Genomic DNA, 57,671 nt, shown 5'->3' with positions numbered 1-57,671 from the left:
CTTCGCCGCCTGCCAATAGTTCTGAAACATCAGCAGCAAGAGGATCGCGACGATCCAGTAACCGATATTCCATTGATCTTTCTTCTCCATAATCGGTATCCCTCGAGAATCGAGTCGCTAAGGATTGGGTGTGAACAGACGAGCCAATCCGTTGCCCAACCGGATCGTAAGCGGGCGTACGCAGCGCTCCCAGGCGCTCGCATAGGCTGACTCCATGCGCAAGCACCCGCCAGTAAGGAGCCGCACCACCCACTGCACGAGGGTGCAATGTCCCGTCGCCTTGGTGACAGTGGCCGCGAGTGATGAAAGGGAGACAACCCGTACCAGCCCTGCGCTAGAGTTGGCCACGAGGGCCTCCCGATGCATCATATTTGCCCGCTCGACGGTTTCTTCTTGCGCGCCGTCTTGCCCGTATCGCTCTGCGGCTCCTCGGCGGTCTTGGCTTCGTCGGGTTTCTCCGTCCCGACCTGGGCCTCCGGCGGCTCCTTGCGCTCGAAGCTCACGCGCTCAGCTTTCTCGTCCCAGCGTGCATTGGCGTGATCGTCCTTGCCGATGCCGCCACCGAGCATTTCCCTCGCCAGCGCGGTTTCCAACTCGCTGCGAATCAATCGCTTGAGCTCACGTGCCCCAAACTCGGGCTTGTATCCTTCTTGGGCAAAGTGGTCGATCAGCGTCTGGTCGTAAGTCAGCGTTACCCCTTGGCTGGCCGCGTTGCGCGCCACACGGTCAAGTTGCAGGCCGACGATATGGCGAATCTCCTCCTTGCCCAGGGCGTGGAATACGATGATCTCGTCGATGCGGTTGAGAAACTCCGGACGGAAGTGTCCGCGCAACACGTCCATCACTTCGGCCTTGGTTTTTTCGTACTCCTCGCCTGCAGCACCGCGTGCCTTCAAGCGACGCTGGATGATGTCCGAGCCGAGATTGGATGTTGCGATGATGATGGTGTTGGTGAAGTCCACCACCCGACCTTTGCCATCGGTGAGGCGTCCATCGTCGAAGACCTGCAGCAGAATGTTGTAGACGTCGGGGTGTGCCTTTTCGATCTCGTCAAGCAGCAAAACGCTGTAGGGTTTACGCCGCACCTTCTCGGTCAGCTGCCCACCCTCGTCGTAACCAACGTAGCCCGGAGGTGCGCCGACCAGACGTGCCACGGTATGGCGCTCGCCGTACTCAGACATATCGATGCGCAAGAGCGCACCCTCATCGCCGTAGATGGCTTCAGCCAGAGCCTTGGCGAGTTCGGTCTTGCCAACCCCTGTCGGCCCCAGGAACAGGAAGGTCGCCACCGGCTTGCTGCCTTCGCGCAGGCCCGCCCGCGACAGGCGTACCGCGTCGGCCACAGCCCGCACGGCCTCGTCCTGGCTTACCAGGCGCTCGTGCAGCCGTTGCTCCAGGTGCAGCAGCTTCTCGCGCTCCTCCACGGTCAGCTCGTTGACCGGAATGCCGGTGAGCCGCGACACGATCTGCGCTACGTGCTGGGCCTTGACCTCGGCGCTTCCCGAAGCACGCTCACGCTCCCAGTCTTCGATGAGTTTCTTGAGTTCGGCTTCCTTGGCCTCGATGCGCTTGCCAAGTTCAGCAGCCTTGTCGTACTGCTTGCGCGACGCCACATAGTCTTGCTCGCGGCGCAATTGGTGCAGTTCGGATTCAAGCTCCTGCACGGCCACCGGGCGCGCCGTGGCCGACAGCTTCACTCGCGCGGCGGCCTGATCCAACAAGTCGATGGCCTTGTCGGGGAGAAAAGCGTGCCGTGATATACCGGTCAGAGAGCTCAGCGGCCGCAATGATCGCGTCCTCCGTAATACTGACCTTGTGGTGCGCTTCGAAGGTGTCGCGCAGGCCGCGAAGGATCATCATGGTCTGTGCTACCGTCGGCTCGGGCACCATCACCGGCTGGAAGCGGCGCTCCAGCGCGGCATCCTTTTCAATGTACTTCTGGTACTCGTTGAGCGTGGTGGCACCGATCAAGTTGAGTTCGCCGCGCGCCATCATCGGCTTGAAGACATTGGCCACGTCGAGCCCGCCTTCGCCGCCACCCTGGCCGGCGCCAACGATTGTGTGCACCTCGTCGATAAACAAGATGAGTTCGCCCTGGTGCTCGGTCACTTCCTTGAGCACCTTCTGCACACGCTCCTCGAATTCACCCCGGTACTTGGCCCCCGCGACCATGGCGTTGATGTTCAATTCCACCAAGCGCTTGTCGCGTAATGTCTCAGGCACTTCGCCGGCTACCATGCGCTGCGCCAGCCCCTCGACGATGGCCGTCTTGCCCACCCCCGGCTCGCCGATTAGTACCGGATTGTTCTTCTTGCGCCGGGCCAGCACCTCGATGGTGGTCTCAATCTCCTGTGCGCGGCCGATGACCGGATCGAGCTTGCCGTCACGCGCCATTTTGGTGAGATCACGCGAGTACTTGTCGAGTTCGGGTGTGTTGGTCGGCGTCTCAGCGCGCCCGTCCTCGGCCCCCTTGCCGACCACCTTGCTCACCTGTTGACGCAGCGCCTGCGGCGTGAGGCCGTATCGGCGCAGCAGGTTGGCGGCCAATCCTTCGCCTTCCTCTGCCAAGCCGATCAGGAAGTGCTCCGGGCCGACATACGAGTGACCCAGTTCGTTGGACGCCACGAAAGCACGACTCAGTGCATCCTTGACGCGCGGCGACACGCCAATCTCGCCCTCGAACGGCTTATCACCGCGTTTGGCTTCGGATTCGATCTGTCGCTTGAGGTCATCAACCTTGATCTTGAATTGACCCAGGATGGTTTTGACCACATCGCTGTCGGTCAGCGCCAGCAGCAGGTGTTCGGTATCGACCTCCGGACGACCAAACTCGGCGGCATGCTTGGCGGCTTCCTGTAGCAACGCCTCTGACTGCTCGCTGATACGGCTAGCCAGTCCGCCGCCGCCTCGACGGCGCGGTGCGCCTGCCCCCGCCGAAGCCGGTTCGCCAAATGAGGCATCGACCACATCATCTGCATCGGCCGCAACCGTCGCCGACTCGTCACCAATACGGAAAAAGTCGCTGCCCAGAAAGTCCTCAAACAGACCGCTGCGCGCGCCAAACAAGGCTTCCAGCGGAGAAACGGTGCGCTTCTGCTGGCGCACGAGGTGGCGGTAATGATCGTCACAGAGCAGCATGGTGCTGTGACGACCATTGAGATTGGCTTCCACCCGCACCGTGGCGGGCTGGCCGCAGACTTGGCATTGTTTTCTGGCCATGCTGACACTCCTTAACTTAGAGAGGCAGCGAGGCACCGTATGTCACGGTGCCGCGCCGATGGTTTAATCACTTTCGATATGAAAGAGTTGGTTGAGGACGTCAGCTATTGACCGGTATCGAACGCCCCCGTTTTGGTGCACTGACCTCTCGCTTGTCCATGGTGATCGTCAGCACTCCATTCTTGAAATTGGCTTTGATCGAATCCTGGTTGGCATCATCTGGCAGATTCAGGGCACGCTGGAAGCTGCCATAGGAGCGTTCGATGCGGTGAAAGCTACCCTCTTTCTTTTCCTGCTCCTGACGCTTCTCGCCGCGTACTACCAGCACGTCGCTGTCGAGGGTGATCTGGATATCCTTTTCCTCCACACCGGGAAGTTCCAAAGCGATCTTGTACTGTTTGTCGGCTTCCTGGATGTCCAGGGCCGGCATTAGCATGCCCGGCCAGTCGGCTGGCAAGCGCTGCACGGCCAGTGCAGGAAATCCGAACCCCCGAAATGCATCATCGAACAGACGATCAATCTCGCGATGCAACTGCAAAATCGGACTGACCGCACCAGCTGTCACCGGCACATCATTGCGCTGCACAGGCAGAGCGGAAGAGGCGGTTTGCTGCTCCTCCTGCTCCTTCTTGAACCAGTTCCAGGGTGCCAACTTCTTGAAGTCAATATCCATGTCACACCTCCAAATAGAGAAGATTCAGTTAACTCGTTCGCCTGTTGAGACGGACATTGCGCGGCCGCGACAAGTCCGGTTCGGCTGATCTCTGCTGTTAACGTTTGCGCATCACCTCCTTCTTCGTGCTGGCTTGCGTCTGATCGGCAATCCACTGATCAATCTCGCCTCTCCGAAATCGCCATACACCACCCACTTTGAAAGCGGGAATCTCCCCTTTCGCGGTGAGTCCATACAGTGTTCGCTTACCGATCTTCAAATAGGCGGCCAACTCATCAAGCGTAAGGATCAATAGATGGTCGGCTTTCATCGCATCTTCTCCACGCTCCTTCATCTGAGCGATGATTGCGGAAATCTTGCAAGTCTTTGCAAAGTTTGCTCCGGACAGCAAAAAAGTCAAGGGCACAAGGCATAGATGTTCTTCCCGTTCACACGGATACATGCCAGACGGCCGATCTGTGCCCTGACGGGTGTTGATATCGAAACGCACGAGGCTCGCGCGGGGTTCACAGAGCCGCCTAGCCTGCCCGGGCAGGTTGGGTGTTGACGGGAATCAGCGTCGATCTTGGAAGGCAAAGGCGCGGCTCTTAGACTTGCTGTGGCCTCAAGGGCGTACTGCCTGCGATGTTAAGGACGCGCCACACCGATGCGGTGCCAGGCTTTTGCTCGTCTCCGGAACGCCGCGGATATCGATCTCGTCGATACGCAGTGTGCCATTCGCGCGAAAGAGGACCGCCGACGGAGGTAAGGAAACAGGCCATAACCAAGTGGTACGAGCAATTCACACACCGATCCTCACGTTGTAACCGAGCGCCCGCAGCCCCTTGCTCGTCCGCATGTTCCTTGGCGGAAACTCATCCGGGCGCGCCCAGCCGACGATTTCCCCGAGGCTGCTCAGACCAATGTGCGGAATTGCCCAGTCGTCGCTGCGGATCGCGTTCCAGAGCCGGGCTGAAACACTGCCGTTGCCCCAGACAACGTAGTTCAACAGCTCAAGCACCGTCCGCCCTTCGCGGGATCGCTGCCGCCAGAGCCACTCGCCGAACTTTTCCACCTTGTCGTCGCCGGCCTGCGGTCGGTCAGGCAAGCCCAAGTGCTCGTTTTCCTGCTTGATGGCGTGGTCTCGGATCGCGTGCACTCGGGAAACGGCATCCACGAACTCCTGCTCGGTGAGCTTGAGAATGCGATCGCGTGGCCTGTCTCGCATGTGTTCATTGTTGAGAACCTTCAAACGGGACTGGCAATGTCCGACATGCCGGGCGCTGTCGTGTTCATGCGCCTAGGCTATAACGTCGACGTGTTGGCCCGGCTACCTTGGCTTGCCCGTGCGAGGTGCATCTACTGGGGTGACGTGGATACCCATGGATTTGCCATTCTGCATGGCGCCCGTTCATACATTCCAGAGTTGAAATGACCTGCCCCCTCCAGCCATACCAATCAGTTGGAGAGAGGTCCAGGGGTTTGTAGGTTAACTGATCCTGCGTTGGTGGTTGTTGGGTTGGCGTTGCGGTGCTGGGCGGCGAATTCAGCCGGAGGTACCGGAAGGCAGCACTGACACGTCCATCTTTACCGGATCGATGACTGGCTGCCGATGGGCGGTGGTAGGTTGCTCCCCTTGATCGCCGTTGACCTGTTGTGCGTCTCGGTGATTGCGCCAATAGTCGTGATTGCGCTGTGACCACGCGCGCTGGGCCGCCTGCTGGTTGATGCGGTAGTCAGGATCGGATTGGAGTTTTGCTCGCTGCCATTCGCGCTTGCGAGCCCGCTGGCATTCAGGGGCGGAGCAGAACGCTTGGTCGGGAACCTGTGGGCGGGGTTCGAAGGGGTGGCCGCAGTGTGCGCAAAGTCGAGTAGTCATCGTGGTCTCCATGCAAAGTCCGTATGGAGACCGCCACTGACCGTGGCGAAGGGCGCGAAGCGGCTGCCCTATGAAGGGGTATTCAACGAGCGACGACGTTCAGCGCGGGGGCCAATGCCACGCTCAAGCGGCCAACGATGGCGGGCAAGGGTTCTGGCGGAAGTTCGTTCTTCTTGAGAAATGCCAGCCACAGCGCCTGGCGCGAAGCGTCGTGCGCAAACTCGTCCGTCAGGCCGACTGGCAGCGCGTCAGGAACCGCCATGCCGCGTCTTTCGAATGTGGCCTTGATCGCTTGGGCCAGCAGATCAGTGTCCAGAGTTTCTCGTTCCAACAGCACCGACAGATCGAAGTAGTCCTTCAGGCGGCTGTTGGTCATGCCCAGCAATGCGATGGCGTGGAGCTTTTCCGCGATGACGGTGTACGTTGGGTAGGCCCGCAGCCGTGGCGCGGGCATTTCCTCCAGCAGTACTGGGTAGACCGAATCAACAGGCGCCGGGGTGACGGCGTCGCCGAAACCGACATCGATTTGGGTCTTGCAACGTGCTCTGGCCAGATCGCCCGCAATCATCACGCGAACGCCGCCGTAGCCAGCTTCCTTGCGGATCTCCTCGACTGTGACCGAGGCTGGGTCGAACACGATGCCGTCGTCGACCGGTACAGCTGCGATGTCCCGGAATACTTGGGCCACTGACTCCAGATCACTAGCACCGAAACCCAACAGGTCGGCGTCGCGTGTGGCCCGGTGTGGCATGTCGTACCAGAGCGTGAACAGCAGCGCACCTTTGAGCAGAAAACGGTCCGCGTGCGGCGACTGGGTCAGCCGATAGAGGATGCGCTCCAAGGCGAAGCGCACCAGCACCTGATTGAAATCGACGCCTTGCGCCTTGGCGACATTGAGCAGACGCGCACGGACGGATGCCGCGACATTTGGGGTGGCCGCACTCATCCGACACTCTCCAGGTAGGGGCGCATCACATTGGCCACGCGGCATATCTTGGCGAAACGCCAGATGTCGTCGACGGAGGCCTTGCTGCGCGCCCGAGCGTCCTTCAGCGCCTCCAGCGCCACATCCAGCCCGATCTTGTTGCGGTGCTTGAAGCAGTCCGCCACGGTCTTGGCCACGCCGTACACCCGGAGCCTGACACCGTCGCGTTCGACTTCCTCAATCCCTGCCGAGTAGGCATCACCCGTGAACTGCACCATCTTGACGGGCGGGTAGTCGACCCGGGGCGGGTGGCTGCCCCGAGGCATGGCGATCCAGATCTGACGCGGCAGCTGTGTGGTCAGCTCATGAAACTGCAGCGCTGTAAGCAGGCAGAACACCGCTTGAGGTACCTTGGTGGCGATGGTGCCAAGGCTCTCGAATTCCGAAACCTGTGCATCCGGCAGACGGTACAGGCCACGCCCCACCTTCTCTAGTAGACCCGCAGCGGTCAGGCGCGTCAGAACGACCCGAGGCGCACTGATGGCGTCCAGATCGCTGGCGCGCAGTAGCCCCTTCTGGCTGGCCAGATCGAGGACGCGTTGATTGTGGGTACTGGAGAGCATGGGTGGAGTATGTTCCGTTATTTCGTCGAATGCAACTTCTGGGAGATAAAACGAAACATTTAGCCCACGTTCTCCCGGTATCGCTGCTGGCAGACGATGCGCTGGGCGCGCTACAAATCGGGGGGGTGTTACCGCTTCAATCGAAGCATCTCCTACACGAAAACCTTTTAAGCGAAATTATTTTATGATAGAATCCGCTTGAACGAAATCCGATGACGGAGTTGCCAATGGCCCAGCCGAACCAAGAAACGATCCATGACCTGCTTGTGAGGAATATCCCGCGTGAGCTTGTCATGGGCCTCGAAGAAGCCAAGCTGGTCGGCGCTCAACGTGCCTATGCTGCGGCGCGAGGGATGGATGACGGGCACTTGCCCAGCGTGGTGGGGCAGTTGCGCCACTTCCATATGAACGAGTCCTTCCATCGCGCTCTCGCCGTTGCAGACGCATCTCCCTCACCGCTACGCGGCAATCAGATCGTCACAGGCCGGTCTGGGATCTTCACCTTGGCACGGTTCAACACCAAGTATGGGGTCTGGAACAGCGGGCGGCGTAGCGAAACCCGAAAACAGATGTCCCTGGCGAACGCAGCCATCGAGCCACTGGTTCAACCCGGACTCTTTTCAGGCTACGTGGAGCCATCCCAAGCGGTTGTGTTCGTCGTGGCCTGCTTTGCAGGATCGCTGCACAGCCAGCCGGACACACCCGTCTCCATCGAAATCGCGGTTCCTGATCGCCACATGCAAGGCTGGCTTTTCCGGGAACCCATTGACGCATTCATCAAGCGCTACGACCAGCAGCCGACAGCAGGCCAGGACGATTTGGCTGTGCCGAAGCTGAAGAAGAACATTGGCAAACAACAAGACAAAGACGGAACAGGATCATGAGTAGGGGTGGTGTACAAGGATTTCAGAAAGATCGACTTAGCCAAATTCTTGCGGCCCGTCGTCTGACTCAAGTCCAGCTGGCCTCGATGGTCGACGTGTCTCCGGCGACCGTCAGTAAATGGCGCGCAGGAACGCAAGCGCCCGAGCGTGACGCGCTTGAACGCCTTGCTGGCGTGGTGAACGTCACGCCGGAATGGTTTACGCGTGCGCCCGGGGCGAAGTTGTCGTTGCCGCTTTTTCGCAGCAACGCGTCAGCGCACGTCGCTGCACGCGCCATGCTGGAGGCCCGCCTTGAGTGGGCCCAGGACGTGGCCGCCGCACTGATGGAATACGTCGACTACCCTGATGTCAATTTGCCATCTCGCGATTACACCGAGCCGGAACAGATCACCAACGAGGACATCGAGAAGGCCGCCTGCGAATGCCGGGATCTGTGGCGTCTGGGCCGCTCGGCGATTCAAGACTTGGCACTGGCCGTGGAAGGTGCTGGGGTCATCCTCGTTCGGGAAGAAACCGGCGTTGCCCAGATTGAAGGGCTGTCGGCTTGGAGCGAGGTGCTGGGCCGACCGTTGATCCTCTTGTCCGCCGACAAGGACAATGGTTATCGCAGTCGCTTCGACCTTGCCCACGAAATCGGGCATCTTGTTCTGCATCGTCACATTCAACGCACGACTGACAGCGCACGCCACAAGTTGATGGAGCAACAGGCACACCGCTTCGCAGGCGCTTTTTTGCTGCCCGCCGAAACGTTCGCCAGCGAAGTTCGCGTGCCACCGACTCTGGATGACTTGTTGCTGCTGAAGCGCCGTTGGGGCGTGTCGGCGGCGGCGATCATCATGCGGCTGAAGGCGCTTGAGATGCTGGATGAAGATGGCGCTCTGATGCTTTTCAAGCGTCGCTCTGCTCGGTGGGGTGCGAAATCGGAACCCGGAGACGAGGATCGTCGACCAGAGCAGCCACGTCTGCTTCGTCGCACCATCGATCTGTTGGTCGAAGAGAAGGTCATGCCTTTGGAAGCCATCCCGAGGCACATCGGACTGGCTGCGGGCGACGTGGAAGCACTCGCCGGATTGCCCGAAGGCTACTTCCAGGGCAAAACCAATGTCGTGGAGTTTGCGCGACTGAAAGCAACCCAGAAGCCGGTTGATGACCAACCAGCCCAAGGCAATAAGGTGGTGCCATTCCGGCCCGTCTCCAAGTCCTGATGTGAAAGGAACAGCGATGTCCAAGAACACAAAGCAGACGTCCTCACGAATCGGTCGGCTGGCGTCGGAAACGCTGCAAAGCAGCAGTTCGTCGCAAGTGGCCAAGAGTCTGGCCGCTTCGGCACTGTCTCAGCGCAGTGGCGACAAACAGACCGGCGCCCAGATGGAAGACAAGGCCGCACGCGTTTTGGCCAGCGACCGATACGCCAAAGAGACGAAGGAGCTGGCGGCCTCGGTCCTGTCCCAAGCCAACAAGCAGCGCTGAGGCAGGGAGTCGAGTCCCTCATGTCACAGGATCTGAGCGACTCGCAACTGAAGGATCTCTGGCGTCAGGGAAAAATCCCGGTCATCTTCAAGCGCAATAAGCCACTCCCGGTCCTGGCGCGCATTCCGTTCGCCGAGGGGAACATGGAGTGGCTGCGGGATGGCCGACGCTCGAAGCCCGATTGGTGTGCGCAGTTCAAGGCCTGGGAAATTCCGACTGCGTGGTTTGACAGCGTGATCAAACTTGCGCTGAGACGACACCAAGAGGTCTATGTGATCCAGCTGTACCGGGAGCACCAAAAATGCGCTCCGGCGTGCTGGAATGCGTCGGGCTTTCATTGCGAATGCTCCTGCATGGGGGAGAACCACGGCGGTGGCCATCCAGGCGGCAACTGGTACGAGGTTTCCGAAACCTTCGCCGTGTCCTGGGGCCAGCAGCGCTATTCATGCCGCCATCTGAAGGTCAAGAACCCCGGGCGCTGATCGTGGCAGTGCAAGCTATCGACGGTCGGAAATGCGCGGAGACAGCCAAAGTCCACCCGGACCTCCGCATCGTATATAATCTCGCCTACGGTGTCCTCGCCGATGAGGCAGGGCGGTTTCCTGTAACGGGGAACTACACCACCAGGTTTGAAAGAAAACGGACGCTTCGGCGTCCGTTTTTCATTTGGGGCTTATTTGTAGCGCTGCGCCGTGTTTGCGCCACCGCCGACCCTTCCACATACATCCACGCAGTCCTTGCCGCACTCTTCTCGATTCACACACGCACATTCCCGCACGGTCGCAATGTGCGCGCATCATCCGCCTCGCATCCTGGCTGCGCCCTCGACGCCGTCGACCGAGCAAAAGCGGACCACCCCGATAACGCCCCTATCCGAAAACTGCGCGACGCCTGACTGGCATTTGCTTGCCTGACAAATTACTGCGCGCGCGGCTCAATTCGCTTAATTCTCGGCACAAAACAGTTCAGTGCGGCGGCGCAGCGCTGCCATATTCTGGATCGATCAGCCACTTGGCGCGGGCGTGCACGCGATACGGTATGACCATGCAGAAACTGGCAGTCACGATGTTCCTTTCTGTTTGCGCGATGGCCACGGTTGCGCAATCCGATGGATATCGCGATCGGCGCGTGGAGCGGCGCGCGGCCGATACGGTGATTTGGGGGATGCCCGCGGTGGGCGCCGAACGTCTGCGGCAGGCGGTTCTGCACAGTACATCGGCCAGGGAAAATGAAATCGTCTATTGGTCCAGGCCGGTGAGCTGGAAAAGCCAGATGCTCGCACCCGATCCCGATGCGCTACCGTTCATGGTGTTCTTCAACACCCGCACGGCAGGACCGCTGGTGATCGACATTCCATCGGCGGATGGCGGAACGTTGGCCGGCAGCATCGTCACGACGTGGCAAACGCCGCTCGACGATACCGGCCCACGCGGCGCGGACGGGGGCCGCGGCGGCAGATATCTGATCGTGCCGCCCGACTACGCGGGCACGCCGCCACAGGGATTTATCGTGTTGCGCGCCGACACCTACGGCGGCGTGGCGTCGCTGCAGTCGAAACTGGCCAGCCGCAGCGACGAGGACATCGCCAGGGCCGTGGCATATGGCAAGCGCATCAAGGTGTATCCGCTTTCGCTCGCCCAGTCCCCGCCACCGACGCGATTTACCGATGTCCAGGACGTCCTGCTGGAAGCCACCATTCCCTACGATGCCAGTTTCTTCAAGCTACTCAATGACGTGGTGCAGAAGGAACCATGGATCGAGCGCGATCGCGTGATGATCGACCACCTCAAGGACCTCGGCATTGAAAAAAGCCAGCCCTATCGTCCGGACGCACGGCTGGACAGGATCCTCAGTACGGCTATCGTCGAGGCGCATGCAGAGCTGGCTTCCCGCTATGACGCGGGATTCGATCGCGTCGCGCCGCAGCACCGCTGGTTTTCCGCGGCGATTCCCGAAGTGGTTCGCGCGATGTCGTCGGGCTATGCACGCGCGGACGAATATCCCGTGGACGCGCGCGGCACGATGGCGATGCTCGGCGTGGCCGCCAGCAAGCGCGTCGATGCTGCGCCGCTTTATCTGGTGGCAAACAAGGACAAGGACGGCCGCGACATGCAAGGCAACGCCGTGTACCGTCTGCAAATCCCTGCGCGCGTTCCGGCCAGCCGCGGTTGGTCGGTCACCGCCTATGATCGCGACACGCACGCGCTGATTCGCCAGATGTCGCGCGCCGGCATGGCGTCGACCACGCCCGACTTGGAAACCAACGCGGACGGCGCGGTGGAAATCTACTTTGGCCCGCACGCGCCGCACGGCAAGGAATCGAACTGGGTGCCCACCGATCCGTCACGAAACTTTGAGCTGGTGTTTCGTTTGCACGGCCCCGACTACGCGCGCTTCGGCAAGCAATGGCGCCTGCCCGATGTCGAGAAGCTGGAGTAAGCGATTCGGCGGCGGCACACGCAGGCGCCAGTGCATCGCCTACCCGAACAATTCCTCGGCGACTGTCGGGTGCAAGGGCAGGGTGGTTTTCAGGTGCGACGCCTTGAGACCCAGCCGTAATGCCACCGCAAGCGCCTGCACGATTTCCGGTGCCGCGCCATCCATCAGATGCACACCCAGCACGCGGCCACTGCGCGCATTGAGCACCAGCTTGAACACTGATGGATACGGCACGCCACCAAACCGGTTCTCCAGCGACACAAACCGCTTGATCTCGGTGCGCACGCGATCGGCCTTGCCGTCGGCCGCCTCGATGGCCTGCGCCTCGGTCAGTCCCACCGCGCCGATCGCAGGTTCGCAGAACACCGCCGTCGGCACGACATCGAGATCGGCAATGTCGCCGCGCTTGCCAAACAGCCGGTCCGCCAGCCAGCGTCCCTGCGCAATCGCCACCGGCGTCAGGTGAATGTTGTCGGCCATGCAGTCGCCGATTGCGTAGATCGAACGGACCGAACTGCGAAACTGCCGATCCACCTTGATGCCGCCCTTGTTGTCGCGCTTCACGCCCAGCGCGTCCAGCCCCAGGCCATCGACATTGGGCTTGCGGCCGATGGCGGCCAGCACGGCCTGCGTGCGCACGGTCTGCGTGCGGCCGGGATTGTTTTCCTGCGTATAGCAAACTTCAGTGGCGCCGTTCGATTGCGAAACCATCGTCACTTGCGTGCGGAAATGGATGCGCACGCCCTTGGCAACCAGCACTTCCGCAAGCGACGTCGCTATGTCGTGATCGAACCGCTGCAGCAAGCGGTCCTCGCGCACCAGCAGGTCGACCTTCACGCCGTAGCGCGACAGGATCGACGCCATCTCCACGGCGATATAGCCGCCGCCGATCACCACGAGGGAAGCGGGCAGCGTCTGCCACGTAAAGACATCGTCCGATGAACTGGCGAGTTCACCGCCGGGGATCGGCAATGCCACCGGACTGGCACCGGTAGCGATCAGCGTTTTGCCCGCGCGTATCACTTCATTGCCGACCACGATGTCGCCGCGTTCGTTGAGCTGCGCCGCGCCGTGCCAGATTTCCACGCCGGCCTCATTCAGTCGCTGCTTGTACGACGCATTCAGCCGCGCGACCTCGGCATTCACACGCACGATGGCGTCGCGCCAGTCTTCCTTGCCGCCGGTATGCGACAGGCAGGTGGAAAGGATCGACGCCCATCCCGCGCCGTATGACAGCATTTTCTTCGGCACGCAGCCGCGATTGACGCAGGTGCCGCCGATCGCGTCACGCTCGACCAGGATCACGCGCGCACCGAGCGACGCCGCGCGCCGCGCCGCAGCCACGCCGCCAGATCCGGCGCCGATCACGACGAAATCGGCCTCGCGCGCCTTCGGTCGCGCATCGCGCTTGCGTGGCACGCGTTCCACCACCGGTTCCGCGCTGACTTCGCTGGCGCGACGCCTTGGTTTGGCCGATGCCTGGGGGGCCGCTTGGGTTGATGCCTGACGCTTCGTCATTCATGCCTCCTTGCCTGTCGCGGCACGTTGCCGCATTCCATTTCATCGACCGGCGCCGTCGGAGCGCGTTCCCTATGATGCCGGCAACAGGTCCTGCTGTATGTCGGGCCACTCGCGCAGGAACGCGTCCGCATCGCGGCGGCCCAGGTCATATGCGTGCGTCATCGCCTCGGGCCGGGTGTAGTCCCAGCTCGAAATCGGCACGCGTTGCGATGGCTGCAGGTAAAGACGGCGCTGGCCCGCGGTTTCGATCACGAAGCGGCGCGGGCGCGGATACAGGCGCGTCACCAGCACCAGCACATTGCCGGGCGTGGGATCCAGCGCATCGACGGGCACATTGTCGACCAGCCCGCCGTCGAGCACGGCGCGGCCATCGCGGCGCAGCACCGGCGTAAATGGCGGCGTCGACGCCGACTGCAGCAGCAGGTCGGCGAGATCCTCGGGCGAGCGGCAATGCTGCGCCAATACGAATTCCGGCTGAAAACCGAGCTTGCGTCCCAGACGCGGATGAAGCGTCTTGAGCAGATGCTTGTCGATGTTGTACGCCAGCAGGCCGGCGGCCACAGCCAGGCGCGGGCCGCTCCAGCGCGGGATATGCGCGATGCCGATGCGGATTTCCGGCGCCTGCTGCAGCTTCTGCAGACGGTTGTCACCAAACAGCGAAAGCAGCGCGTTGCGATAGATCCCGTAGTGCGGAAACACGCGCTCGCCGCGCAGCAGATTGCCCCAGTACGCATTGCGGGAATTGTCCGCCAGCACGTTGCGGTAGTACGCCATGGTCTGGTGCGAATCGTGCGCGTACACCATGCAGGCCGTGGCCGCGCCGGCGGAAATTCCCGCAATCACGCGCGGCCGCAGTTGCAGCGCGGGGGCCACCGTATCCCACCATCCGGCCTGCCACCAGCAGCGGTTGCCGCCGCCGGCAAACACCACCTGGTCGAACGCTTGCGAAGACGAAGACGTGAACGAAGGCGAGGACGAGGACGCGGACATCGACATTGCGGATTCAGAGCAGCGCGTAGGTGGTGGTGGCCTGCACCGCGAGCTTGCCGTCGCCGCCGGTCAGCTCGATCTCGCCGAACACCACCGTCTTGCCCAGGCGCAGCACATTGGCGCGCACCAGCACATCGCCGTCGATCACGGGCCGCATGAAGTGGGTGGTCAGGCTGACGGTGGTCATGGGCCGGAATTCGCCGAGCGCGGCGGAGATCGCCACGATCATCGCGGTGTCGGCCGCGGACATCAGCACCTGACCGCACACCACGCCGCCAGCATGGCGCAACGCCGGCTGAAACGGCAGGCGCAGCGTCACGCCGCCCGCGTCGACCGCTTCGCCGCGCAGGCCAAGCTGACGCACCCACGGCGCCAGCACACGGTCGAGCGTGGCGTCGATATCGGCAAGCGTGAAGGTGGAAGCAGGCACGGTCCGGTCTCCTCGGGTCGCGCTGGCGCGCAGGATATTGTTTGCGCCAATGATACAGGGGGCCGAAGCCCCCCGCCGATTCCTGCACGATACGACCGAATGCGGCCCGCTGCGCGCCTATGCGGCGTTGTCAGCCTGCGCGCGCGCGTCCGCGCGGCCCGCATGCCAGCGCAATACGCGCGGCACCACCACCACGGCCACCGTCATCGCCAGGATGGTCGCCGAGATCGGCTGCTTGATGAACAGGCTCCAATCGCCCTGTCCGATCGACAGCGCGTTGCGCAACTGCTTTTCCGCCATCGGACCGAGAATCAGGCCGACGATCACCGGCGCGGTGGGGAAATCGAAGCGACGCATCACCATCCCCAGCAGACCAATCACAAACAGCAGCAGCAGGTCGAACCACGACTGGCGAATGCCGTAAGCGCCCAGGCCCGCGAAGATCAGGATGCCGCCGTACAGCAGCGGCGTCGGCACGCGCAGCATGCGCACCCACAGTCCGATTGCGGGCAGGTTCAACACCAGCAGCATCACGTTGCCGATGTACAGCGACGCCAACAGGCCCCACACCAGATCGCCCGAGGTCTGGAACAGCATCGGGCCGGGCTGCAGGTTGTAGTTCTGGAATGCCGCCAGCAGGATCGCCGTGGTGTTCGAGGTGGGAATGCCCAGCGTCAGCAGCGGCGCCAGCGTCGCTGTCACCGCGGCGTTGTTGGCCGCTTCCGGACCTGCCACGCCCTCGATCGCGCCGACCTTGCCGAATTCTTCCTTGTGGTTCGACAGCTTCTTCTCAGTGGCGTACGACAGAAAGGTGGGGATCTCCGCACCGCCGGCAGGAATCAGACCAAACGGGAAGCCGATCACCGTGCCGCGGATCCATGCCGGAACAGAACGCTTCCAGTCGGACTTGGTCATGTGCACCGAGCTGAGCTTGTTGAACGTGCCGTCCGGCTGCGGGAAGAACGCGTTGAACAGCGCCTCGCCCACCGCAAACAGGCCCACCGCCACCACCACGATATCGACGCCGTCGTAGAGCTCCTGCACGTTCATCGAATAGCGCGTCTGGCCGGACAGCGAATCCATGCCGATCAGACCGATGCCGAGGCCCAGGAACAGGCTGGTCATGCCGCGCAGCAGCGACGAACCGAGCACGGCCGATACGGTCGTGAAGGCCAGCAGCATGATCATGAAATACTCGCCCGGGCCGAACTGCAGCGCCACATCGGCCGCCACCGGCGCGAACATCGACAGCAGCACGGTGCCGATCGTGCCGGCCACGAACGATCCGATCGCCGCCGTGGCCAGGGCCGGACCCGCACGCCCGTTCTTGGCCATCAGGTTGCCTTCCATGGCCGTCACCATGGTCGACGACTCGCCCGGCGTGTTCATCAGGATCGAGGTGGTCGAACCGCCGTACATCGCGCCGTAGTAGATGCCGGCAAACATGATCAGCGCGGCGGTCGGCTCCACCTTCGCGGTCAGCGGCAGCAGCATCGCCACCGTCAGCGCCGGGCCGATACCGGGCAGCACGCCGATAGCCGTGCCGAGAAAGCAGCCCACCAGGGCCCACATCAGGTTGAGCGGCGTGATCGCTACGGCAAAGCCGTGCATCAACTGGTTCAGAGTGTCCATGGAATATTCCTCCCGTTGGCGTTTGGGTGCGGGCTCAGAAGCCCGCTACCGGCAGCAGCGGCAGGTTGATGCCGAGCAGGAAATCGAACAGCGCCCACATCGGCACCGTCAGCAACAGGCCGATCGCCGCGTCGCGCACGATGCGCCGGCTGCCATAGCCGCGCGCCACGCAGACCATCATAAGCGTCGACGACAACACGAAGCCAAGCGTGCCGATCAGCGCCATGTTGGCCACCAGCCCAGCGGCCACCCACAGAAAACCCTTGAAGTTGTGCGGCGCCGATGGCAGCTCGGCATCTTCCTCAGGCATGTTGCGAAAGCCCCCGCGCACGCCCTGCCAGGTCAGCAGCGCGCCGCAGACCGCCAGCCCGATGGCCACCAGCGTGGGGACAAAGCGCGGCGACAGGCCGGCGTAGCCTTCATCGCCCGAAATGCCCGGCAGGCCGGCGAAGAAGAACACGGACAGCGCCAGAATGGCGATGCCGATACAGACGTGGGACGGTTTCATGATGGGGCTCTCGGATGGTGCTGCCACCCGCGCGGTCACAGGGCCCGGTGACGATATGGTTTTGGTTTTCGGTGTGACGCAGGCGATGGCGACACCGGGGCCCCGTGCCGTTGGCCGGCCTTGCGCCGATCACACGATCGGCAGCCGGGCGGGACGACAGGTTGATACAAAGTTCCGCGACTTGCTGACTGCTCGGGCAGCGCTTGGGGCAAGAACCGATGCGAGCGTGCCCGGTTCCGCGCGCAGCGTTACTTGGCGACGCCCAGTTCGCGCAGCGTGCTGCCCAGGCGGGCCGACTCGGCGTCCACAAACTTGCCGAACTCGTCGCCGGTCAGCAGGAAGGGCGTCCAGTCGTTCTTCGTCAGCGCGTCCTTCCAGACGGCGTTCTCGGTGCCCTTGACCACGGCGTCGATCAGCGCCTTGCGTTGTTCGGCCGAGATGCCGGGCGCGCCATACACGCCGCGCCAGTTATAGATCTCGACGTTGACGCCCTGCTCCTTGAGCGTCGGGATATCGGCGGTGCGATCCTTCGACGTGACAGCCAGCGCGCGCATCTTGCCGGTCTTGATGAACGGCAGGAATTCCGACACGCCCGCGATACCGACGGTCACGTGGCCGCCAAGAATCGACGCCGACGCTTCGCCGCCGCCCTGGAACGGCACGTAGTTGATCTTCTTCGGATCCACGCCGACATCCTTGGCGATCAGGCCAGCCAGGATGTGGTCGATCGATCCTTTCGAGCCGCCGCCCCAGCTCACGCTGCCCGGATTGGCCTTCAGTTGCGTGGTCAGGTCCTTGAGCGACTTGATGGGCGAGCTGGCCGGCACCGTGATGACCATGGTGTCGGCAAACAGACGCGCGACCGGCGTGGCGTTCTTCAGCGTCACCGGCGGATGATTGGTTTCGATCGCGCCGACCATCACCGCGCCCGTCACGATCAGTGCATTGGGATTGCCCTTGTCGCTGTTGACGAACTGCGTCAGGCCGATGGTGCCGCCGGCGCCGCCCTTGTTGTCATAGGACGCGCTCTTGGCCGTGCCGGCCGCCACCATGGCCGCGCCGATCGAACGGCCGGTCTGGTCGAAGCCGCCGCCGGGATTGGCGCCGATCATCACTTTGAGGTTGTCGACCGCATAGGCCGGAGCAGCCGCCACGGCGGCGGCAACCGTCGCGCTGGCGACGAAGGCGTGGGTGAAGCGGGCAAGCATGCGAGGCATTGCGGTCTCCTGTCTTATTGGAATGTTGGAACGTCTACCGTGCTGTCTGCCGCGATATCCGCCATAGCAGAGACAGCAACAGCCATGGCCCGGATTCTAGAAGCGCGAAACTGTCAAAACCCTGTCAAAACGTCTGCAATCCGATCGGGGTTTACGTGATGTTGTCTGCTTTGTCTGTAGCGTGCGGGGCGGCGCGCTTGTCGTTTTTTGGCATCGGCACGATGCCAAAACAGCGGCCAAATCAGATCTGAGAATCTTTGACTTGGCGGCTGTCGGACATCTCACTACGATTCATCTCAGTTGTCTGCCAGACAGACAGCGCAGCATGCTGGAAAAAAAACATCAGATGGACTTTCGCGCCACGACGTGAAGGCCGTTGCGGGTTGCTTCGGGTGTGTCGGTTTCGGGTGTTTCAAAGAAGGGTGTCTAAGGGGTCAAACAACATGGATACAACGATCAAGCCGTCGCACGGCTGGCCGCCGGAGCTCGACGCCGGGGCGGACCGTGGCCTGTGGAAGAGCACCGTGGCCGCTGCCAACCAGGCGCTGGAAGCGGCCAAGGGCATGCAGGCGGCGGTGGGGCAGACGCTCAAGCTGCAGCACAAGATCATGGCGCTGCGTGACGAACTGCATCGCGCCGAGGCCGAGCGCGATCTCTATCGGGATCTGCATGCGCGCACCGTCGACGAACTCCAGCACACGCTCGATCTGAGCCCCGCCGAATGGCAGCGGCTGCGCGCGGACAACGAAACGCTGCAGATCCGCCATCGCGCATACAAGCTCCTGGTGCAACACTACGCGCGCATCGGCATGCCGATCGAACCTGCCGTCTTTGCCGAGCAGCGCAGCCGTGTGCAGCAGCACATCCTGTTCCAGCGGCGCAAGGGCATTCCAGTGTCGGTCATCACCGCCGACGACATCGCGTTTCTGTTGCGCTGAACACGAGCGAGGGAGTCGCCATGCAATGCTTCATTGCTGGACCTGCGCATCCGTTGCACTGCCGGCCCGCGCATCCGTTGCGCGCACCTGGTTGCGCCCCGCTGCCTTGGCGGCATAGAGCCGGCGATCTGCCGTTGCCAGCATCGCATCGAACGACTGGCATCCGTCGATCCCGGCTTCCGCGACGCCAATGGACACGGTGAAGTGAATGCGTTCGCCGTCCGCGCCGGACGGCAGCGCATCGGGCGCCGGTTCCACGCTCAGCAGTTGCACTGCCGCGCGCAACCGTTCGGCCGTGGCGGCCACTTCGGCCAGCGTGGCACCGGGCAGCAGCACCGCGAATTCCTCGCCGCCCAGCCGTGCCGGTAGATCGACGGCGCGCAGGTTGTCGCGCAATGCGTCGGCCAGCGCGCGCAGCACCAGATCGCCGCTGGCGTGGCCCCATTTGTCGTTGACGCGCTTGAAGAAATCGATATCGAGCATCAGCATCGCAAGCGGCTTGCTGTCGCGCATGCGCCGCGCAGATTCCTTGCGGAACTGCTCGCTGAAGTGGCGGCGATTGGCCAGCTGTGTCAGCGGATCGGTCTCAGCCATTTGCCGCAGTTTTTCGCCGGCGGCCACGTAGTGGTCGAACAGCTGCGTCACCACGCGCAGGCTGACAAACATCAGCAGCGGCAATGCCAGCCAGATCGCCAGCAATGGCAGGCTGATGCGCCGGAACACGGCGCGATAGAGATCGACATCGGACAGCGTCTCGAGCAGCAGCCAGTTGCCGCGTTGCCCGACGCTCTCGAAGAACAGGTACTGGCCGTCGGCGTGGCGCATGCCGGCGCGCGCTTCGAACAAATCCTGCGGGCGCACCTTGCGCCAGGCCTCGCCAACATCGTCGGGCCAGCGCATGATCACGCCCCGGCGCGGGTTCGACGACGCAACGATGTCGCCTTCGCGATCCATCAGAAAACGTTGGGAAGCGCCCTGTTCCGGCGTGCCGATCAGCGCGCCAATGCGCTGCAGATCGACATCGACCGACACCACGCCGCGAAAGCGATCGTGCACGTAGATCGGGATGCTCAGCGCGGTGCTCAGCCCCGTGCTTTCGAACGGCGCATAGGCCGGCGACAAACGGATCTCGCGCCCGGCATCTTGCCCCGGCAGCGCGTCGCGGTAATAGGCAATGCCGCTGAAGCGGCGGATCAGGTCGCGGGCACGGTCCACTGGAAACGCCGGATAGGTCACGTAGAGGCCGTTGCTCGACACGAAGACGACGGCGCCCTCGGCATCGCGGGCGTTATCGGACCGTAGTTCGCGGCTCAGCCCCAGCACATGGCTGAGTTGCCGCGCGGCGTACAGATCGGCGCGCAGATCCTCGTCGCGCCGCGCGAAACCGTCGAGCCCCTTGAGCGCCTCGGCCGACACGCCAATCACGGGCGAATCGCCAAGCGGCACCGCCATCTGCCATTCGGCTTCATTGCGCGCGCCGAACGCCTGCTCGATCGCCGCATCGGCGGCCCCGGCTTCGCCGTTCTGGTAGATGGTGATCAGTTGCTGAGCGTAGTCGCGCACGAACGACAGCTTGAAGCGCTCGGCGGCGAACAGGGCTTCGAGACCCATCGCCCGCAGCGTCAGTTCGTGCTGGCGCGCAGAGACGACGCGCTCGCGCAGCGTGTACAGATCGCGCAGTCCGACGACGATCAGCAGCAGCATCACGGCGCTGAAGCCCACCACCACCACGCGCTGTGGATGCATCAGCGCAGCGCGTGGCAGCCAGCGCGATCGCGGCAGCATGTTGCGCCATGGCATTGAACGTCTCCCGGCGAGGTCCGCTTCATGAAGCTTGCAACGACGAACCGGATTGAGATCCGCTGCGGCGCGACGCCCGCAGCCTGCAACATCGATGCGGCCCTGGCAGCAGCGTGGCGCGCCGGGTCAGTGTAGTGCAGCCGCGCACGGCATGCCATCATGCACGTTGCCAACCGATATCGAGGAGACGCAACCCATGCCGCAGCATATTGGAATCGTGGCCTGCTCCGCCGAGGGCGCCGCGCTTTGCTACCGCACGATCTGCATGGAGGGCGCGGCGTGGCTCGGCGCGCATGGGCATCCCGAAATCTCGATGCATACGCCGTCGCTGGCCGCGTATGTGGAATGCCTCGACCGGGGCGACCTGGACGGCGTGGCGGCGCTGATGCTTGGCTCGGCGCTCAAGCTGGCGGCGGCCGGCGCCGATTTCCTCATCTGTCCCGACAACACGATTCATGCCGCGATGGACCGCGTGGCGCCGCGGTCGCCGCTGCCATGGCTACACATCGCCGACGTGGTGGCCGATGCGGCGCTGGCGCGCGGCTTCCGGTGCCTGGGCATCACCGGTACGCGCTGGCTGGTGGACAGCGACGTGTATCCGGCAAAACTCGATGCGCGAGGGCTTCGGCACGTGCGTCCGCCGGTGGCAGATCGCGTGGCCATCGACCGCGTCATCATGGACGAACTGGTCCCGGGGGTTTCGACTCCGCAGGGCGTCGCCATTTTCCAGCGTGTGATCGGCGACCTGCGCGACGCCGGATGCGATGCGGTAGTGCTCGGCTGCACCGAGATCCCGCTGATCATCGGCGACGGCAATTCGCCGCTGCCGACGCTCGATTCCACGCGGCTGCTGGCGCGCGCGGCGTTGCGTCGGGCGATCGACGGCGCGCCCGCTTGATCGCCCCGGGCGCGCGTTGATACGTCGGACGTTGGTGGGCCGCCGCGCTCAGGCGCGTTCGGTGCGGAAGTAGATCAGCGCGATGGCAGGCAAGGCAAACCCGATCCAGCTCGCCAGCGGCCAGCCCGAACGCGCGAACGCCCACGCGCCGACCGACGACCCAATCGCGCCGCCCACGAAGAAGATCGCCATATACAGGCCGTTCAGACGGCTGCGGTGTTCGGCCGACAGCGAGAAGATGGCGCGCTGCCCGATTACGAGATTGGTGGACACCGCAAAGTCCAGCACGATTGCCGCCACGGTCAGCGACAACAAAGACAGCGGCGACCCTTCCGCACCGATGCGGCTTGCCAGGAACGATGCCGCGCCCAGCGACAACGCCAGCGCCGTCATCTGCCGGCCATGTCCGCGATCCGCATAACGGCCCGCCATCGGCGCGGCCACGGCACCGGCCACGCCGACCAGCGCGAAGATCGCGATACCGGTCTGGGACATATGAAATGCGGGCCCGGCGAGATACAGCGGCGCAGTGGTCCAGAACAGGCTGAAGACGCCAAACAGGCTGGCCTGATACAAGGCACGCCGACGCAGCACCGGCTGGGTGCGCAACAGGTGAACCATCGAGGCCAGCATCTGACCATAGTTGACGCCGGGCGCGGGCTGGCGCTGCGGCAGCTTGCGCGCCAGCACGATGGCAAGCAGCACCATGGCCACGGCCGACGCGGCGAAGATGGCATGCCAGCCGAACAGGTCGGACACCAGGCTCGACACCGGACGCGCCAGCATGATCCCCATCAGCAGCCCGGCGGTGACATTGCCGACGGCGCGTCCGCGCATGTGCTCAGGCGCCAGATGCGCCGCGAACGGCACGAGCACCTGCACCGCCACCGAACACAAGCCGATGGCGCAACCGGCCACCAGGAAGACGCCGGCATGCGTGGCCAGCGCGGCGGCCAGCAGCGACAAGGCGCAGCCGCCGATCAGCGTCAGCACCAGCTTGCGGTTTTCCACGATGTCGCCGAGCGGCACCAGCAGCAGCAGGCCGGCGCAATAGCCGATCTGGATCAGCGTCACGATCAGCCCCGCCACTTCCGGCGACAGCTGCAGCGCCCGCGCGATCGGCCCCACCAACGGCTGCGCGTAGTAGAGGTTGGCAACGATCATGCCGCAGGCCACGGCCAGCAGGGGCGTGATCCAGGCGGCTGGCGCGGTGGCGCGCTGGGCGGTGGCGGAAGTGGTCATGGGCGGGGCAATTTTGTGGGGCGGCGGTTGGGGCGCATGGCGCGTGCGCGGGGTCCGGGCGGCGTTGGCGGCGAACTGCCGCCGGAGGGAGACGCCCGGCACGACTTGGCGTCCCGACACCCGGACGCCACCGGAAGCCGCCGATTCTACCGGGACATAGATAGGCTTGTATGACGTGGGGACTCTGCGACGGCCGGGGCCGGCCGGCAAGACGCGGCCCGGCATACGCGGCCAAGGGCGCGTTTCCCGCGGCAGTGGCCGCCGCGCGGTCATCGCCGCTCAGTCGTCATCGAAATGAAACGCTTCCTGCACCGGTGCCGGATCGTCGCCCTGTTCTCCGGCCGGCAGCAGGGCGCTGACGCGCACGCCCAGCAGCCGGATACGGCGTTCCAGCGAAATCCGCTTCAGGCATTCGGTGGCGCCGCGGCGGATCATCGCGCCATCGGAAGTATGGGCGGTCAACGTCAGGTCGCGCGTCACCGTGTGAAAGTCGTCGAAACGCAGCTTGATGCCCACGGTGCGTCCAACGTAACCCTTGCGCCGCAGATCGTCGGCCACGCGCATGCAAAGCTGGGTGAACTGTTCCGACAACAGCGGACGATCGGCGCGCGGATGCAGGTCGCGCTCGAAGGTGGTCTCGCGGCTCATCGACTTCGGTTCCGACGCCACCACTACCTGCCGCTCGTCGCGGCCGTGAGCCACTTCGACCAACCACGCCGCGTAGTTGCGACCAAAGTGTGTCTGCAGCAGCGCGAGGTCCGCTTCGGCGAGGTCACCCACGGTCTCGATGCCGATCGCCGAGAGCTTTTCGGCCGCCTTGGGGCCGATGCCGTTGACCTTGCGCGCGGGCAGCGGCCAGACGCGGACCGGGATGTCGGCGGGCGTGAGGATCGTCAGGCCGTCTGGCTTGTCCAGTTCGGAGCCGATCTTGGCCAGCAGCTTGTTAGGCGCGACACAGATCGAGCAGGTCAGCCCGGTGGCTTCGTGCACGGCCGCCTTGATGTTGGCCGCCACCTCGCGCATCTCACCCGGAACATTCGTGAGATCGATATAAATCTCATCGATACCGCGATCTTCTATTTGTGTCGTGAATGTTCGGACTGCCGCCTTGAACAAGCCCGAGTAGCGCCGGTAAGCATCGAAATCGGTCGGCAGCAGAATGGCATCGGGCGCCAGCTTGGCGGCCTTCATCATGCCCATGGCAGAAAACACGCCGAGCGCGCGGGCCTCGTAGGTCGAAGTCGTCACTACGCCGCGCCCCACATAGTTGCGCAGGCGCGCGTAACGGCGCGAGCCGTCGGGCAACACCTCGGGTACCGCATTGCGCCCACCGCCGATCACCACCGCCTGCCCGCGCAGATCCGGATAGCGCAACAGTTCCACGGACGCATAGAAGGCGTCCATGTCGAGGTGGGCAATACGCCTGGCGGGAACAGACATGAGGGAAAGGGCGCGCGAATACTGTATAAACGTACAGTATAGTGCGACCACAGCTGTTTTCGGAATGGTAGCCGCGATCAGATCCGCACAACTATGTGACAGAAGAATTTACTGCTAGATTTTTAGCGATATTCAATTCTTCACATCGATAACTGCGGCCGGTTTCTGCGTCATCCGGCTGACGACCAACCCTTCGACCGCATAGATCGCCAGTGACACCCAGATCAGCGCGTAGCCGATCTGCTTCTGCGCGGAAAACGGTTCGTGATAAAGCCAGATCCCCAGCAACAACTGAATGGTGGGGCCGGCGTATTGCAGCAATCCCAGCAGCGACAACGGAATCCGGCGTGCACCGGCCGCGAAGAACAGCAGCGGCACGGCCGTGACCGGGCCGGCCAGCAGCAACAGCAACTGCGTACCCGGGGCTGCGGCGCGCGTGGTGTCGTGCCCGGTGAAGAACAGCATGCCCAGCGCGATCGCCGCCAGCGGGAACAGGATCAGCGTTTCCAGCGACAACCCTTCGAGCGCACCGAGCGCGCCGGTCTTGCGCAGCAGCCCGTAGCCGCCGAACGACGCCGCCAGTCCCAGCGCGATCCACGGCAACTGCCCGGCCGACCACGTCAGCCAGAACACGCCCCCCGCCGCGATCGCGATCGATAGCCATTGCCCCGGCCGCAGCCGCTCATGCAGCAACAGCACGCCCAGCAGCACACTGAACAGCGGATTGATGAAGTAGCCCAGGCTGGCGTCGACCACCCGGTCGGCCGACACCGCCCAGATATAGAGGAACCAGTTACAGCACAGCAAACCCGCGCTGGCGGCAAAGTTCAGGATCAGCCGCGGCTTGGCCGCCACCTCACGCAGCCAGCCGAAATGCCGGCGCCACAGCAGGATCGCACCGAGGAAAACCAGTGACCACACCATCCGGTGCAGCAGGATTTCCAGCGGCGCCACGCCGTGCAGCGATTTGATATAGAGAGGCAGCAGGCCCCAGATGATGTACGCCAGCAGGGCGTAGAAAATGCCAAGTTGCATGGGATGTGCCGGGTAGATGTCCGGTGGTGGGCGGATTCTACCGGGACGGTCGCACGGCGTGGGGCTGCCGCGTGGAAATGCGATGCGGCTATCGGGAACGTCCATTAGCGGACGATGGATGCCGCTGCGGATGCCACAGCGGACACCCCTTTTTAGGAGCGCGGCCCTCGCGACGCGCCTCTCCCACGCGGGGAGAGGACGCCACTGACGATACGCTTGCGGCGCTTACAGCTTGCGCGCGTAGCTGAACTGCGCGAAGGCCTGCTCGGCGACGTTGAACCAGGCGGCTTCGTTGTTACGGAACACGCGCCAGTCGTCGAAGATCTTCTTGAACGACGGATTCTTGGCGGTTTCGTCGGCGTAGGCTTCCTGCGTGGCCTTGAAGCACGCCTCCATGATCTCCTTCGAGAACGGGCGCAGCTTCACGCCGTTTTCCAGCAGACGCGCCAGCGCCTGCGGGTTCACGGTGTCGTACTTGGCCATCATGTTGGTGTGAGCTTCGATGGTGGCCGTTTCCAGCGCGCGCTTGTACAGCTGCGGCAGCTTTTCGTACTCGGGCGCCGAGGCATAGAACGACAGCTGGGCGCTGCCTTCCCACCAGCCCGGGTAGTAGTAGTACGGGGCCACCTTGTAGAAGCCGAGCTTTTCATCATCGTACGGACCGACCCATTCGGCCGCGTCGATCGTGCCTTTTTCCAGCGCGGGGTAGATGTCGCCGCCGGCGATCTGCTGCGGCACCACACCCAGGCGCGCCAGCACCACGCCGGCAAAACCGGCGACGCGGTACTTCAGGCCCTGCAGGTCGGCCACGGTCTTGATTTCCTTGCGGAACCAGCCGCCCATCTGCGCGTTGGTATTGCCGCCCATGAAGTTGACGACGTTGTATTCCTTGAAGAACTCTCGCATCAGCTTCATGCCGTTGCCCTGCATCATCCAGGCGTTCTGCTGGCGAGCGGTCAGACCGAACGGGATCGTCGTGTCGAAGCACAGCGTCGGGTTCTTGCCGAAGTAGTAGTAGCCGGCGGTGTGTCCGATCTGCACCGTCTGGTTCTGCACCGCGTCCAGCACCTGCAGGCCTGGCACGATTTCACCAGCGGCAAACACCTTGATGTTGAATTTGCCGTCGGTCAGTTCCTTGACCCGCTGCGACAGCAGCTCGGCGCCGCCATAGATCGTGTCGAGGGATTTCGGGAAACTCGACGCCAGGCGCCATTCGACGGCGGGATTGCTGCCTACCACCGCAGGCGCTGCCGGAGCGCTGGCCGATGCGGCGGGCGCGGCGGGCTTTTCTTCCTTGCCACAGGCTGCCAGCGCGCCGGTGGCGGCCACTGCCGAGGCTTTCAACAGGAAGGAACGACGTTCCATGGACATCTCCTCTTTTATTGATATGTATGCACGGCTGCCTTACCCCGATGTGTTTCCCGGCAGACAGGTCGGTCGATTATAGCGGCGGCATTTTGGGCACGGAGCCCCACACGGATGGGGGTTTTCGCTAGTCATTCGCACTTCTGCAACGGTTTCGCGCCATGCTTGAAAGTGGTGCCCGCTCCGCGCACGCGCGGTTTCGCAATGTGAGAATTCGCACGCTTTTGACGTGAGTTGATGGATTTTGTAACCCGGCTTGCGGTCAATTACTACGCCTGATACAACCTGACTCCCCGGCTCTGTGATGCCGGTGTCGTACGCCTCCAATGCTGCAATCCGTGCCGTTTTCCGCCCGCCTGTTCGCCCGTCGCCGTCTTGCGTTTGCCGTCCTGGCCGCGTGGGGTGTGGGCGCATGCGCGCAATCGGGCGGGCTGGTGACGCCGCCGCCACGGATCGCGCAGACCAGCGCGCCCGCCGCGACCTCGGCGCTGGCCAGCGGCCAGCCGGGCGCGCCTGAGACCGGATTGCCTTCCGCGGCAGGATCATCGGCTGCCTCGCCTGCAGCAAGCGCGACGGCGGCGACAGTACCAACCGCCGGCGCGGCGTCCGATCCGCTGGCGGATCTGATCCAGGCGGCTGCCGTCGCCGATACGAAGGCGGCCAAGCCCGATAGTGCGGCGAGCGCTGACTCAACGGCGCAGGCGGTCCAGACTTCCCCAGCGCAGGCGGTACCCGAAGCGCAATCCCATGGCGCCGCTTCCCCTGATGCGCCTGGCGCATCGACCGTGGCGGGCGCCAGTCCTGACGTCGCCAATCCGGATTTCATCGGCCCGCCCGATTCCCTCGCGCCGCCCCCACCACCTCCGCCGCCGCTGGTGCTGTTTCCGCATCGGCTCGGCCAGTTCCCCGCACAGGCCGACCCGCCGTCGGCAGTGGCCGGCGCCGATGCCAGCGCGCAGGAAACGCCATCGGACGCGCCGCCGGTGTTGCGTTCGCAGTTGCCGGCCGACGATCCCGCCGGCGATTCAGTGTGGCGAATGGGCTACAGCGGCCGCGCCGCGGTGGAAGATCGTTCGGGCAAGCAGCGCGCCTGTGTCGGCGGCGGCACGCCGTCGGCAGGATTTGGCCGGGGCCTGGCCTGCACCAGTACCGGCGAGGTCAAGATCCGCGAGTCGCTGGTGGATATCGGCGGCGGCACGCAGGTACAACTGATCGCGCAGGCCAAAGGCACCGATGCCACGTCGATAAACGGCAACGCGGCGGCGGTCGATCCTTACGCGCTGGTGCCCAACTTCTATACGTCAGTCAGCGGCTTGTCCGGGCTCGCCGTGCTGGACGAGGCCAGCGTGTGGGCCGGGCGGCGCGAGAGCAGTCCGTTCCTGATGTCTTCGGGGCTGCTGCCACCGAATTCGCCGTCGATGAGGTTTGGCGTGGACAACGCCAAGCTGGGTGATTTCGGCTTGAGTTATCAATACACCGCGCGTAACGACCTCAATGGCGCCAAGCTGCCCAGCTATCACTCGATCCGCACCGCGCCTATCGGCACCAATGAAAAGGGTTCGGTGCAGCTCGGCTTTACGCGCGTGGAGCCGCTGCAGCAGATCGAGGACACCGGCAGCGCGTGGTGGGCGTCGGCAATGCACGAGCAAAAGGGCGTGCTGTTCGGCACCAATCGCCTGGGATTCCAGTACGGGCAAGGGTCGCGCGTGGCAATGACCGGCTATTCGGGCATGGGTGCGGCGCTGCAGCGGGTACGCGTGGCCGAATCGATGGAATGGAAAGGGCGCTCCGGCCTGGCGGGGTCGGTGGAATCGAGCCTGCAACTTGATCATTCGAATATCGGCACGCTGCAATGGGCCGCCACGCGCGTGCGGCCGGCCTTCGTGGCCAACGACCAGTTCAAGCTAACCTTCGAGGTGGCGCACGACCAGATTTCCTCGGGGTTTGGCGTGGGTGGTCAACGCACCGCGTTCACCGTCGCGCCGACGCTGACGCTGGGCAAGTCCACCGGCAATGCCAACCTGCGCGCGTTCTACACCTACAGCCGCGCCAACGACGTCGACGGCATCACGTTCGCCGCTCCGGCCGACGCCTGGGCGACGCAAGCCAGCGGATCGATCTTCGGCGTCCAGCTCAATCGGCGCTGGTAGTCGGGGCGGCCGCCAGCGGCCAGCGGCGCGCCGGGCGGCTCTCATCGCCCACCGGCCGCGGGCAGAGCCAGTCGAAAAGCATCGTGGCATTCACCGCACCAATTATCTGTGCGACGATAAACATTGGAACATCGATCATGCGAATACCGGTAAAGGTATTCGTGAGCGCGCACGCGATGGTCAACGCCGGGTTGGCGAACGACGTGGAGGCGGTGAACCAGTAGCCCGCCGTGATGTAGCCGGCCACCACGAACGGCACCAGCGCCGGCCGGCGTCGGCCGGTGGCCAGGCCCAAGCCGATCAGCCCGAACGAGGCGACACATTCGCTCCACCACATCGGCGCGCCCGTGCGCATCTGCATGGACATCGACAGCAGCGGCAGGCCGAACATCGCGTGGGCCGCCATCACGCCGAGCACCGCGCCGGTCAGTTGCGCCGACACATAAGCGACTGCCGCGCGCGGCGACAACGCGCCCTGCACAAGCTGGGAAAGGGTGACGACAGGATTGAAATGGCCGCCCGACACGGGCCCCAGCGACACCAGCAGCGCCACCAGGCCGGCACCGGTGGCCAGCGCATTGCACAGCAGCGCCAGCGCGATATCGCCCGCGGCAAGCCGTTCCGCGCGGATGCCCGAACCCACCACGATGGCGATCAGCAACGCCGTACCCAGTGCTTCGGCAACCACCCGGCGGGCGATATCGGGGGTTTGTAGCGGGTTGGCAGGGGCGGGCGCGGACATGTGGACGATCGACAAAAAACCGATCGCGCAGTGTTCCGCGCCGCGCCAGGCCGGTCAATGCAGCCGGGCGATGGAGAGAATCAACCGGAGGTATCTAATCGGACGGGCCGGTGCGCGGCAGGTGGGCCAGTGCTATTGCAGATCGTTGCGCATGATCAGCAGCCACGGCAGATGGGAATTGGTGAAGCCGTCGAGTTGCCCGGCTTCGTTCAGTTCGATCTCATCCATCGACACGGATTGCTGGACGTTGCCGCCAATCGCCTTCACCACGCCAGCGGTCGTATCGACCGCCACCACGATGTCGCAATGCATCGGCGTCGTGCCAAAACCGACTTCGGACGGATCCGACAGGTACTTGTCGCGCCCGCGGCCCGCGCAAATCAGGTCGCCGGGACGCGGCACGGCGGGCAGTGGCTCGATATGGAAAGCGGGGCGCGGCAGGATGCCGTCGCGCGCGTCCACCACGTACATCGAATGCGATTGGCCGGTCAGAAACTGGTCGTTGTCGAGGCCGGCCTTGCGCATGACCCACGAAATGAACACGGCCGACCACGCCCACGCGCCCTGCGTGATCTGGCGGCAATCGGGTGCTTCGCCGACGATGGCCCAGTAGCGCTGCGCCATCCGGCAGCCGCGCGGCGTGGCTTCCATGCCCGTGCCATCGGGAAACCGCAGGCAATCGGCAGATTGGCCATTCTCATCCATATCCACATCGGCCGAGCCCCGACCGGTTGCTGCGGTGCCGTCGGCGCTGGGCGAAGGCGCGGCCTGCGGGGCGGGCAGCGGGCTTTGCGTCACGCATGCGCTGTCGTCGCGGCCGATGTGCACGACCTGGCTGCCCCATTTGCGCCATTCCTGCATAGCAATGTCGACGATGCGCTCGCGCTGCGTGGCACCCGGGGCTGTTGCAACGTGCTCATGGTCGGGCAGCGGTATCGCCTGCGCGCGCGCGGTGCGCGGTGGCGATGTGGTGCAACCGCCCAACACGGCCAGCGCCGCCGCGCATGCGAGGGCCTGCCACACGTGTCTGCGCGCCTGTGGAGAACGTTGTGGAACCAGGTGTGGAAAGCGTTGTGAATAACGCTGTGGAAATCTACGCGGCAGCAAGCGGGACAGCATCTCGGGCCCGGGGATCTCTAAATCGCGCAAAGCCTTGATGCGCCAAGCGCGAATGACATTCTTGGGTCGCCGCCGAAGGCCTCTGAAGTGGCGCTGGCAGCGGTGTGATTTTCCGCGCGGGACTGCCGGCGGATGGGTGTGGATAACGTCCCCGCGCGCTGCGCACCTGCGCCGCTTTCGGGCTGGGGCGGCGGCACGGCGGGGTCATACGAAACGGGCGCAACTGCGTGCCCGTCGTCATTACTGGTTGACGGCGTCCTTGAACTTCTGGCCAGCCTTGAACTTCACGGTCTTCGCAGCTTCCACCTTGATTTCTTCGCCGGTGCGCGGGTTGCGGGCCATGCGCTCGCCGCGCTCGCCCTTGCTGAAGGTACCAAAGCCGATCAGGCTCAGCGTTTCGCCCTTGGCCACGGCGTCCATGATGGCGCCCAGGGTCACGTTCAGCGCTTGCTCGGCCTTGGCCTTGGTCAGACCGTCCACGCCAGCTGCGATCGCGTCGATCAGTTCGGTTTTCGTCATGCTTCACTCCGTATCGAGTTGAAAAAACACTGACGTCCACGCCGGCCGGCTCCGTCAGAAGCCGCTCCGGCAAAAACGCCGCGGGCCACATCATACCGTGTCGGGCAAGCCGCACCGGGAACAGTTTGTTACCGACGTTTGCCGCCAGGCCGCGCCAGTGCGCGCTTGGCGGGTTTTGCATGGTCGTTCGGCGAGGCTGTTGACGAGTGTTGGCGAGGCGTTGGCGACGTATACGCGCCGCCGCGACCGCGATGCCGATACGCGCCAGCGAGGCGAGAGGGCCACCAGAGCCACGTATACCGCCTGGACGCGGCTAATGACGCCTGGAGATGCCGGGGGACGTATACGCGGTCAAAAGCGCTCTGAGCGCGCCTGAGAGCTCATGACGGCGATTTAAGGCAAGCCGGCGTATACCTCCGATCACTTGCCCTGCGCCATTGGCTGCGATTCCCGATGCGAGTCGCGTCGTCGCATGCATCGCCCGACGTCGATCCGCATCGGCGCGGGCATTGCCATCGCTGCTTATTTTTTCATCGCGACAAAAACATCGAACCCGATTTGCGACGGAGGTATACGTCCACTCCGGCGGTGCTCATCCGTACGGTTTACATCTTCTTTTCATGTATACAAATAGTAGTGATAGGTAAGCCAGCCCGGTTTCTGTGGATAACCGCGTATACGTCAATCCGATCAAGCGTTTACGTATACAGGAAAGTCCGGGAGCAATTGTTGGGCGGCGTGGATGACTCATGCTTTTGGTCGAGGGGGTGGACGTATACCTTCAAACTTGTTCCCGTCCCGTCCCCAGCTCAGCCCCAGGCAGCCCACACCAAACCCGCGTGCTTATCCACAGAAACAGGCGTGGTTATCCACATCGGTATACGTGGCGCGCACGTATACCTGTCACTTGCGCACAGGTATCATCCGGTTCGCGCCGGACTGGACCGGCCCATCCACCGCACACGGGAAATTCAGCACATGTCGGACAAGGCCAAGGACGCCAAGGAAAAGAAGTCGGGCAAAAAGAAGAGCGCCAGCGACCGCATCGAGGTGCGTCAGTCGGGCGTGCATGGCAAGGGGGTATACGCGATTGGCGCAATTGCAGAAGGCGAGCGCGTGATCGAGTACAAGGGCGAGCACATTTCGTGGAAGGAAGCGCTCAAGCGCCATCCGCACGATCCCGCCGATCCGAATCACACGTTCTATTTCAGTTTGGACGACGGCAATGTGATCGACGCGAAGTTCGGTGGCAACCGCGCGCGCTGGATCAACCACGCCTGCGAGCCCAACTGCGAAGCGCGCGAGAAAAAGGGCCGGGTGTTCATCCACGCGCTGCGCGATATCGCCGCGGGCGAGGAATTGTTCTACGACTATGGCCTCGTCATCGACGCGCGCTATACGAAGAAGCTGAAGCAGGAATACGCATGCCGCTGCGGTAGCCCCAACTGCCGCGGCACCATGCTGGCGCCTAAGGACAAGCGCTAGCCGTCACGGACGCGGCGCTTCGCAGGCTGGCCGGGCGATTGCCGATGCGGCGGCGCCCGAGCCACGCAGGGCGCTGCTCGGACGCCCAGAGGGTGGCATCCCGGCCTGCTCACACCGTTGCCGTGCCAGGCGCCTCGCACGGGATCCGGATCACAAAACGCATGCCAGGACGCCGCGTTGCCGGCTCGGCAGCGGCGTCTACGTCGACACCCGCTGCAACGGCCGCCGCGACTTGTAGCGCCGAAGCGGGCACATCTTCGATGCGAATCGTGCCCTGATGCAGCGTGACGATCTCATGCACGATCGCCAAACCCAGCCCCGCGCCGCTGGGGGCCGCCTGGGTGGCCGGCGTACCGGGCGTATGGTCGCCCCGGAAGAACCGCTTGAAGACCTCCTCGCGGCGCGCGTGCGGAATGCCGGGGCCGTTGTCCTCGATCATCACCACGGCCATGCCACGGTGACCGATCGCCTCGCCGCCGGCGCGCACGGTAATGCGGCCGCCCGCGGGCACGTATTTCACCGCGTTGTCGATCAGGTTGGACAGCGCCTCGCGCATCAGCAGCCGATTGCCGCGCACCATGGCCGGTGCGCCACCCGTGAAGGTGGGGCCGGGCAACACTTCGAAGCCCAGGTCGATATGGCGCGCCAGCGCCTGCGGCACCCATTCCGCACCGATTTCGAAAGCCAGTTCCGCCAGATCGAAATATTCCACCGGACCGAGCCGATCGAGCGACAGACCGGGCTCCGCGCGCGCCAGTGACAGCAACTGGTTCGACAGACGCACGGCACGATCCGCCGCGGTCTGCACTTCGCGCAGCGCGTGGCGCGCCACGTCGAGCGAATCGGCCAGCACCGCGCGGTCGGCGTGCAGCTTCACCGCCGTAAGCGGCGTGCGCAACTGGTGCGCGGCGTCGGCAATGAACTTGCGCTGCGCATCGAGTGCATCGCGCAGGCGCGACAACAGCGCGTTCTGCGCGCGAATCAGCGGTTCCATCTCGGCGGGCACCTGGCTTTCGTCCAGCGCTGCCAGCGACCGCGCGGTCTGCCGGTTGAGCTTGTCGGCCAGGATTTGCAACGGCACCAGTTCTTCCTTGAGCACGTGCGACAGGATCAGGCTGCCCACCAGCAACAGCAGGATCAGCGGTACGGACACGGACAACAGGATCTCGTTGGCGGCGGTTTCGCGGCGGTCGAGCAGTTCGGCCACTTCGACCACGATCGGCCCGCGCGGCACCTGCGCTTCGGCGGTGGTGCCCAGTTCATCGGAGGCGGTGCTGGGCAGGTTCACCGGCAGCCGCACCGCGCGCACCTGCCGGCCGCTGAACCAGGCATAGAACAGCCGCGCGTCGTGCAGCGTGGTCTGGCCGGTGCCGTAGCCGAGCCACGTATCCATGCCGCCAATCAGCCCGTCGGGGCCATGGATGCGCCAGTAGATGCGATCGGATCCCTCCGCTTCCACCAGCGTCTGCGCGATGGCCGGGATGTCCTGTTCCAGGCGCGGTCCGGCAATGCGGATCTGCTGGGCGATATTGTTGGCGACGCCGTAGAGCGCCCGGTCGAACACCTGCGTGGTGTAGTGGGCGGCAAGCCAGTACGACAGCGATCCGCTGGTCAGCACCAGCGCGAACAGCGGCGTGGCCAGCGCGCGCAGCAGATGCACGCGCAGACTCTGGTTGGACGGATGACGCGCCGCGGCCTGGACGCGCTGTCCCCAGCCGAAGCCGCCACGCAGACGCTTGCCCGTGGCGGAAGGCTCGCCGGGCTGAGCGGATGAGGATGGCGAACGCGGCGGCATGGAGATCAGGACTTCGGGCAGGGCCGCCCGCCATCACGCGGGCGACAGGGGAAGGGCTCAGTGGCCGGCACGGATCTGCAGCAGGTAGCCGAAACCGCGCACAGTGACGATCTCCACGTCGGCCTCCTCGAGCTTCTTGCGCACACGGTGCACATAGACCTCGATCGCGGTATCGCCCACCGTATCGCCGCCTTCACCGGCCGGGTGCGCAAAGGTGGCCAGATGGTCCTGCAGCTGTGCCTTGCTGACCACGCGGCCCTGGCGGCGCAGCAGCAGTTCCAGCACGGCGAATTCGCGCGGGGACAATTCCAGCGGGCGACCGTCGATGAACATGCGGCGATCGTTGCCCGACAGGCGCAGGCGTCCCAGGCGGATATCGCGCTCGGGCGCGGCCTCGCCATGCTGGCTGCGCCGCTGCAGCACGCGCACGCGCGCTTCCAGTTCGGGCAGCGCGAAAGGCTTTACCAGATAGTCGTCGGCGCCGGCATTGAGCCCCGACAGCTTGTCTTCGAGTTCGTCGCGCGCGCTGAGGATCAGCACCGGGGTCGTGCGGTTGCGCGCGCGGTAGCGTGCCAGCAGCGTCATGCCGTCGATGCCGGGCAGCCCCAGGTCGAGGATGACCAGGTCGTGCTGCTCGCGCAGCAGATGCTCGGTGGCGTACACGCCGTCGTGAACCACGGACACCTCGTGGCTGGCGCTGGTCAGCCCGGCCTTTACGCCGCTGGCGATTTGGAGGTCGTCTTCGATCAGCAGGATTCGCATGGCGGACTGTGACATCGCTGATTTAGCGATGCCGGTGTTGTAACAATGATGCTGATTGTACCGACAGTTTTGGCGTCAGCCTTTCAGTTGCCTGACAGCCTGCAAATGGGCCGCCAGACTTGCCATCATTCGCGCGCCAGACCCGCCGCGGCCGCTTCGATAAAGGTGGCCAGGTCGATATCGCGCTGGGTCAGGCCGTTGGCGTCGTGCGTGGACAAAGTGATGTCGACGCGGTTGTACACGTTGAACCACTCGGGGTGGTGGTCCACCTTGTCGGCGCGCAGCGCCACGCGGGTCATGAAGCCGAAGGCGGCGTTGAAATCGGCAAAGCGGAACGATTTTTGGATGGCGTCGCGGTCCTGGACAGGCGTCCAGCCGGGCAGTGCTGCGAGCAGGCTCGCGCGGGCTTCTTGCGAAAGAGGAGTCATGGTGTGGGCTGATCTATGGAAAGAATTCGACAAATGCCGGCCCGCCCGGAACTGTGGGCCGGGCATGGCGGCATTGTTTCACAACGGATGAAAACCGGCCGATGGCTCAGATGTCGTCGCTGTCGCCCCAACCTTCGCGGCTGCCGGCGTGGATCACGCGGTCGCCCTCGGCAATATCGCCGGCGCCCAGTGTCGGCAACGCGCGCAGTTGCGGGTACAGCGGTGTGAAATCGGGCCGCGTGGCGTCGAACAGTTGTTCGAAGCTGTCGATCACGAAGTACGTTTTCTGGAACGTGTCGATGCGGTAGCGCGTCCGCATGATCCGGTGCAGGTCGAAGCCGATGCGGTTGGGGCTGGCCGAATCGAGGCTGTAGATCGATTCGCCCTGGCTGGACAAGATCCCCGCGCCAAAGATGCGCAAACCCTGCGGCGTGCGGATCAGGCCGAACTCGACGGTGTACCAGTACAGGCGCGCCAGCATGTCCAGTGCGCCGAGTCCGGCCGCTTTCAGGCCGCCCTTGCCATATGCCTCCATGTAGTCGGCAAACACCGGGTTGATCAGCAACGGCACATGCCCGAAGACGTCGTGGAAGCAATCGGGCTCCTGCAGGTAGTCGATCTGCTCGGGCTTGCGCATCCACCAGCTGGCCGGAAAGCGACGATTGGCCAGATGCTCGAAAAACACCTCGTCGGGCACCAGTCCGGGCACGGCCACCACCTGCCAGCCCGTGGCGCGCATCAGCGTCTCGTTGAGCTGATCGAACTCGGGCACCCGGTCGCGCTCCATGCCGAGCGTCGCCAGACCCTGCAGGAATTCATCGCAGACCCGGCCCTGCAGCATCGACGCCTGGCGGTCGTACAGCTTGCGCCACATCGCATGGTCGGTGTCGGTATAGCGGTGCACCGGCTGCGCGATGGTGAAGTCGGGGCGCAACTGCTGGCCCGACAACAGGCCTGCGGCAAATTGCTCGCGCAGTTTCTCGGTCATCGTGCCGGCAAAGCTGCCGGGTTCCTGTGCGGCGGCCGAGGGTGTCATGGTGGCGTCTCCAAGAAATTATGATGTGATGCGGAATTTATGCACAGTCTAGCGATGGGACGATGCAAACAGGCCGCAAAATGGCCGATCTTTGGGCATACGGTGCATATAATCCGCACATTGAGACGCCTAACTGCGGGATTTCTGCGCATATGAATCAAGCCGACTTCGACCCCTACGACCTCGCCCTGCTGGCGGCGCTGCAAGCCGACGGACGATCCACGCACCAGCAGCTGGCCGAGCGCGTGCACCTGTCGCCAAGCCAGGTTGGACGGCGCCTGGCCCGGCTGGAAGCGGACGGCGTGATCACTGGCTATCGGGTGAACCTGTCGCTGCAGGCGCTGGGGCTGGGCGTGCTGGTCTTTATCAGCGTCAAGCTGGCCCATCACGGCGACACCATCATCGAGCGCTTCCGCGAAGAGATCCTGCTGCTCGAAGAAGTGCAGGAGTGCTATTCGGTGGCCGGCGAAGCCGACTATCTGGTGCGCGTGGTGGTGGCGGACCTGCCCACGCTGGCGGAATTCACGATGAAGAAACTGATGCGCGTGCCGGGCGTGGAGAGCATCCGGTCCAATATCGTGCTGACCGCGTTGAAGCGGGAAGGCCCGCTGCCACTAGCGCATCTACGATAAATCGCAAGGTCATTCTTCCAAAATGTGCAGAGGCTTGCGCTTGCCACCTCTGCATGTCACCCTCGCGCGGAGCCAATTCCGACAGAGGGCAGGATGATGGGAAAGATCGCCACGGCGACCGTAGCCGCCGCCGCAGGTCTTGTTTTCAGCGCGCTGACATGGGCGCCGGCCGCATCGGCCGCGCAGATCACGCGCTTTTCACCCGAAGGGGTGAACCCACAGGTTCGCCAAGTGGCGATCCGCTTCGACGAAGCGATGGTGCCGATGGGCGACCTCAAGGCCGCGGCGCCTGCCTCCGTATCGTGCGTCGGCGGCAGCGTCGGTGGCAGCGGACGCTGGGTCAATGCGACCAACTGGGTCTACGACTTCGAGCGCGACCTGCCGCCGGGCGTGCGTTGTACCGTGCGGATCTCCGGCGGACTCAAGAGCGTGGCCGGCAAGGCCTATTCCGGCAAGCCCGAATACCGCTTCGAAACCGGCGGACCGATCGTGGTCTCGGCGCGCCCCTCGGGCGGACAGGTCGAGGAAGACCAGGTGTTTGCGCTGCGCTTCAACGGCGCGGCCACGGCCGGATCGATCCGCGAGCATGCGTGGTGCCAGGCCGAGGGCCTTGGCGAGCGCATCCCCGTGCGGCTGCTGACCGGCAAGGACCGCGACGGCGTCATCGAGGCGATCGGCTGGAAAGAGGTGGTCAAGCGCGAGGCCGACGCCGTCCATCTGCTGGCGTGCCAGCAACGGCTGCCGGCCGGCGCGCGCATGCAGTTGGTGCTCGATGCGGGCATCGCCACGCCGTCCGGTCTGGCAGCCACGGCGGCACGGCGTTTCGATTTCCAGGTGCGCGAGCCGTTTTCGGCCGGCTTTACCTGCGAGCGCGAACGCGCCGAAGCGCCGTGCACGCCATTGCGTCCGATGACGGTCACGTTTTCCGCGCCGATCTCGCGCAAGGCCGCCGAACATATCGTGCTGAAGACGCCGTCGGGCCCGCAGGCGCCCGCGTTCGATCCGGACCAGGCCGCCGACGCGCCAGTATCGTCGGTCACGTTCAAGGGGCCGTTCCCGGAAAAGGCCAGCCTGACGATCGAGGCGCCCAAGGATCTCAAGGATGAAAGCGGCCGCGCGCTCGGCAATGCGGACCTGTTCCCGATCAAGCTGACCACGGCGGCGTTGCCGCCGCTGGCAAAGTTCGCCGCCGCGCCGTTCGGCGTGGTCGAGCGCTTTGCCGATGTGCCGCGTGGCAAGCCGGCCAGCGACTACCCGCCGCTGCTGCCGGTGACGCTGCGCAATGTCGAAGCCGATCTGCCGGCACTGGCCGTGCGCGCCGAGGCGGGCACCGTGGCGCGGCTCAAGGTCGATGACGATACGGCCATCCTGCGCTGGTTCGGCATGGTCAAGCGCATGCACGAAAACTCGTGGACACGGCAGCAGATCGATGCAATCCGCGCCGGCCGCGCGCCGTACGACGTGCAGAGCCCGCGCAACGCGCCGAGCATCGAAACGCGCTCGGTGTCGTTGCTCAACGGCGTGGCCGGCGTCAAGAAGCTCGACATTCCCAAGCCGACCGACACTACGCCACGCCCGTTCGAAGTGGTCGGCATTCCTCTGCCGGAGCCGGGCTTTCATGTGGTGGAGATCGCCTCGCCGATGCTGGGCGAAGCGCTGCTCGGCAAGAAGGCGCCGATGTACGTGCGCACCGCCGCGCTGGTGACCAACCTTGGCGTGCATTTCAAGCTGGCGCGCGGCACGGCCGATGGCGACATGAGCGGCCTGGCATGGGTGACGACGCTCGACGACGGCAAGCCGGTGGCCAATGCCAAAGTGGCCGTGCGCAGTTGCGAGGGCGAACTGCTGGGCCAGGCGGTAACCGATGGCACGGGCGTCGCGCGCATCGCAACGCTGCCCGATCGTCGCTACAAGGATTGCGGCAACGGCATGGACGGCTATTTCGTATCCGCACGCATCGGCGCCGATCATCCGCAGGCCCGCGGCAAAGCCGACATGGCGTTCGTGATGTCGGACTGGAATCGCGGCATCGAGACCTGGCGCTTCAACGTGCCGACCGACCTGAGCCCGAAGCAGACGGTGCGCGCACATACCGTGTTCGACCGCACGCTGCTGCGCGCCGGCGAAACGGTGTCGATGAAGCACCTGATCCGCAATGAAACGGCGCAGGGATTTGCATTGCCGGCGGCGCTGCCGCAAACGCTGGTGATCACGCACCAGGGCACCGGGCAGAAGTACGAGATGTCGCTGGCGTGGCGCAATACCGCCACCGGCGGGCGCAGCGCGGAAAACACCTTCCAGGTGCCGCAGGCGGCCAAGCTCGGCGTCTATGACGTGGCGCTGGTGTACGACAACGATCGCTCGCTGGACAGCGGCAGCTTCCGCGTGGAAGCGTTCCGCTTGCCGGTCCTGTCGGGCACGCTCTCGGTCACGCGCGACCCGAAGATCAAGGGCAATGCGCTGGTGGCGCCCGCGCAGGTGCCGGTGAATGTCGAGCTGCACTATCTCAATGGCGGCGGCGCGGCAGGACTGCCGGTGCGCGTGTCGGCACTGATGCGCAACAAGCCGGTGAATTTTGCCGATTACGACGACTTCTCGTTCAGCCAGCCGCGTACGCAGCAGGAGAGCAGCAGCAGCGGCGACGAGGAAGACGATCAGGATGCCGACAGCGCGCGCGACGATTCGGAAAAACTCGTTGCCGACAAGCTGCCGCTGACGCTGGACAAGGACGGCAACGGCAAGCTGGTGGTCAAGGATTTGCCGAAGGTGGCCGTGCCGGGCGATCTCGTGCTGGAAGCCGGTTTTGCCGATCCGAACGGCGAGATCCAGACGCTGCGCCAGACCGTCGCGCTGTGGCCGTCGGCGGTGGTGGCCGGCATCAAGGCGTCGAGCTGGGTGTCGATCAAGCAAAAGCTTGCGGTGTACGGCGTGGTGCTCGATACGCAGGGCAAGCCGGTCGCCGATTCGCCGGTGCAGGTGAAAGCGCGCGCGCGCACCACCACGTCCTCGCGCAAGCGCGTGGTTGGCGGCTTCTATCGCTACGACAATCGCAGCGAAAGCAAGGATCTCGGGGTGGTGTGCGAAGCGCGCACCGATGCCCAGGGCCGCGTGCGTTGCGAGGTGGAGCTGTCGCAGGCCGGTGAAGTGGAGCTGGTGGCCAATGCACGCGATTCGGAAGGCCGCGTTGCGCAGGCGGCCACCACGGTATGGGTGACGCGCCAGGGCGAACTGTGGTTCGGCGGCGAAAACCACGACCGCATGGATGTGCTGCCTGAAAAGCGCTCGTATGCGCCGGGCGATACCGCAGTGTTCCAGGTGCGCATGCCGTTCCGCCGCGCCACGGCGCTGGTCGCCATCGAACGTGAAGGCATTCTCGATACCGAGGTGGTGGAATTGAGCGGCGCCGATCCGACGATCAAGCTCAAGGTGAAGTCCGAATGGGGCCCGAACGTCTACGTGTCGGTGCTCAGCATTCGCGGACGCCTGCGCGAAGTGCCGTGGTATTCGTTCTTCACCTGGGGCTGGCGCCAGCCGCTGGACTGGTGGCATGCATTCCGCAGCGAAGGCCGCGAATACGTGGCGCCGTCGCCGCTGGTCGATCTGTCCAAGCCGGCTTTCCGGCTGGGCCTGGCGCAGATCCGCGTGGGCAACGATGCTTACCGGCTGGACGTCAGCGTGACGCCCGACAAGGCCAGCTATCCCGTGCGCGGCAAGGCGCGCGTGGTGGTGCAGGTGAAGCTGCCCGACGGCAAGCCCGCGGCCAACGGCGAAGTGGCACTGGCCGCGGTCGACCAGGCGCTGCTTGAGCTGATGCCGAACAACAGCTGGAATCTGCTCGATGCGATGGTGCAGCAGCGCAGCTACGGCGTGGAAACATCGACCGCGCAAATGGAAATCATCGGGCGCCGGCACTATGGCCGCAAGGCGGTGCCGGCCGGCGGTGGCGGCGGCAAGAGCCCCACGCGCGAACTGTTCGACACGCTGCTGCTGTGGAATCCGCGTGTGCAGCTCGATGGCGAAGGCAAGGCAACGCTGGAAGTGCCGCTGAACGATTCGCTCACCAGCTTCCGCATCGTGGCCGTGGCCGATCTCGGCGTGAATCGCTTCGGCAGCGGCAGCGCCACGATCGCCGCCACGCAGGATCTGCAGATGATCGCGGGGCTGCCGTTGCTGGTGCGCGAGGACGACAAGTACCGTGCCATGTTCACGCTGCGCAACACCACGCAACGCGCGATGACGGTGGAGGCCACGGCGCGCGCCACGCTGGTCGATGCGCTGACGCTGCCCGCGCAGACCGTGCAGATTCCCGCGGGCGAGGCGCGCGAAATCGGCTGGGATATCACCGCGCCGGCACTGCTCGCATACAGCCGCAGTGGCACGATCCTGTGGGAGGTGGCGGCCGCGGAAAAGGGCACCGGCGACGCCAGCGACAAGCTCAAGGTGTCGCAGCAGATCGTGCCGGCCGTGCCGGTGACGGTGCAGCAGGCGATGTTGGCGCAGCTGGCGCCAAACATGTCGGTGCCGGTGCAGGCGCCCGCCGGCGCGCTGGCCGATCCGGCCGGCAAGTTGCGTGGCGGCATGCAGGTGTCGCTGCAGTCGTCGCTCGCAGGCGGCATGCCCGGTGTGCGCGAGTGGTTCCGCAACTATCCGTTCAGTTGCCTGGAACAGCGCACCTCGAAATCGCTCGGCCTGGGCGATGCGGCTGCATGGGACGCGCTGATGGCGCAACTGCCGTCGTATCTCGACAGCAACGGGCTTGCGTCGTACTTCCCGCTGCGCAGCGACGGCGAATCGGGCAGCGAAACGTTGACCGCGTATTTGCTGGCGATTGCCGACGAAGCCTCGCGCGCCGGTATGCCGATGCGCATTCCCGATGCGCAGCGCGAGCAGATGGAGCGCGGCCTGATCGCGTTTGTCGAAGGCCGCATCTCGCCGCCGCGCTGGTCGCCGGCCGCGGCGGCCACGATGGATCTGGACGTGCGCAAGCTCGCCGCCATCGAGGCGCTGTCGCGCGGCGGCAAGGCGCAGGCACGCATGCTCGGTTCGATCCAGATCCTGCCCGATCAATGGCCAACCTCCGCGCTGATCGACTGGCTGAGCATCCTGTCGCGCGTGCAGGACGTCCCCGAGCGCGACAAGCGCATGGCCGACGCCACGCAGCTGTTGCGCAGCCGCCTGACCGTGCAGGGCACGCGACTGGTCTTCTCGACCGAGCGCAACGATAACTGGTGGTGGCTGATGTCGGGCGGCGACGTCAATGCGGCCAGGCTGCTGGCGCTGGCATCGCAACTGCCGACGTGGAAGGACGACGTGCCGCAGCTGGTGACGGGACTGCTGGGACGCCAGACGCGCGGCGCGTGGATGACCACCACCGCCAACGCCTGGGGCGTGCTGGCGATTCGTCGCTATGCGGCGGTGTACGAGAAGACGCCGGTGTCCGGCAGCGCACGCGCCACGCTTGGCGATGCGTCGCGGACGTTCGATTGGTCGCGCGCCACGCAGAAGGACGGCGTCGCCAGCGGCGCGGTCGATCTGCCGTGGCCGGCGACATCGGCCGGAGCGCCTTCGACGCTGCAGGTGGAGCAGCAGGGCAGCGGTCGCCCGTGGGCCACGGTGCGCGCGCTGGCTGCCGTGCCGCTGCGCGAGCCGGTGGCCGCCGGCTACCGCGTGCGCCGCAGCGTCACGCCGGTGGAGCAGGCGGTGGCGGGCAAGTGGTCGCGCGGCGATACGTATCGCGTCAAGCTCGATATCGATGCGCAGGCCGACATGACCTGGGTGGTGGTCAGCGATCCGGTGCCCACGGGCGCCACGATTCTTGGCAGCGGCCTGGGCCGCGATTCGCAGATCGCCACGCGCGACGAGAAAAAGGCGTGGTCTACCTTTACGGAACGTACGCCGGAGGCCTATCGCGAATATTTCGGTTACGTACCGAAGGGTGCGCTGAGCGTGGAGTACACGGTGCGGCTCAACAATGCCGGCGAATTCGCGTTGCCGCCGACACGCGTGGAAGCGATGTACGCGCCCGATGTCTTTGGCGAGGCGCCCAACGCCAAACTGACCGTCGGAGCCGGCAAGTGAGCTGGATCGCCATGCGGATGCCCCCTCGCGTGCGCGAATGGTGGATCGCCGGCGCACTGGCCGGCCTCACCTATGGCCTGCTGCTGTTCCAGGCGTCGCTCGATCTGCCTCCCGGCGCGCCGCTGACGGGCCAGATCGCCTATCAGCCGGTCTGGAAGACGGCGATGGCGTTGCTGTTGGCGCGCGCGGCATGGTTTCACCGCCCCACGGGCGAGCGCCGCTGGCTGGTGGTGGCGCTGGTGTTTTCCGGGCTGGGAGATTTCCTGCTGGCGTTGCCGGGGCTGCGGATTTCGTTCATCGGCGGCCTCGGCGCATTCCTGCTCGCGCATCTCGCCTACCTGCGCCTGTTCGTGCCGCTGGGCGGCGACCTGCGTGCGCATCGCCTGGTCGGTTGTGGCCTGGTGATCGGTGCGGCGGCGGCGCTGCTGGGGCGCTTCTGGCCAAACCTTGGCGACATGATGTGGCCGGTCACCGTGTATATCGCCGTGCTGGCGGCGATGGCCTGCGCGGCGATGCTGGCGCGGCTGCCGACGCCGCTGGCGGCGCTTGGCGCGCTGTGCTTCGTGATGTCGGACGCGATGATCGGCATGGCGAAATTCCTGTCGCCGTTCGAGACCTATCAGCTCGGCATCTGGTGGACCTACGCCATCGCGCAGGTGCTGCTGGTGGCCGGCGTGGTGGCCGAGCGCGGTGAATCGACGTATTCGAAGGGATCGTGGTGAAACGGTTGGCGTGGTCATCGAAGCCAGCGCGCGGCGCGATCCGCGTGGCGATGGCGCTGTGGCTGGGCGCGTGCGTCGCGGGCATCGCGCAGGCGGCGCCTTCGTTTCGCGAGGTGCGGGACCACTGGCGCAGCGCCGATATCGTAGTGACCGACCGGCATGGCGAGACCGTGGCGCGCGTGCGTGACGATTTCACTGCGCGCCGTGGCGACTGGGTGACGCTGACCGATACGTCACCGGCGTTGCGCACGGCCATCGTGCTGTCCGAGGACAAACGTTTCTATGCGCATAGCGGCGTCGACTGGCAGGGCGTGGCCGCCGCGGCTTGGGCAAATCTGTGGAATACGCGCACGCGCGGCGCGTCGACGCTGACGATGCAGCTGGCCGGTCTGCTCGACGACGATCTGCGCGCCGGCCGCGGCCGCAGCTTTGGACAAAAGCTTGGGCAGGTGGTCAGCGCGTCGTCGCTGGAGCGCGGCTGGAGCAAGGACCAGATTCTCGAGGCGTATCTGAATCTGGTGCCGTTCCGCGGTGAACTGGTGGGCCTGTCGGCGATGTCGCAGACGTTGTTCGGCAAGGCGCCAAGCGGGCTCGACGCGCGCGAGGCGGCGGTGGCCGTGGCGCTGGTGCGCAGTCCGAATGCATCGGCGCTGCAAGTCTCCAAACGCGCCTGCGGCATTCTGCGCGACATGAAACAGCCGCGCGAGTGCGATGGCCTCGACGGCTTCACGACGCTGGCGCTGGCCAGGTCGGTCAGCCTGGGCGGCGATGGCATGTCCGTGCGGCGCGGCGGCAATCTGGCGCCGCATCTGGCGCGAGCCGTGGTGGCACAGGCGCGCGCCGCCACGCCAGCTGGCAGGCCGCTGCCGCCGCGCATCGTGTCGACGCTCGACGCCAACCTGCAGCGCGTGGCCGTGAACAGTCTCGATCGCCATCTGCGCGAGCTGGCCGGCCGCAATGTCGAGGACGGCGCCGTGGTGGTGATCGATAACGCCAGCGGCGATGTGCTCGCCTATGTGGGATCGTCGGGCGCGTTGTCGTCGGCGGCGCAGGTGGACCACGCCGCGGCGTTGCGTCAGGCGGGCTCCACGCTGAAGCCGTTTCTCTATGCCCAGGCGATCGAGGAGCGCCGGCTGACTGCCGCTTCGCTGCTCGACGATCGACCCGTGAACCTGCCCACGGGCGGCGGCCTCTATATTCCGCAGAATTACGATCATCGCTACGCGGGATGGGTCAGTTTGCGCGCCGCGCTGGGATCGTCGCTGAACGTGCCCGCGGTGCGCACACTCGTGATGGTCACGCCCCATCGCTTTCATCGGCGACTGGTCGCGCTGGGCCTGCCGCTGACCCAATCGGGTGATTACTACGGCTACAGCCTCGCGCTCGGCAGCGCCGATGTGTCGTTGCTGTCGTTGACCAACGCGTATCGCAGTTTCGCCAACCAGGGCGCGTATGCGCCGTCGCGCATGACCGTCGAAGCGCCGGCTTTGCAACGCCAGCCGGTGATGAGCGGGGCGTCGACGTACATCATCGGCGACGTGCTGTCCGATCGTCACGCGCGCGCGCGGACCTTCGGGCTCGACAGTCCGCTCACCACGCGGTTCTGGACCGCCGTGAAAACCGGCACCAGCAAGGACATGCGCGACAACTGGTGCGTGGGCTGGTCGCAGCGCTACACGGTGGGTGTATGGGTCGGCAACGCCAGCGGCGCCAGCATGCACGACGTATCGGGCGTGTCGGGCGCCGCGCCGGTCTGGCACGAGGTCATGGAGGCGCTGCACGAACGGACCGCGAGCCGCGCGCCGGCCATGCCGACCGGCGTCGAGCGCGTGGCGCTGCGCTTCGACGACAACCTTGAGCCGGCGCGCGACGAAGTCTTTCTATCGGGCACGGCGCTGCATCGCGTCAGCGTCGGCACGACCGGCCGCGCACCAAGCGCGCCCGCCATCGCCAGCCCGGCCGACGGCACTATCTTCGCGCTGGATCCCGATATTCCGCCGGCCGCGCAGCGCGTCTGGCTTCACGCCGACGGCCTGACTGGCCAGACGGCGCAGGCGGTGAGCTGGCGCATGGACGGCAAGCCGCTGGGCCGCGGCGGGCAGATTGCGTGGCTGCCATGGCCGGGCCGGCATCGCGTGCAACTGGTCGATGCGGGCGGCCAGGTCGTGCATGAAATCGGCATCGAGGTGCGTGGTGCCGGCATACGCGACGCGAAGGTGGAGAAAGTGTCGGCGCGCCGTTGACGCGGTGTCTTCAGCGCGGCGACTGCGGCAATTCGCGCGCCTTCAGGAAATCGACGAACACGCGCAGTTTGGGCGGCATCAGCGCGCGGCTCGGGTAGTAAAGGTAGAAGCCCGAAAACGGCGGCGTCCATTCGTCCAGCACGGTCACGAGCGCGCCCGACGCCAGCGCATCGGCGATATGGTGCGGGAATTCGTAGATCAGCCCCAGGCCGGCCAATGCCGCCTGATGCAGCATCGACTTGTCGTTGGCAATCAACGCCATGCCGATATCGACCGTGAAGGGCCTGCCGCCGCGCGCGAATTCCCAGCGATAGACCGACCCCATCGGGCCAAAGCGATACGGCAGGCACGCATGGCGATGCAGCTCGTGCGGCGTCTGCGGCGTGCCGTGACGCGCCAGATAGTCGGGCGAAGCCGCCACCACCATGCGCAACGGCCCCGTCACCGGAATCGCCACCATGTCCTGCTGCAGCGCTTCGCCCAGGCGCAGGCCGGCGTCGAAGCCTTCGGCGATCAGGTCGACGAAACGATCGTCGGTGACGAGGTCCACGCAGATCGTGGGATATGCGCGCATGAAATCGGTCAGGATCGGACGCAGCGCAATTACCACGGCCGAGTGCGAACTGGTCAGCCGCAGCGTGCCGGCCGGCATGTCGCGTTGCTGGCGGATATCGTCGGTCGCGGCATGGATTTCGGCCAGCGCAGGCTCCACGCGCGCCAGCAATGCCGCCCCGGCCTCGGTCAGGCCCACGCGGCGCGTCGTGCGCTGCAGCAGCCGCACGCCGAGCCGGTCTTCCAGATGACGGATGGTCTGCGAGACGGCTGACGGACTCACGGCCAACGCGGCGGACGCAGCGGTAAAGCTGCCCAGCCGCGCCACGCGCGTAAAGGCGACCAGCGCCGGCAGGGAATCGGAATCGATTGTGAAGTCTGGCTTCATGATGCATGCAGCGTAGCACGCTGTTTCCGCGGGCGTGACGTGGCGATACTGGCCTCCGTCCGGTCGCGCCAGCAAATGTGAGTTGAGCGGGCCGATTCCGAACCAAACCCACCAGGAGTGTCCCGATGACCGCAATGCGCAAACTGGGCCGTGTTGGCCCCGAGGTGTTTCCGATTGGCCTGGGCTGCATGGGAATGAGCGAGTTCTATGGCGCGCACGACGACGCGCAATCTATTCAACTTATTCATCATGCGATCGATAAAGGCGTCAACTTTATCGATACGGCTGATATCTACGGTCCGCACACCAACGAAGAGCTGGTAGGGCGGGCGCTGGCGGGCCGGCGCGACAAGGTGGTGCTGGCCACCAAGTTCGGCATCGTGCGCGATCCCGCCAACTCGGCCGCGCGCGGCGCCAACGGCCGTCCCGAATACGTGCGAGCCAGCTGTGACGCCAGCCTGAAGCGGCTCGGCGTCGACCATATCGACCTCTATTACCAGCATCGCGTCGATCCAGACACGCCGATCGAGGAAACGGTCGGCGCGATGGCCGAACTGGTCAAGGCAGGCAAGGTGCGGTGGATCGGCCTGTCCGAGGCGGGCGCCGCCACGATAGAACGGGCGCATGCCGTCCATCCGATCACCGCGCTGCAGACCGAATATTCGCTGTGGACGCGCGACGTGGACGAGAACGGCATCATGGCCACCTGCGAACGTCTTGGCATCGGCTTCGTGCCTTACAGCCCGCTGGGCCGCGGCTTCCTGACCGGTGCGATCCGCACGCCCGACGATTTCGACGCCGACGACTATCGCCGCACCAACCCGCGTTTCATGGGCGAGAACTTCGCGCGCAACCTGAAGCTGGTCGATGCGGTGCGCGAACTGGCGGCCGCCAAGGGCTGCTCGCCTGCGCAACTGGCGCTGGCGTGGGTGCTGGCGCGCGGCGATCATCTGGTGCCGATTCCGGGCACGCGGCGCATCGCCAACCTCGAGGACAACCTCGGCGCGCTCAATGTGGTGCTGACCCGCGAGGATCTGGCCGATATCGACGCGGTGTTTCCGGTCGGCGCAGCGGCGGGTACGCGCTACGCTGAAACGATGCTGCCGTATCTGTCGCGCTAAGGCGTGCCGGACCGGCGACAATGGCGGTTCTGGTAACGATCCGATTGCCCCGCCGATGACCGCCTTTCTGCCGCTGGATGCCGCCGCCACCGCCGCGCGCCTGCCTTATCCCGAACTCGCCCAGGCCATTGCGGCGATGCTGGCCGAACTGCGCGACGGCACCGCCATGGCGCCGCCGCGCATCGCCTTGCCCGTCGGCGAAGAGGGGCGTGGGCGGGGCACGCTGCTGGTGATGCCGGCCTGCAACCGCGACATCGTGATGACCAAGAACATCACCGTGCATCCTGACAATCCGCAGCGTGGCCTGCCCACCATCCTTGGCGAAGTACTGGTGGCCGATGCCCATACCGGCGAGCGGATCGCCATGCTGGATGGGCCGACGGTAACGGGCCGCCGCACGGCCGCGGTATCGCTGCTGGCCGCGCAGACGTTTGCCCCGGCGCCCGACGGCGAGTTGCTGATCGTCGGCGCCGGCGTGCAGGCGCAAACCCATCTGGAAGCGTTTGTCGCCGGCTTGCCGGTGCGAAAGGTGTGGCTGCAGTCACGCACGCGCGACAAGGCCGAGGCGCTCGCCGCGCACGCCAGCACGCTCGGCGTCGATGCGCAGGTGATCGACGATGTGGCGGCGGTGCTACCGCGGGTGTCGCTGGTGGTGACCGTGACGTCGAGCCGCACGCCGGTACTGCCCGACCTGGACAGCGGCCTCTGGACCGACCGCCATTTCGTGGCGGCCGTCGGCGCGTTCCGGCCCGACATGTGCGAGCTGCCGCCCGGGCTGTGCCACGCGGCCGCCGCCAGCGGCCGTCTGCTGGCCGACACGCTGTTCGGCATCGAGGACGAGGCCGGCGATCTGCTGCAGGCCGGCATCGACTGGAACACGGTGCAGCCGTTCGAGGCAGCGATCCTGCGGGCCGACGCGCTGCGCGCCCGCGCGGGCAGTCCGCTGGTCTTCAAGAGCGTCGGCTATGCGCTGTGGGACCTCGCCGCGTGCATTCTGGCAAGCCGCGACTGACCGCGCGCAATTGACCGGGCGCAGGCCGTACGCCCGGCATTGCCATACGGATGTATGAGTCCGCTACGCAGCAACAAGACCACTCCCTTCGAGTGGTTTTTCATATTTGAAACCGAAACGTTGCGCGCGCGCGTCGCTTCGTTTCGGAAATTGCTGAATTAAGCGCCCGCTTTATGGGTTAACCCTGTCTTTAGGGCAATTCTTCTATCCTCGTGTCCCGTGTTTGAAACAGTCGGTGCAGCCCGCGCAGGATAATGCTTGGCTTGCAGTCGTTGTATTCAAAAGAGGACGGAGTAAGAGGAACAATGCAAAAGATCTATAAGAAAATTCTGGTAGCGGCCGCGGCGATGACCCTGGCTGGCGTGGCGCAGGCGCAGTCCGCGGGAAGCAATATCGTGAGCTTTGGCTGGATGCGCGTGATGCCGACCGGCCACTCGGAATTTCTGACCATCGATTCCGTCGCCGGACGCCCCACCGGCGGCCTGCAGCGCCAGAACACCGGTGCGACGATCGATTCGGCCGATACGCTCGGGCTGGTGTTCAGCCACTATTTCACCGACCACATCTCGGGTGAATTCGTGCTCGGCGTGCCGCCCAAGCATGACGTCAGCGGCGACCGTGGCTACGAAAAGTACGGCAAGCTCGGCGAAGTGCGCCAATGGAGCCCCGCCGCCGTCGTCAAATGGCACTTCTTTGATGCGAAGACCAAGTTCCGCCCGTACGTCGGTATCGGCGTGAACTACACGTGGTTCACCGGCGAGAGCGTGACCAACCAGAGTTTCGTGCAAGGCGAGTTCGGTCCGGGCTCGACCATGGCCGCGTCGGCCAAATCGTCGTGGAACCCGGTGTTCAACGTTGGCGCCAACTATGCCGTGACCGACAACTGGTTCGTCGGTATTTCGGTGTCGTATGTGCCGATCTCGACCACCGCCAACTTCACCACGACGCTGGCCAATGGCGCCAAGATCCAGTCGCACACCAAGATCAAGATCGATCCGGTGGTGACGTACCTGAGCGTCGGCTATCGCTTCTGACCGTTCGTCCGATTGCGGACACGTCAACATGAAAAAGGGCACCCGCGGGTGCCCTTTGCTTTTGGCGCGCCGGCGATCAGGCGGCCGACTTCACCGGATAGCCTGCGGCCTCGATCGCCTGCTGCAGGGCCTGGCGGTCCGCGCCGCTTTGCACCTTGACCGACTGGGCAGGCACGTCGGCCGCCACCTGGGCCGACGGGTCGACCGCGTGCACGGCGCGGGTGATGGCACCGACACAATGGTTGCAGGACATGCCTTCGACTTGGAACTGGATCATCGCGCCGACTCCTGTTGGTAATGGCAATGGATAACTTCGGGTGAAGTATGAACCTTCCCACCATGGGAAGCGCAAGCCCGAAATGCAGCCCGGAATGCGGCCCCAACGTCGCCCAAGCGCCGTGCGATGGCAAACCGGATCGCCCCGGGTCGGCAAGCCTTGACCTTCCAATGATGGTAAGGTCCACAGTGCATCTGTCGCGCTCCGTGCGCTTAAGCCAATCTGCCCATGTCCACGTCCGCCGCTCCCCTGAATCCTTCCGAATGGCGCCTGCCCGTCGAGGGCATGACCTGTGCCTCGTGCGTGCGCCGCGTCGAGAACGCCCTGGCCAAGGTGCCCGGCGTGCACGATGTGGCGGTCAACCTGGCGACCGAGCAGGCCACGCTGCACGCCGAGGACGCGGCGGCGCTGACTGCCGCCGCGCAGGCCGTGGCCGATGCGGGATACGACGTTCCGCGCGATGCGATCGAACTCGATATCTCGGACATGACCTGCGCGTCGTGCGTCGGCCGCGTGGAGCGCGCGCTGCGTGCAGTGCCCGGCGTCGTCGACGCCCAGGTGAATCTGGCGACCGAACGTGCCAGCGTGACGGTATTGCGCGGCGCGGCCGACGTGGCAACGCTTGCCGCCGCGGTGACGCGCGCAGGCTATGGCGCGAAGCCCGTCGTCGATACCGCAGCGCTGGGTACGGCCGAAACCCGGTCCGATTTCTGGTCGGGTCCGTGGCCGGTGGTGCTGTCGGCGGCGTTGTCGTTGCCGCTGGTGGCGCCGATGGTGCTGGAATGGTTCGGCATCCACGCCATGCTGCCGGGCTGGCTGCAATGGCTGCTGGCCACGCCGGTGCAGTTCGTGTTTGGCTGGCGCTTCTACAAGGCCGGCTACAAGGCGGTGCGCGCGGGCGCCGGCAATATGGATCTGCTGGTGGCGCTGGGCACGTCCGCCGCGTATGGGCTGTCGATCTGGCAGATGTTCATGGCCGGCGACGCCATGCCGCATTTGTATTTCGAAAGTGCGGCGGTGGTGATCACGCTGGTGCGGCTCGGCAAGTGGCTGGAAACGCGCGCCAAGCGCCAGACCGCCGACGCCATTCGCGCGCTGGCCGCGCTGCGCCCCGACACCGCGCGCGTGCGGCGCGACGGCGTGGAGCAGGACATCGCGCTGGCGCTGGTGCGCGTCGGCGATGAAATCGTGGTGCGCCCCGGAGAGCGCATTCCGGTCGATGCCGAAGTGATCGACGGCCGCAGCCACGCCGACGAATCGATGCTGACTGGCGAATCAGTGCCCGTGCCGAAACAGCCCGGCGACAAGCTGACCGGTGGCGCGATCAACTACGAAGGCCTGCTGGTGGCGCGCACCGTGGCGGTCGGCGCGGAGACCGTGCTGGCGCGCATCATCCGCATGGTCGAGCACGCGCAGGCCGCCAAGGCGCCGATCCAGCGCATGGTGGATCAGGTCAGCACGGTGTTCGTGCCGGTGGTGCTGGCCATCGCGCTTTTCACGCTGCTGGGTTGGGGCCTGGTTGCGCACGACTGGAGTCAGGCGTTGCTCAACGCCGTGGCGGTGCTGGTGATTGCGTGCCCGTGCGCGCTCGGGCTGGCCACGCCGACCGCGATCATGGCTGGCACCGGCGCCGGCGCGCGCGCGGGCATCCTGATCAAGGACGCCGAGGCGCTGGAGGTGGCGCATCGCGTGTCCGTGGTGGCGTTCGACAAGACCGGCACGCTGACCGTCGGCAAGCCCGAAGTGGTGGCGCTGCAAGCGGCCGATGGCGACGATGCGGCGTTGCTGGCGAAGCTGGCCGCGCTGCAGGCCGGCAGCGAACATCCGCTGGCACGCGCGGTGATGACGCAGGCACAAGCGCGCGGCATCGCGGTGCCCGCGGCCAGCGAGGTACGCGCCCTGCCGGGCCGCGGCATCTCGGGCTTGGTGATGGGGCAGCCGCTGCAGCTGGGCAGCGAAGGCCTGCGCGTGGAGCTTGGCGCCGATGCGCTGGAGCTGCACGCGGTGGCCGAACGACTGCGCGGCGAGGGACGCACGGTGTCGTGGCTGATCGATCCGGTGCTGCGCACGGTGCTGGGACTGGTGGCGTTCGGCGATGCGCTCAAGCCGGGCGCCCGGGCGGCGATTGCGCGCCTGCGCGCCGCGGGCATTCGTACCGTGATGCTGACCGGCGACAACGCGGGCGCGGCGGCGCGCGTCGCGGCGATGCTGGGGCTCGACGAATTGCAGGCCGAGGTGTTGCCGCAGGACAAGGCTGCGCGCGTGGGTGCGCTCAAGCGCAATGGCGAGGCGGTGGTGGCGATGGTGGGCGACGGCATCAACGACGCGCCGGCGCTGGCGGCGGCCGATGTCGGTATTGCCATGTCGACCGGTACCGACGTGGCGATGCACGCAGCAGGCATCACGCTGATGCGCGGCGATCCCGCGCTGGTGGCGGACGCGCTGGCTGTGTCGCATCGCACGGTGCGCAAGATTCGTCAGAATCTGTTCTGGGCATTCATCTACAACGTGATCGGCATTCCGCTAGCCGTCGCGGGTCTGCTCAATCCGGTGGTGGCGGGCGCGGCGATGGCGTTTTCCAGTGTCAGCGTGGTCAGCAACGCCTTGCTGCTGCGCCGCTGGCATCCGCTGGCCGGTGCCGGCGAGGCCGACCAACAGGAGGCGATGCAATGAATATCGGCGAAGCGGCGCAAGCGTCCGGCGTTTCCGCGAAGATGATCCGTCACTACGAATCGATCGGACTGGTTGACGCGCCGCCACGCAGCGAAGGCGGCTATCGGCGCTACGACGAACGCGCGGTGCACACCTTGCGCTTCGTGCGGCGCGCCCGTAATCTCGGTTTCTCGCTCGACGAAATTCGCGGGCTGTTGTCGCTGTGGCATGACCGCGGGCGCGCCAGCGCCGACGTCAAGGCGCTGACGCTGAAGCACGTGGCTGACCTGGAAGTGAAGATTGCAGAACTGGCCGCGATGCGCGATACCTTGCGCGCACTGGCCGAAGCGTGCAGCGGCGACGAGCGGCCCGATTGCCCGATTCTTTCGGACATGGCGCGGCTCGACGAGGACAACTGCGCTGCGTGCCACAAGTAACGGCGCGGATCGCGCGGCGCCTTCCGGCCGCGCATGCCGCCGTGGCGCGCGCCGCATCATCGATCGCGATACAAAGCACAACCGGCAGGTCCGACCAGGAGACGATGGGGATGAACCAACCTGTGGGCGCCGCCGGATTGCCCGGCGCGCATGAATCGGCCATGACCGGCACCGCAGCCACGGAATCGCGCCAGCGCATGCGCGACGGCACCGAGCTGCTGCTGCGCACGTGGCTGCCCGATGCGCAACGGTTTCCCGATCCGCTGGGCACCGTGCTGCTGGTGCACGGTCTTGCCGAACATAGCGGGCGCTATGGCCATGTGGCGGCCGCGCTATGCGCGCTGGGCCTGCGTGTGCGCGCCTACGATCAGCGCGGCCACGGTGCCAGCGGCGGTCCGCGCATGGTGGTGCCGCACGTCGACGCGTATCTCGACGATCTCGCCGAAATCTACGATGCGGCGCTGCGCCAATGGAACGAACTGCCGATCGTGCTCGGCCACAGCATGGGCGGTCTGGTGGCCGCGCGGTTTGCCACGGCGCGCGTGCGCCCGATCCGCGCGCTGATCCTGTCGTCGCCCGCGCTGGCGCTGAAGCTCAGCAACACCATGCTCACCTTGCATCGCGTGCTGCTGGCGCTGGTGCCGCGACTGCGTGTGCCGAATCCGATTGATGCGCGGCTGCTTTCGCACGATCCGGAAGAGGTGCGCGCCTATCGTACCGACCCGCTTGTGCAGGGCACCATCAGCGCCAGCGTGCTCGAATGGTTCATTCGCGGCATGGCGCGCGCGCAGGCCGATGCGCCGCAACTGGAAGCGCCGATGCTGATGCTGGTGGCCGGCGCCGACCGCGTGGTCGACCCGCAAGGCAGCCGCGCTTTCCACGACCATGCGCCGCCGGATCTGCGCGACATGGTGTGGTTCGACACCGGCTATCACGAGATCTTCAACGAGGCGCAGCCGCTGCGCGGTGAAGTGCTGGTCGCATTGACCGATTGGCTGAGTCGGCATCTCGTCGCTCCGGCAAAGCCCTGACGGCGGCGCGCTGTAAGACGTGCGATGATCTCTCGATTCCGACAAGAATCACCCGATGCCCTCAGGGCGCGAAGGAAGCAAGGGATATGGAGACGTACGACTACATCATCGTGGGAGCGGGCTCCGCTGGCTGCGTGCTGGCCAACCGTCTGACACAAGATGCCGATGTAAGCGTGCTGCTGCTCGAAGCGGGCGGCAAGGACGACTACCACTGGATTCACATCCCGGTCGGCTACCTGTACTGCATCGGCAATCCGCGCACCGACTGGCTTTATCGCACTGTGGAGGAGGCGGGCCTGAACGGGCGCTCGCTCGGATATCCGCGCGGACGCGTGCTGGGCGGATCGTCGTCGATCAACGGCATGATCTACATGCGCGGCCAGCGCGAGGATTACGACGACTGGGCGCGCATCACCGGCGACGATGGCTGGCGCTGGGACAACGTGCTGCCGCTGTTCAAGCGCAGCGAGGACCATTACCGCGGTGCCAACGAATTTCACGGCGCTGGCGGCGAGTGGCGCGTCGAAGCACAGCGCCTGCGCTGGGACATTCTCGAACGCTTTATCGAGGCGGCCGAGCAGGCCGGCATTCCGCGCACCGACGATTTCAATCGCGGCGACAATTTTGGCGTCGGTTATTTCGAGGTGAACCAGCGCCGCGGCATTCGCTGGAATACCGCCAAGGCGTTTTTGCGCAAGGCGTCCGACCGTCCCAACCTGACCATCGTCACGGGCGCGCAGGTCAGCGCGCTGACTTTCGATTCGCCCGATGGCCGGCGCTGCACGGGCGTGCAGTATCACGGCGGCGGACAGCCCATCGAAGCGCGCGCTACGCACGAAGTGATCCTAGCCGCGGGCGCGGTCAATTCGCCGCAACTGCTGGAGCTGTCTGGCATCGGACAGCCGGAGCGGCTGCAGGCGCTGGGCATTCGCGTGCGGCACGCGCTGCCTGGCGTGGGCGAGAATCTGCAGGATCATCTGCAACTGCGCACGGTCATGAAAGTGCAGGGCGTGCGCACCTTGAATACGCGCGCATCGAAATGGTGGGGCAAGCTCGGCATCGGCCTGCAATACGCGTTCAACCAGAGCGGGCCGATGAGCATGGCGCCGTCGCAGCTCGGTGCGTTCGCGCGCAGCGATCCGGGCCAGACGCGCGCCAATGTCGAATATCACGTGCAGCCGCTGTCGCTGGACAAGTTCGGCGATCCGCTGCATGACTTCAACGCATTCACCGCCAGCGTTTGCAACCTGCGTCCCACATCGCGCGGCAGCGTGCATATCGAGCATGCCGATTTCCGGCGCGCACCGCGCATCGCGCCAAATTACCTGTCCACTGAAGAAGACCGCAAGGTCGCGGCCGATTCGATCCGGCTGACGCGGCGCATCGTCGCATCGCCCGCGCTGGCGCCGTACAAGCCCACCGAATGGCTGCCCGGCCCGGCCTTCCAGACTGACGAACAACTGGCCGAAGCGGCGGGCGCGATTGGCACGACCATTTTCCATCCGGTGGGCACCTGTCGCATGGGCGCGGGCGACGATGCGGTGGTCGACAACCGGCTGCGCGTGCGGGGCATTGCCGGGCTGCGCGTGGTCGACGCATCGGTCATGCCGCTGATCACGTCGGGCAACACCAACTCGCCGACGATCATGATTGCCGAACGCGCCAGCGACATGATTCGCGCCGACCGCAAGGCGGCCGCGAGCGGTGCAGCAAATTCACCCGAAATCGTCGCGCCCTTACCCGTCTAGGGGTCTTCCACGATACGCCGCACCGACGACTCCACGCAGTCGTCGGTGCGGCGCCACGCATCGCAAAAGCGAGACATCGTAAATGTCTTGCGCCTAGTGCAAACCCCGATGTTTTGCGACGCAGCAGGCGCACACAATAGTCGCCGGTATACGGTGCCGCCGCCTTCACTTCGCGTCACTGTCATGCCCCGGCAGCCGCACCGTCCACACCTATACCAAGCGGCAATATGGCGACAAAGCGCCGCAGTTCGAACCATTGTCAGTGCCGGGCAAAACCTGGCATCGCAGCAAGAGGGCGGGCAGGAGACTATGACTCAGGAAATCATCCTGGAAACACGGAACCTCACGAAGGAATTCAAGGGGTTCACCGCAGTAAGCGACGTGAATCTGTGCGTGCGTCGCGGCTCGATCCATGCATTGATCGGACCGAACGGCGCGGGCAAGACCACTTGCTTCAACCTGCTCACGAAATTCCTGGAGCCCACCACGGGCACCATTCTCTTTAACGGCATCGACATCACGCGCGAAAAGCCCGCACAGATTGCGCGGCGCGGCGTGATCCGCTCGTTCCAGATCTCCGCCGTGTTCGCGCACCTGACCG

Annotated in this window: 49 protein-coding genes and 1 pseudogene (1 of these 50 running past the window's edge); 22 read left to right on the top strand and 28 right to left on the bottom strand. The window is 65.0% G+C overall.

All coding sequences use genetic code 11. The features are described 5' to 3' along the window. From ftsH to F7R19_RS30710, 5 genes and pseudogenes are all read right to left on the bottom strand, one after another. Positions 1-90 carry the 5' end (the start) of an ATP-dependent zinc metalloprotease FtsH gene (ftsH, locus tag F7R19_RS23840; protein WP_150982222.1) on the bottom strand. The gene continues 1,794 nt to the left of window position 1, outside the view, so 90 of the gene's 1,884 nt are visible here — the first part of the coding sequence; its start codon is at positions 88-90; the stop codon falls past the left edge of the window. 275 nt (positions 91-365) lie between these two features. Next, a pseudogene (gene clpK, locus F7R19_RS23835) lies at positions 366-3,219 on the bottom strand (heat shock survival AAA family ATPase ClpK). A gap of 100 nt (positions 3,220-3,319) precedes the next feature. After that, complete coding sequence (locus F7R19_RS23830) at positions 3,320-3,892, bottom strand: Hsp20/alpha crystallin family protein (protein ID WP_150982221.1); 573 nt, start codon at positions 3,890-3,892, stop codon at positions 3,320-3,322. 97 nt (positions 3,893-3,989) lie between these two features. Continuing rightward, the gene (locus F7R19_RS30715) at positions 3,990-4,382 is read right to left on the bottom strand and encodes a helix-turn-helix domain-containing protein (RefSeq protein ID WP_287874973.1); all 393 of its coding nucleotides are present in this window, start codon (positions 4,380-4,382) and stop codon (positions 3,990-3,992) included. A gap of 291 nt (positions 4,383-4,673) precedes the next feature. After that, positions 4,674-5,123 carry a hypothetical protein gene (locus F7R19_RS30710; RefSeq protein WP_425545163.1) on the bottom strand — a complete coding sequence of 150 codons (450 nt, stop codon included), beginning with the start codon at positions 5,121-5,123 and terminating at the stop codon, positions 4,674-4,676. Between F7R19_RS30710 and F7R19_RS23810 the strand changes: the two genes are divergently transcribed. Further along, on the top strand, positions 5,010-5,306 hold the full coding sequence (locus F7R19_RS23810; protein WP_456151698.1) for a Wadjet anti-phage system protein JetD domain-containing protein: 297 nt from the start codon (positions 5,010-5,012) through the stop codon (positions 5,304-5,306). The two genes, F7R19_RS30710 and F7R19_RS23810, sit on opposite strands and share 114 nt — an antisense overlap. Positions 5,307-5,417: 111 nt before the next feature. On the opposite strand, the gene F7R19_RS23805 is transcribed toward F7R19_RS23810, so the two are convergent. The 3 genes from F7R19_RS23805 to F7R19_RS23795 all read right to left on the bottom strand — a co-directional run bounded on the left by F7R19_RS23805 (position 5,418) and on the right by F7R19_RS23795 (position 7,298). Next, positions 5,418-5,750, bottom strand: a complete 333-nt coding sequence (locus F7R19_RS23805; RefSeq protein WP_211922786.1) for a hypothetical protein — start codon at positions 5,748-5,750, stop codon at positions 5,418-5,420. Between the two features lie 82 nt (positions 5,751-5,832). Continuing rightward, positions 5,833-6,696, bottom strand: coding sequence for a nucleotidyl transferase AbiEii/AbiGii toxin family protein (locus F7R19_RS23800; protein WP_150982220.1), 864 nt, complete (start codon positions 6,694-6,696; stop codon positions 5,833-5,835). Then, the gene (locus F7R19_RS23795; protein WP_062794306.1) at positions 6,693-7,298 is read right to left on the bottom strand and encodes a type IV toxin-antitoxin system AbiEi family antitoxin domain-containing protein; all 606 of its coding nucleotides are present in this window, start codon (positions 7,296-7,298) and stop codon (positions 6,693-6,695) included. Before F7R19_RS23795 ends, F7R19_RS23800 begins: the two co-directional genes overlap by 4 nt. Before the next feature lie 227 nt (positions 7,299-7,525). Between F7R19_RS23795 and F7R19_RS23790 the strand changes: the two genes are divergently transcribed. From F7R19_RS23790 to F7R19_RS23770, 5 genes are all read left to right on the top strand, one after another. Then, the gene (locus tag F7R19_RS23790) at positions 7,526-8,182 is read left to right on the top strand and encodes a hypothetical protein (protein ID WP_046432185.1); all 657 of its coding nucleotides are present in this window, start codon (positions 7,526-7,528) and stop codon (positions 8,180-8,182) included. Then, positions 8,179-9,387, top strand: coding sequence for an XRE family transcriptional regulator (locus F7R19_RS23785; protein ID WP_150982219.1), 1,209 nt, complete (start codon positions 8,179-8,181; stop codon positions 9,385-9,387). The genes F7R19_RS23790 and F7R19_RS23785 overlap by 4 nt, the downstream gene beginning before the upstream one ends. 16 nt (positions 9,388-9,403) lie before the next feature. Continuing rightward, entirely contained in the window at positions 9,404-9,652 is a 249-nt protein-coding gene (locus tag F7R19_RS23780) for a hypothetical protein (protein WP_020200504.1), read from the top strand. A 20-nt stretch (positions 9,653-9,672) separates the two neighbouring features. Beyond that, a complete protein-coding gene (locus tag F7R19_RS23775) occupies positions 9,673-10,134 on the top strand; it encodes a hypothetical protein (RefSeq protein ID WP_150982218.1) in 462 nt (153 codons plus the stop codon). Between the two features lie 556 nt (positions 10,135-10,690). Continuing rightward, entirely contained in the window at positions 10,691-12,091 is a 1,401-nt protein-coding gene (locus F7R19_RS23770) for a DUF1214 domain-containing protein (protein WP_211922785.1), read from the top strand. A 39-nt stretch (positions 12,092-12,130) separates the two neighbouring features. On the opposite strand, the gene F7R19_RS23765 is transcribed toward F7R19_RS23770, so the two are convergent. The 6 genes from F7R19_RS23765 to F7R19_RS23740 all read right to left on the bottom strand — a co-directional run bounded on the left by F7R19_RS23765 (position 12,131) and on the right by F7R19_RS23740 (position 18,389). After that, positions 12,131-13,609 (bottom strand): dihydrolipoyl dehydrogenase family protein, encoded by a 1,479-nt coding sequence (locus tag F7R19_RS23765; RefSeq protein WP_150982217.1) that lies wholly within the window; start codon positions 13,607-13,609, stop codon positions 12,131-12,133. Between the two features lie 72 nt (positions 13,610-13,681). Then, the gene (locus F7R19_RS23760) at positions 13,682-14,602 is read right to left on the bottom strand and encodes a patatin-like phospholipase family protein (RefSeq protein WP_150982216.1); all 921 of its coding nucleotides are present in this window, start codon (positions 14,600-14,602) and stop codon (positions 13,682-13,684) included. A gap of 13 nt (positions 14,603-14,615) precedes the next feature. After that, positions 14,616-15,032: a PaaI family thioesterase gene (locus F7R19_RS23755; RefSeq protein ID WP_061958567.1), complete on the bottom strand. Its 417-nt coding sequence runs from the start codon at positions 15,030-15,032 to the stop codon at positions 14,616-14,618. Between the two features lie 117 nt (positions 15,033-15,149). Further along, complete coding sequence (locus F7R19_RS23750) at positions 15,150-16,664, bottom strand: tripartite tricarboxylate transporter permease (protein WP_061958568.1); 1,515 nt, start codon at positions 16,662-16,664, stop codon at positions 15,150-15,152. 34 nt (positions 16,665-16,698) lie between these two features. After that, positions 16,699-17,172, bottom strand: coding sequence for a tripartite tricarboxylate transporter TctB family protein (locus tag F7R19_RS23745; RefSeq protein WP_061958569.1), 474 nt, complete (start codon positions 17,170-17,172; stop codon positions 16,699-16,701). 248 nt (positions 17,173-17,420) lie between these two features. After that, the gene (locus F7R19_RS23740; protein WP_061958570.1) at positions 17,421-18,389 is read right to left on the bottom strand and encodes a Bug family tripartite tricarboxylate transporter substrate binding protein; all 969 of its coding nucleotides are present in this window, start codon (positions 18,387-18,389) and stop codon (positions 17,421-17,423) included. A 443-nt stretch (positions 18,390-18,832) separates the two neighbouring features. On the opposite strand from F7R19_RS23740, the gene F7R19_RS23735 reads away from it, so the two are divergent. After that, positions 18,833-19,327 (top strand): hypothetical protein, encoded by a 495-nt coding sequence (locus tag F7R19_RS23735; protein ID WP_061958571.1) that lies wholly within the window; start codon positions 18,833-18,835, stop codon positions 19,325-19,327. Positions 19,328-19,357: 30 nt separating this feature from the next. Here the strand turns inward: F7R19_RS23735 and F7R19_RS23730 are convergent, their stop codons facing one another. Next, complete coding sequence (locus F7R19_RS23730; protein WP_150982215.1) at positions 19,358-21,127, bottom strand: diguanylate cyclase; 1,770 nt, start codon at positions 21,125-21,127, stop codon at positions 19,358-19,360. Between the two features lie 196 nt (positions 21,128-21,323). On the opposite strand from F7R19_RS23730, the gene F7R19_RS23725 reads away from it, so the two are divergent. Next, positions 21,324-22,025, top strand: a complete 702-nt coding sequence (locus F7R19_RS23725; RefSeq protein ID WP_150982214.1) for an aspartate/glutamate racemase family protein — start codon at positions 21,324-21,326, stop codon at positions 22,023-22,025. Between the two features lie 48 nt (positions 22,026-22,073). Here the strand turns inward: F7R19_RS23725 and F7R19_RS23720 are convergent, their stop codons facing one another. The 4 genes from F7R19_RS23720 to F7R19_RS23705 form a co-directional block, all read right to left on the bottom strand. Beyond that, positions 22,074-23,267 carry an MFS transporter gene (locus F7R19_RS23720; RefSeq protein WP_150982213.1) on the bottom strand — a complete coding sequence of 398 codons (1,194 nt, stop codon included), beginning with the start codon at positions 23,265-23,267 and terminating at the stop codon, positions 22,074-22,076. A 279-nt stretch (positions 23,268-23,546) separates the two neighbouring features. Beyond that, positions 23,547-24,707, bottom strand: coding sequence for a DNA polymerase IV (dinB, locus tag F7R19_RS23715; protein WP_150982212.1), 1,161 nt, complete (start codon positions 24,705-24,707; stop codon positions 23,547-23,549). 132 nt (positions 24,708-24,839) lie between these two features. Beyond that, a complete protein-coding gene (rarD, locus tag F7R19_RS23710) occupies positions 24,840-25,742 on the bottom strand; it encodes an EamA family transporter RarD (protein WP_150982211.1) in 903 nt (300 codons plus the stop codon). A gap of 225 nt (positions 25,743-25,967) precedes the next feature. After that, on the bottom strand, positions 25,968-27,107 hold the full coding sequence (locus F7R19_RS23705) for a TRAP transporter substrate-binding protein (RefSeq protein WP_061958577.1): 1,140 nt from the start codon (positions 27,105-27,107) through the stop codon (positions 25,968-25,970). Positions 27,108-27,433: 326 nt separating this feature from the next. Here F7R19_RS23705 and F7R19_RS23700 point away from each other — a divergent pair, with 326 nt between their 5' ends. Further along, a complete protein-coding gene (locus F7R19_RS23700; RefSeq protein ID WP_150982210.1) occupies positions 27,434-29,257 on the top strand; it encodes a carbohydrate porin in 1,824 nt (607 codons plus the stop codon). Here the strand turns inward: F7R19_RS23700 and F7R19_RS23695 are convergent. The 3 genes from F7R19_RS23695 to F7R19_RS23685 form a co-directional block, all read right to left on the bottom strand. Next, a complete protein-coding gene (locus F7R19_RS23695) occupies positions 29,241-29,999 on the bottom strand; it encodes an aquaporin (RefSeq protein ID WP_150982209.1) in 759 nt (252 codons plus the stop codon). The genes F7R19_RS23700 and F7R19_RS23695 overlap by 17 nt on opposite strands. Before the next feature lie 132 nt (positions 30,000-30,131). After that, the gene (locus F7R19_RS23690) at positions 30,132-31,118 is read right to left on the bottom strand and encodes a DUF2272 domain-containing protein (protein ID WP_150982208.1); all 987 of its coding nucleotides are present in this window, start codon (positions 31,116-31,118) and stop codon (positions 30,132-30,134) included. Positions 31,119-31,358: 240 nt separating this feature from the next. After that, complete coding sequence (locus F7R19_RS23685) at positions 31,359-31,637, bottom strand: HU family DNA-binding protein (protein ID WP_008640984.1); 279 nt, start codon at positions 31,635-31,637, stop codon at positions 31,359-31,361. Positions 31,638-32,615: 978 nt separating this feature from the next. Between F7R19_RS23685 and F7R19_RS23680 the strand changes: the two genes are divergently transcribed. Beyond that, positions 32,616-33,122, top strand: a complete 507-nt coding sequence (locus F7R19_RS23680) for an SET domain-containing protein (protein ID WP_061958581.1) — start codon at positions 32,616-32,618, stop codon at positions 33,120-33,122. Positions 33,123-33,231: 109 nt separating this feature from the next. Here the strand turns inward: F7R19_RS23680 and F7R19_RS23675 are convergent, their stop codons facing one another. The 4 genes from F7R19_RS23675 to phhA all read right to left on the bottom strand — a co-directional run bounded on the left by F7R19_RS23675 (position 33,232) and on the right by phhA (position 37,143). Beyond that, the gene (locus F7R19_RS23675) at positions 33,232-34,917 is read right to left on the bottom strand and encodes a sensor histidine kinase (RefSeq protein ID WP_150982207.1); all 1,686 of its coding nucleotides are present in this window, start codon (positions 34,915-34,917) and stop codon (positions 33,232-33,234) included. 57 nt (positions 34,918-34,974) lie between these two features. Then, complete coding sequence (locus tag F7R19_RS23670; RefSeq protein ID WP_061958583.1) at positions 34,975-35,679, bottom strand: response regulator transcription factor; 705 nt, start codon at positions 35,677-35,679, stop codon at positions 34,975-34,977. Between the two features lie 125 nt (positions 35,680-35,804). Then, positions 35,805-36,107, bottom strand: a complete 303-nt coding sequence (locus F7R19_RS23665; protein ID WP_061958584.1) for a 4a-hydroxytetrahydrobiopterin dehydratase — start codon at positions 36,105-36,107, stop codon at positions 35,805-35,807. Positions 36,108-36,213: 106 nt separating this feature from the next. Continuing rightward, positions 36,214-37,143, bottom strand: coding sequence for a phenylalanine 4-monooxygenase (gene phhA / locus F7R19_RS23660; protein WP_150982206.1), 930 nt, complete (start codon positions 37,141-37,143; stop codon positions 36,214-36,216). Positions 37,144-37,295: 152 nt separating this feature from the next. Between phhA and F7R19_RS23655 the strand changes: the two genes are divergently transcribed. The 4 genes from F7R19_RS23655 to pbpC all read left to right on the top strand — a co-directional run bounded on the left by F7R19_RS23655 (position 37,296) and on the right by pbpC (position 46,818). Continuing rightward, complete coding sequence (locus F7R19_RS23655; protein WP_061958586.1) at positions 37,296-37,775, top strand: Lrp/AsnC family transcriptional regulator; 480 nt, start codon at positions 37,296-37,298, stop codon at positions 37,773-37,775. Between the two features lie 93 nt (positions 37,776-37,868). Next, positions 37,869-43,853 carry an alpha-2-macroglobulin family protein gene (locus tag F7R19_RS23650; protein WP_150982205.1) on the top strand — a complete coding sequence of 1,995 codons (5,985 nt, stop codon included), beginning with the start codon at positions 37,869-37,871 and terminating at the stop codon, positions 43,851-43,853. Continuing rightward, positions 43,850-44,575, top strand: coding sequence for a lysoplasmalogenase (locus F7R19_RS23645; RefSeq protein ID WP_061958588.1), 726 nt, complete (start codon positions 43,850-43,852; stop codon positions 44,573-44,575). Before F7R19_RS23650 ends, F7R19_RS23645 begins: the two co-directional genes overlap by 4 nt. 50 nt (positions 44,576-44,625) lie before the next feature. Continuing rightward, positions 44,626-46,818 carry a penicillin-binding protein 1C gene (gene pbpC / locus F7R19_RS23640; protein WP_150982224.1) on the top strand — a complete coding sequence of 731 codons (2,193 nt, stop codon included), beginning with the start codon at positions 44,626-44,628 and terminating at the stop codon, positions 46,816-46,818. A 10-nt stretch (positions 46,819-46,828) separates the two neighbouring features. On the opposite strand, the gene F7R19_RS23635 is transcribed toward pbpC, so the two are convergent. Next, on the bottom strand, positions 46,829-47,758 hold the full coding sequence (locus F7R19_RS23635; RefSeq protein WP_150982204.1) for a LysR family transcriptional regulator: 930 nt from the start codon (positions 47,756-47,758) through the stop codon (positions 46,829-46,831). Positions 47,759-47,883: 125 nt separating this feature from the next. On the opposite strand from F7R19_RS23635, the gene F7R19_RS23630 reads away from it, so the two are divergent. The 3 genes from F7R19_RS23630 (at position 47,884) to F7R19_RS23620 (ending at position 50,925) form a co-directional block, all read left to right on the top strand. Next, positions 47,884-48,879: an aldo/keto reductase gene (locus F7R19_RS23630; RefSeq protein ID WP_150982203.1), complete on the top strand. Its 996-nt coding sequence runs from the start codon at positions 47,884-47,886 to the stop codon at positions 48,877-48,879. Positions 48,880-48,934: 55 nt separating this feature from the next. Then, positions 48,935-49,891: a delta(1)-pyrroline-2-carboxylate reductase family protein gene (locus F7R19_RS23625; protein WP_150982202.1), complete on the top strand. Its 957-nt coding sequence runs from the start codon at positions 48,935-48,937 to the stop codon at positions 49,889-49,891. A 305-nt stretch (positions 49,892-50,196) separates the two neighbouring features. Further along, the gene (locus F7R19_RS23620) at positions 50,197-50,925 is read left to right on the top strand and encodes an OmpW/AlkL family protein (protein WP_061958592.1); all 729 of its coding nucleotides are present in this window, start codon (positions 50,197-50,199) and stop codon (positions 50,923-50,925) included. A 76-nt stretch (positions 50,926-51,001) separates the two neighbouring features. Here the strand turns inward: F7R19_RS23620 and F7R19_RS23615 are convergent, their stop codons facing one another. After that, positions 51,002-51,202 carry a heavy-metal-associated domain-containing protein gene (locus F7R19_RS23615; protein ID WP_061958593.1) on the bottom strand — a complete coding sequence of 67 codons (201 nt, stop codon included), beginning with the start codon at positions 51,200-51,202 and terminating at the stop codon, positions 51,002-51,004. Between the two features lie 228 nt (positions 51,203-51,430). On the opposite strand from F7R19_RS23615, the gene F7R19_RS23610 reads away from it, so the two are divergent. The 5 genes from F7R19_RS23610 to F7R19_RS23590 all read left to right on the top strand — a co-directional run. Further along, complete coding sequence (locus F7R19_RS23610; RefSeq protein WP_150982201.1) at positions 51,431-53,875, top strand: heavy metal translocating P-type ATPase; 2,445 nt, start codon at positions 51,431-51,433, stop codon at positions 53,873-53,875. Further along, the gene (gene cueR / locus F7R19_RS23605; RefSeq protein ID WP_150982200.1) at positions 53,872-54,291 is read left to right on the top strand and encodes a Cu(I)-responsive transcriptional regulator; all 420 of its coding nucleotides are present in this window, start codon (positions 53,872-53,874) and stop codon (positions 54,289-54,291) included. The genes F7R19_RS23610 and cueR overlap by 4 nt, the downstream gene beginning before the upstream one ends. Positions 54,292-54,401: 110 nt before the next feature. Next, entirely contained in the window at positions 54,402-55,322 is a 921-nt protein-coding gene (locus F7R19_RS23600; RefSeq protein ID WP_150982199.1) for an alpha/beta hydrolase, read from the top strand. An 86-nt stretch (positions 55,323-55,408) separates the two neighbouring features. Continuing rightward, positions 55,409-57,070: a GMC family oxidoreductase gene (locus tag F7R19_RS23595; RefSeq protein ID WP_150982198.1), complete on the top strand. Its 1,662-nt coding sequence runs from the start codon at positions 55,409-55,411 to the stop codon at positions 57,068-57,070. Between the two features lie 309 nt (positions 57,071-57,379). Continuing rightward, positions 57,380-57,671: ATP-binding cassette domain-containing protein (locus F7R19_RS23590; protein ID WP_150982197.1), on the top strand; the 292-nt coding region annotated here is incomplete at its 3' end.

The organism is Cupriavidus pauculus (assembly GCF_008801835.1).
In the GTDB taxonomy this organism is placed as follows: domain Bacteria; phylum Pseudomonadota; class Gammaproteobacteria; order Burkholderiales; family Burkholderiaceae; genus Cupriavidus; species Cupriavidus pauculus.
Note: the sequence above shows the minus strand (reverse complement) of the source record. Positions and strands in the feature narration are given on the sequence as shown.

Excerpts from the sequence above, each read along its gene's own strand:
- F7R19_RS23830 (WP_150982221.1), bottom strand. The coding sequence starts at position 3,892 with ATGGATATTGACTTCAAGAAGTTGGCACCCTGGAACTGGTTCAAGAAG.
- F7R19_RS23805 (WP_211922786.1), bottom strand. The coding sequence starts at position 5,750 with ATGACTACTCGACTTTGCGCACACTGCGGCCACCCCTTCGAACCCCGC.
- F7R19_RS23800 (WP_150982220.1), bottom strand. The coding sequence starts at position 6,696 with ATGAGTGCGGCCACCCCAAATGTCGCGGCATCCGTCCGTGCGCGTCTG.
- F7R19_RS23795 (WP_062794306.1), bottom strand. The coding sequence starts at position 7,298 with ATGCTCTCCAGTACCCACAATCAACGCGTCCTCGATCTGGCCAGCCAG.
- F7R19_RS23790 (WP_046432185.1), top strand. The coding sequence starts at position 7,526 with ATGGCCCAGCCGAACCAAGAAACGATCCATGACCTGCTTGTGAGGAAT.
- F7R19_RS23785 (WP_150982219.1), top strand. The coding sequence starts at position 8,179 with ATGAGTAGGGGTGGTGTACAAGGATTTCAGAAAGATCGACTTAGCCAA.
- F7R19_RS23780 (WP_020200504.1), top strand. The coding sequence starts at position 9,404 with ATGTCCAAGAACACAAAGCAGACGTCCTCACGAATCGGTCGGCTGGCG.
- F7R19_RS23775 (WP_150982218.1), top strand. The coding sequence starts at position 9,673 with ATGTCACAGGATCTGAGCGACTCGCAACTGAAGGATCTCTGGCGTCAG.
- F7R19_RS23770 (WP_211922785.1), top strand. The coding sequence starts at position 10,691 with ATGACCATGCAGAAACTGGCAGTCACGATGTTCCTTTCTGTTTGCGCG.
- F7R19_RS23765 (WP_150982217.1), bottom strand. The coding sequence starts at position 13,609 with ATGACGAAGCGTCAGGCATCAACCCAAGCGGCCCCCCAGGCATCGGCC.
- F7R19_RS23760 (WP_150982216.1), bottom strand. The coding sequence starts at position 14,602 with ATGTCCGCGTCCTCGTCCTCGCCTTCGTTCACGTCTTCGTCTTCGCAA.
- F7R19_RS23750 (WP_061958568.1), bottom strand. The coding sequence starts at position 16,664 with ATGGACACTCTGAACCAGTTGATGCACGGCTTTGCCGTAGCGATCACG.
- F7R19_RS23745 (WP_061958569.1), bottom strand. The coding sequence starts at position 17,172 with ATGAAACCGTCCCACGTCTGTATCGGCATCGCCATTCTGGCGCTGTCC.
- F7R19_RS23740 (WP_061958570.1), bottom strand. The coding sequence starts at position 18,389 with ATGCCTCGCATGCTTGCCCGCTTCACCCACGCCTTCGTCGCCAGCGCG.
- F7R19_RS23735 (WP_061958571.1), top strand. The coding sequence starts at position 18,833 with ATGGATACAACGATCAAGCCGTCGCACGGCTGGCCGCCGGAGCTCGAC.
- F7R19_RS23730 (WP_150982215.1), bottom strand. The coding sequence starts at position 21,127 with ATGCCATGGCGCAACATGCTGCCGCGATCGCGCTGGCTGCCACGCGCT.
- F7R19_RS23725 (WP_150982214.1), top strand. The coding sequence starts at position 21,324 with ATGCCGCAGCATATTGGAATCGTGGCCTGCTCCGCCGAGGGCGCCGCG.
- F7R19_RS23720 (WP_150982213.1), bottom strand. The coding sequence starts at position 23,267 with ATGACCACTTCCGCCACCGCCCAGCGCGCCACCGCGCCAGCCGCCTGG.
- dinB (WP_150982212.1), bottom strand. The coding sequence starts at position 24,707 with ATGTCTGTTCCCGCCAGGCGTATTGCCCACCTCGACATGGACGCCTTC.
- rarD (WP_150982211.1), bottom strand. The coding sequence starts at position 25,742 with ATGCAACTTGGCATTTTCTACGCCCTGCTGGCGTACATCATCTGGGGC.
- F7R19_RS23705 (WP_061958577.1), bottom strand. The coding sequence starts at position 27,107 with ATGGAACGTCGTTCCTTCCTGTTGAAAGCCTCGGCAGTGGCCGCCACC.
- F7R19_RS23700 (WP_150982210.1), top strand. The coding sequence starts at position 27,434 with ATGCTGCAATCCGTGCCGTTTTCCGCCCGCCTGTTCGCCCGTCGCCGT.
- F7R19_RS23695 (WP_150982209.1), bottom strand. The coding sequence starts at position 29,999 with ATGTCCGCGCCCGCCCCTGCCAACCCGCTACAAACCCCCGATATCGCC.
- F7R19_RS23690 (WP_150982208.1), bottom strand. The coding sequence starts at position 31,118 with ATGCTGTCCCGCTTGCTGCCGCGTAGATTTCCACAGCGTTATTCACAA.
- F7R19_RS23685 (WP_008640984.1), bottom strand. The coding sequence starts at position 31,637 with ATGACGAAAACCGAACTGATCGACGCGATCGCAGCTGGCGTGGACGGT.
- F7R19_RS23680 (WP_061958581.1), top strand. The coding sequence starts at position 32,616 with ATGTCGGACAAGGCCAAGGACGCCAAGGAAAAGAAGTCGGGCAAAAAG.
- F7R19_RS23675 (WP_150982207.1), bottom strand. The coding sequence starts at position 34,917 with ATGCCGCCGCGTTCGCCATCCTCATCCGCTCAGCCCGGCGAGCCTTCC.
- F7R19_RS23670 (WP_061958583.1), bottom strand. The coding sequence starts at position 35,679 with ATGCGAATCCTGCTGATCGAAGACGACCTCCAAATCGCCAGCGGCGTA.
- F7R19_RS23665 (WP_061958584.1), bottom strand. The coding sequence starts at position 36,107 with ATGACTCCTCTTTCGCAAGAAGCCCGCGCGAGCCTGCTCGCAGCACTG.
- phhA (WP_150982206.1), bottom strand. The coding sequence starts at position 37,143 with ATGACACCCTCGGCCGCCGCACAGGAACCCGGCAGCTTTGCCGGCACG.
- F7R19_RS23655 (WP_061958586.1), top strand. The coding sequence starts at position 37,296 with ATGAATCAAGCCGACTTCGACCCCTACGACCTCGCCCTGCTGGCGGCG.
- F7R19_RS23650 (WP_150982205.1), top strand. The coding sequence starts at position 37,869 with ATGATGGGAAAGATCGCCACGGCGACCGTAGCCGCCGCCGCAGGTCTT.
- pbpC (WP_150982224.1), top strand. The coding sequence starts at position 44,626 with ATGGCGCTGTGGCTGGGCGCGTGCGTCGCGGGCATCGCGCAGGCGGCG.
- F7R19_RS23635 (WP_150982204.1), bottom strand. The coding sequence starts at position 47,758 with ATGAAGCCAGACTTCACAATCGATTCCGATTCCCTGCCGGCGCTGGTC.
- F7R19_RS23630 (WP_150982203.1), top strand. The coding sequence starts at position 47,884 with ATGACCGCAATGCGCAAACTGGGCCGTGTTGGCCCCGAGGTGTTTCCG.
- F7R19_RS23625 (WP_150982202.1), top strand. The coding sequence starts at position 48,935 with ATGACCGCCTTTCTGCCGCTGGATGCCGCCGCCACCGCCGCGCGCCTG.
- F7R19_RS23620 (WP_061958592.1), top strand. The coding sequence starts at position 50,197 with ATGCAAAAGATCTATAAGAAAATTCTGGTAGCGGCCGCGGCGATGACC.
- F7R19_RS23615 (WP_061958593.1), bottom strand. The coding sequence starts at position 51,202 with ATGATCCAGTTCCAAGTCGAAGGCATGTCCTGCAACCATTGTGTCGGT.
- F7R19_RS23610 (WP_150982201.1), top strand. The coding sequence starts at position 51,431 with ATGTCCACGTCCGCCGCTCCCCTGAATCCTTCCGAATGGCGCCTGCCC.
- cueR (WP_150982200.1), top strand. The coding sequence starts at position 53,872 with ATGAATATCGGCGAAGCGGCGCAAGCGTCCGGCGTTTCCGCGAAGATG.
- F7R19_RS23600 (WP_150982199.1), top strand. The coding sequence starts at position 54,402 with ATGAACCAACCTGTGGGCGCCGCCGGATTGCCCGGCGCGCATGAATCG.
- F7R19_RS23595 (WP_150982198.1), top strand. The coding sequence starts at position 55,409 with ATGGAGACGTACGACTACATCATCGTGGGAGCGGGCTCCGCTGGCTGC.